Annotated in this window: 52 protein-coding genes (2 of these 52 cut by a window edge); 34 read left to right on the top strand and 18 right to left on the bottom strand. The window is 72.6% G+C overall.

The window, feature by feature from the left end:
* The 5 genes from ACWDLG_RS25570 to ACWDLG_RS25550 form a co-directional block, all read right to left on the bottom strand.
* Positions 1 to 802: the 5' portion of an MOSC domain-containing protein gene (locus tag ACWDLG_RS25570; RefSeq protein ID WP_449924193.1), read on the bottom strand. Its footprint begins 14 nt before the window's first position; only the first 802 of its 816 coding nucleotides appear in the window; the start codon lies at positions 800 to 802; its stop codon lies off the left edge, out of view.
* A gap of 221 nt (positions 803 to 1,023) precedes the next feature.
* Entirely contained in the window at positions 1,024 to 3,825 is a 2,802-nt protein-coding gene (locus tag ACWDLG_RS25565; RefSeq protein WP_449924190.1) for a protein kinase domain-containing protein, read from the bottom strand.
* A gap of 153 nt (positions 3,826 to 3,978) precedes the next feature.
* On the bottom strand, positions 3,979 to 5,358 hold the full coding sequence (locus ACWDLG_RS25560; protein WP_449924187.1) for a DUF1116 domain-containing protein: 1,380 nt from the start codon (positions 5,356 to 5,358) through the stop codon (positions 3,979 to 3,981).
* Entirely contained in the window at positions 5,355 to 6,707 is a 1,353-nt protein-coding gene (locus ACWDLG_RS25555; protein ID WP_449924184.1) for an FdrA family protein, read from the bottom strand. Before ACWDLG_RS25555 ends, ACWDLG_RS25560 begins: the two co-directional genes overlap by 4 nt.
* Complete coding sequence (locus ACWDLG_RS25550; protein ID WP_449924182.1) at positions 6,704 to 7,567, bottom strand: DUF2877 domain-containing protein; 864 nt, start codon at positions 7,565 to 7,567, stop codon at positions 6,704 to 6,706. The genes ACWDLG_RS25555 and ACWDLG_RS25550 overlap by 4 nt, the downstream gene beginning before the upstream one ends.
* A 110-nt stretch (positions 7,568 to 7,677) precedes the next feature.
* On the opposite strand from ACWDLG_RS25550, the gene ACWDLG_RS25545 reads away from it, so the two are divergent.
* The 8 genes from ACWDLG_RS25545 to ACWDLG_RS25510 all read left to right on the top strand — a co-directional run bounded on the left by ACWDLG_RS25545 (position 7,678) and on the right by ACWDLG_RS25510 (position 17,171).
* A complete protein-coding gene (locus tag ACWDLG_RS25545; protein ID WP_449924179.1) occupies positions 7,678 to 9,309 on the top strand; it encodes a PucR family transcriptional regulator in 1,632 nt (543 codons plus the stop codon).
* A gap of 9 nt (positions 9,310 to 9,318) precedes the next feature.
* Positions 9,319 to 9,528: an RNA-binding S4 domain-containing protein gene (locus ACWDLG_RS25540; RefSeq protein WP_354904251.1), complete on the top strand. Its 210-nt coding sequence runs from the start codon at positions 9,319 to 9,321 to the stop codon at positions 9,526 to 9,528.
* 81 nt (positions 9,529 to 9,609) lie between these two features.
* Positions 9,610 to 10,920 carry a uracil-xanthine permease family protein gene (locus ACWDLG_RS25535; RefSeq protein WP_449924175.1) on the top strand — a complete coding sequence of 437 codons (1,311 nt, stop codon included), beginning with the start codon at positions 9,610 to 9,612 and terminating at the stop codon, positions 10,918 to 10,920.
* A 208-nt stretch (positions 10,921 to 11,128) separates the two neighbouring features.
* Positions 11,129 to 12,481, top strand: coding sequence for a uracil-xanthine permease family protein (locus ACWDLG_RS25530; RefSeq protein ID WP_449924173.1), 1,353 nt, complete (start codon positions 11,129 to 11,131; stop codon positions 12,479 to 12,481).
* On the top strand, positions 12,478 to 13,341 hold the full coding sequence (locus ACWDLG_RS25525) for an FAD binding domain-containing protein (RefSeq protein ID WP_449924171.1): 864 nt from the start codon (positions 12,478 to 12,480) through the stop codon (positions 13,339 to 13,341). The genes ACWDLG_RS25530 and ACWDLG_RS25525 overlap by 4 nt, the downstream gene beginning before the upstream one ends.
* Positions 13,331 to 13,813, top strand: coding sequence for a (2Fe-2S)-binding protein (locus ACWDLG_RS25520; protein ID WP_449924168.1), 483 nt, complete (start codon positions 13,331 to 13,333; stop codon positions 13,811 to 13,813). Before ACWDLG_RS25525 ends, ACWDLG_RS25520 begins: the two co-directional genes overlap by 11 nt.
* Positions 13,810 to 16,164: an aerobic carbon-monoxide dehydrogenase large subunit gene (gene cutA / locus ACWDLG_RS25515; RefSeq protein WP_449924165.1), complete on the top strand. Its 2,355-nt coding sequence runs from the start codon at positions 13,810 to 13,812 to the stop codon at positions 16,162 to 16,164. The genes ACWDLG_RS25520 and cutA overlap by 4 nt, the downstream gene beginning before the upstream one ends.
* The gene (locus ACWDLG_RS25510) at positions 16,161 to 17,171 is read left to right on the top strand and encodes a leucine-rich repeat domain-containing protein (protein ID WP_449924162.1); all 1,011 of its coding nucleotides are present in this window, start codon (positions 16,161 to 16,163) and stop codon (positions 17,169 to 17,171) included. Before cutA ends, ACWDLG_RS25510 begins: the two co-directional genes overlap by 4 nt.
* 62 nt (positions 17,172 to 17,233) lie before the next feature.
* Here the strand turns inward: ACWDLG_RS25510 and ACWDLG_RS25505 are convergent, their stop codons facing one another.
* The 3 genes from ACWDLG_RS25505 to ACWDLG_RS25495 form a co-directional block, all read right to left on the bottom strand.
* Positions 17,234 to 18,466, bottom strand: a complete 1,233-nt coding sequence (locus tag ACWDLG_RS25505; RefSeq protein WP_449924159.1) for an MFS transporter — start codon at positions 18,464 to 18,466, stop codon at positions 17,234 to 17,236.
* 105 nt (positions 18,467 to 18,571) lie between these two features.
* Positions 18,572 to 19,522: a cytochrome d ubiquinol oxidase subunit II gene (cydB, locus tag ACWDLG_RS25500; RefSeq protein WP_449924157.1), complete on the bottom strand. Its 951-nt coding sequence runs from the start codon at positions 19,520 to 19,522 to the stop codon at positions 18,572 to 18,574.
* Between the two features lie 10 nt (positions 19,523 to 19,532).
* On the bottom strand, positions 19,533 to 20,873 hold the full coding sequence (locus ACWDLG_RS25495; RefSeq protein WP_449924154.1) for a cytochrome ubiquinol oxidase subunit I: 1,341 nt from the start codon (positions 20,871 to 20,873) through the stop codon (positions 19,533 to 19,535).
* A gap of 503 nt (positions 20,874 to 21,376) precedes the next feature.
* Between ACWDLG_RS25495 and ACWDLG_RS25490 the strand changes: the two genes are divergently transcribed.
* Positions 21,377 to 22,138, top strand: coding sequence for an SRPBCC family protein (locus ACWDLG_RS25490; protein WP_449924152.1), 762 nt, complete (start codon positions 21,377 to 21,379; stop codon positions 22,136 to 22,138).
* A gap of 18 nt (positions 22,139 to 22,156) precedes the next feature.
* Here ACWDLG_RS25490 and ACWDLG_RS25485 read toward each other — a convergent pair whose 3' ends face one another.
* Both ACWDLG_RS25485 and ACWDLG_RS25480 read right to left on the bottom strand, forming a co-directional pair.
* Positions 22,157 to 22,822 (bottom strand): B3/B4 domain-containing protein, encoded by a 666-nt coding sequence (locus ACWDLG_RS25485; RefSeq protein WP_449924150.1) that lies wholly within the window; start codon positions 22,820 to 22,822, stop codon positions 22,157 to 22,159.
* Between the two features lie 8 nt (positions 22,823 to 22,830).
* Complete coding sequence (locus ACWDLG_RS25480; RefSeq protein WP_449924147.1) at positions 22,831 to 23,427, bottom strand: LysE family translocator; 597 nt, start codon at positions 23,425 to 23,427, stop codon at positions 22,831 to 22,833.
* Positions 23,428 to 23,455: 28 nt separating this feature from the next.
* On the opposite strand from ACWDLG_RS25480, the gene pdxR reads away from it, so the two are divergent.
* From pdxR to ACWDLG_RS25465, 3 genes are read left to right on the top strand one after another with little or no spacing between them, the layout of a single operon-like run.
* Positions 23,456 to 24,928, top strand: a complete 1,473-nt coding sequence (gene pdxR, locus ACWDLG_RS25475; RefSeq protein ID WP_449924144.1) for a MocR-like pyridoxine biosynthesis transcription factor PdxR — start codon at positions 23,456 to 23,458, stop codon at positions 24,926 to 24,928.
* Positions 24,929 to 24,961: 33 nt separating this feature from the next.
* Positions 24,962 to 25,759, top strand: coding sequence for an ArsR/SmtB family transcription factor (locus ACWDLG_RS25470; protein WP_449924141.1), 798 nt, complete (start codon positions 24,962 to 24,964; stop codon positions 25,757 to 25,759).
* A gap of 56 nt (positions 25,760 to 25,815) precedes the next feature.
* Entirely contained in the window at positions 25,816 to 26,388 is a 573-nt protein-coding gene (locus tag ACWDLG_RS25465; RefSeq protein WP_449924138.1) for a TetR/AcrR family transcriptional regulator, read from the top strand.
* 20 nt (positions 26,389 to 26,408) lie between these two features.
* On the opposite strand, the gene ACWDLG_RS25460 is transcribed toward ACWDLG_RS25465, so the two are convergent.
* The 3 genes from ACWDLG_RS25460 to ureA are packed head-to-tail and all read right to left on the bottom strand — an operon-like array spanning position 26,409 to position 29,774.
* On the bottom strand, positions 26,409 to 27,446 hold the full coding sequence (locus ACWDLG_RS25460; protein WP_449924135.1) for an agmatine deiminase family protein: 1,038 nt from the start codon (positions 27,444 to 27,446) through the stop codon (positions 26,409 to 26,411).
* 15 nt (positions 27,447 to 27,461) lie between these two features.
* The gene (locus ACWDLG_RS25455) at positions 27,462 to 29,096 is read right to left on the bottom strand and encodes an urease subunit alpha (RefSeq protein ID WP_449924133.1); all 1,635 of its coding nucleotides are present in this window, start codon (positions 29,094 to 29,096) and stop codon (positions 27,462 to 27,464) included.
* The gene (gene ureA / locus ACWDLG_RS25450; protein WP_354904206.1) at positions 29,097 to 29,774 is read right to left on the bottom strand and encodes an urease subunit gamma; all 678 of its coding nucleotides are present in this window, start codon (positions 29,772 to 29,774) and stop codon (positions 29,097 to 29,099) included.
* A gap of 140 nt (positions 29,775 to 29,914) precedes the next feature.
* On the opposite strand from ureA, the gene ACWDLG_RS25445 reads away from it, so the two are divergent.
* On the top strand, positions 29,915 to 30,811 hold the full coding sequence (locus tag ACWDLG_RS25445; protein WP_449924130.1) for a hypothetical protein: 897 nt from the start codon (positions 29,915 to 29,917) through the stop codon (positions 30,809 to 30,811).
* A gap of 15 nt (positions 30,812 to 30,826) precedes the next feature.
* Positions 30,827 to 31,426 carry a DsbA family oxidoreductase gene (locus ACWDLG_RS25440; protein ID WP_449924127.1) on the top strand — a complete coding sequence of 200 codons (600 nt, stop codon included), beginning with the start codon at positions 30,827 to 30,829 and terminating at the stop codon, positions 31,424 to 31,426.
* 157 nt (positions 31,427 to 31,583) lie between these two features.
* Here the strand turns inward: ACWDLG_RS25440 and ACWDLG_RS25435 are convergent, their stop codons facing one another.
* Positions 31,584 to 31,811 carry a response regulator transcription factor gene (locus tag ACWDLG_RS25435; protein WP_449924124.1) on the bottom strand — a complete coding sequence of 76 codons (228 nt, stop codon included), beginning with the start codon at positions 31,809 to 31,811 and terminating at the stop codon, positions 31,584 to 31,586.
* 553 nt (positions 31,812 to 32,364) lie between these two features.
* Between ACWDLG_RS25435 and ACWDLG_RS25430 the strand changes: the two genes are divergently transcribed.
* Positions 32,365 to 33,015: a DivIVA domain-containing protein gene (locus ACWDLG_RS25430; protein ID WP_449924121.1), complete on the top strand. Its 651-nt coding sequence runs from the start codon at positions 32,365 to 32,367 to the stop codon at positions 33,013 to 33,015.
* A gap of 33 nt (positions 33,016 to 33,048) precedes the next feature.
* The gene (locus ACWDLG_RS25425; protein WP_449924118.1) at positions 33,049 to 34,767 is read left to right on the top strand and encodes a hypothetical protein; all 1,719 of its coding nucleotides are present in this window, start codon (positions 33,049 to 33,051) and stop codon (positions 34,765 to 34,767) included.
* Between the two features lie 79 nt (positions 34,768 to 34,846).
* On the opposite strand, the gene ACWDLG_RS25420 is transcribed toward ACWDLG_RS25425, so the two are convergent.
* Positions 34,847 to 35,497 carry a thymidine kinase gene (locus ACWDLG_RS25420; protein WP_354904190.1) on the bottom strand — a complete coding sequence of 217 codons (651 nt, stop codon included), beginning with the start codon at positions 35,495 to 35,497 and terminating at the stop codon, positions 34,847 to 34,849.
* Positions 35,498 to 35,552: 55 nt separating this feature from the next.
* Here ACWDLG_RS25420 and ACWDLG_RS25415 point away from each other — a divergent pair, with 55 nt between their 5' ends.
* The 6 genes from ACWDLG_RS25415 to ACWDLG_RS25390 all read left to right on the top strand — a co-directional run bounded on the left by ACWDLG_RS25415 (position 35,553) and on the right by ACWDLG_RS25390 (position 43,042).
* Positions 35,553 to 35,924: a hypothetical protein gene (locus ACWDLG_RS25415; RefSeq protein WP_449924114.1), complete on the top strand. Its 372-nt coding sequence runs from the start codon at positions 35,553 to 35,555 to the stop codon at positions 35,922 to 35,924.
* Positions 35,925 to 35,992: 68 nt separating this feature from the next.
* A complete protein-coding gene (locus tag ACWDLG_RS25410; protein ID WP_354907498.1) occupies positions 35,993 to 38,008 on the top strand; it encodes a hydantoinase/oxoprolinase family protein in 2,016 nt (671 codons plus the stop codon).
* Entirely contained in the window at positions 38,005 to 39,807 is a 1,803-nt protein-coding gene (locus ACWDLG_RS25405; RefSeq protein WP_449924110.1) for a hydantoinase B/oxoprolinase family protein, read from the top strand. Before ACWDLG_RS25410 ends, ACWDLG_RS25405 begins: the two co-directional genes overlap by 4 nt.
* A 131-nt stretch (positions 39,808 to 39,938) precedes the next feature.
* Positions 39,939 to 40,829, top strand: coding sequence for a Gfo/Idh/MocA family protein (locus ACWDLG_RS25400; protein ID WP_449924107.1), 891 nt, complete (start codon positions 39,939 to 39,941; stop codon positions 40,827 to 40,829).
* 72 nt (positions 40,830 to 40,901) lie between these two features.
* Positions 40,902 to 41,909 carry an NAD-dependent epimerase/dehydratase family protein gene (locus ACWDLG_RS25395; protein ID WP_449924104.1) on the top strand — a complete coding sequence of 336 codons (1,008 nt, stop codon included), beginning with the start codon at positions 40,902 to 40,904 and terminating at the stop codon, positions 41,907 to 41,909.
* Between the two features lie 32 nt (positions 41,910 to 41,941).
* Positions 41,942 to 43,042, top strand: a complete 1,101-nt coding sequence (locus ACWDLG_RS25390; protein WP_449924101.1) for a dihydrodipicolinate synthase family protein — start codon at positions 41,942 to 41,944, stop codon at positions 43,040 to 43,042.
* Here the strand turns inward: ACWDLG_RS25390 and ACWDLG_RS25385 are convergent.
* Positions 43,039 to 44,244, bottom strand: a complete 1,206-nt coding sequence (locus tag ACWDLG_RS25385; RefSeq protein WP_449924098.1) for a hypothetical protein — start codon at positions 44,242 to 44,244, stop codon at positions 43,039 to 43,041. The two genes, ACWDLG_RS25390 and ACWDLG_RS25385, sit on opposite strands and share 4 nt — an antisense overlap.
* Positions 44,245 to 44,291: 47 nt before the next feature.
* On the opposite strand from ACWDLG_RS25385, the gene ACWDLG_RS25380 reads away from it, so the two are divergent.
* The 7 genes from ACWDLG_RS25380 (at position 44,292) to ACWDLG_RS25350 (ending at position 50,582) form a co-directional block, all read left to right on the top strand.
* Positions 44,292 to 45,587: a DegT/DnrJ/EryC1/StrS family aminotransferase gene (locus ACWDLG_RS25380; RefSeq protein ID WP_449924096.1), complete on the top strand. Its 1,296-nt coding sequence runs from the start codon at positions 44,292 to 44,294 to the stop codon at positions 45,585 to 45,587.
* Positions 45,588 to 45,649: 62 nt separating this feature from the next.
* Positions 45,650 to 46,900: an ABC transporter substrate-binding protein gene (locus ACWDLG_RS25375; protein WP_449924094.1), complete on the top strand. Its 1,251-nt coding sequence runs from the start codon at positions 45,650 to 45,652 to the stop codon at positions 46,898 to 46,900.
* A 75-nt stretch (positions 46,901 to 46,975) separates the two neighbouring features.
* Positions 46,976 to 47,842, top strand: coding sequence for a carbohydrate ABC transporter permease (locus ACWDLG_RS25370; RefSeq protein WP_449924091.1), 867 nt, complete (start codon positions 46,976 to 46,978; stop codon positions 47,840 to 47,842).
* The gene (locus ACWDLG_RS25365; protein WP_449924088.1) at positions 47,839 to 48,702 is read left to right on the top strand and encodes a carbohydrate ABC transporter permease; all 864 of its coding nucleotides are present in this window, start codon (positions 47,839 to 47,841) and stop codon (positions 48,700 to 48,702) included. The genes ACWDLG_RS25370 and ACWDLG_RS25365 overlap by 4 nt, the downstream gene beginning before the upstream one ends.
* Positions 48,703 to 48,765: 63 nt before the next feature.
* A complete protein-coding gene (locus tag ACWDLG_RS25360) occupies positions 48,766 to 49,857 on the top strand; it encodes a dihydrodipicolinate synthase family protein (protein ID WP_449924086.1) in 1,092 nt (363 codons plus the stop codon).
* A gap of 54 nt (positions 49,858 to 49,911) precedes the next feature.
* On the top strand, positions 49,912 to 50,172 hold the full coding sequence (locus tag ACWDLG_RS25355) for a CopG family transcriptional regulator (protein ID WP_449924084.1): 261 nt from the start codon (positions 49,912 to 49,914) through the stop codon (positions 50,170 to 50,172).
* Entirely contained in the window at positions 50,172 to 50,582 is a 411-nt protein-coding gene (locus ACWDLG_RS25350; RefSeq protein WP_449924920.1) for a PIN domain-containing protein, read from the top strand. Before ACWDLG_RS25355 ends, ACWDLG_RS25350 begins: the two co-directional genes overlap by 1 nt.
* An 85-nt stretch (positions 50,583 to 50,667) precedes the next feature.
* On the opposite strand, the gene ACWDLG_RS25345 is transcribed toward ACWDLG_RS25350, so the two are convergent.
* Positions 50,668 to 51,408 (bottom strand): amidohydrolase family protein, encoded by a 741-nt coding sequence (locus tag ACWDLG_RS25345; RefSeq protein WP_449924082.1) that lies wholly within the window; start codon positions 51,406 to 51,408, stop codon positions 50,668 to 50,670.
* Positions 51,405 to 52,127, bottom strand: coding sequence for an amidohydrolase family protein (locus ACWDLG_RS25340; protein WP_449924079.1), 723 nt, complete (start codon positions 52,125 to 52,127; stop codon positions 51,405 to 51,407). Before ACWDLG_RS25340 ends, ACWDLG_RS25345 begins: the two co-directional genes overlap by 4 nt.
* Before the next feature lie 288 nt (positions 52,128 to 52,415).
* Between ACWDLG_RS25340 and ACWDLG_RS25335 the strand changes: the two genes are divergently transcribed.
* The 5 genes from ACWDLG_RS25335 to ACWDLG_RS25315 all read left to right on the top strand — a co-directional run.
* The gene (locus ACWDLG_RS25335; protein WP_449924076.1) at positions 52,416 to 54,353 is read left to right on the top strand and encodes a PQQ-binding-like beta-propeller repeat protein; all 1,938 of its coding nucleotides are present in this window, start codon (positions 52,416 to 52,418) and stop codon (positions 54,351 to 54,353) included.
* 10 nt (positions 54,354 to 54,363) lie between these two features.
* Complete coding sequence (locus ACWDLG_RS25330; RefSeq protein WP_449924073.1) at positions 54,364 to 55,029, top strand: amidohydrolase family protein; 666 nt, start codon at positions 54,364 to 54,366, stop codon at positions 55,027 to 55,029.
* The gene (locus ACWDLG_RS25325; protein WP_449924070.1) at positions 55,026 to 55,754 is read left to right on the top strand and encodes an amidohydrolase family protein; all 729 of its coding nucleotides are present in this window, start codon (positions 55,026 to 55,028) and stop codon (positions 55,752 to 55,754) included. Before ACWDLG_RS25330 ends, ACWDLG_RS25325 begins: the two co-directional genes overlap by 4 nt.
* Complete coding sequence (locus ACWDLG_RS25320) at positions 55,751 to 56,899, top strand: DegT/DnrJ/EryC1/StrS family aminotransferase (protein WP_449924067.1); 1,149 nt, start codon at positions 55,751 to 55,753, stop codon at positions 56,897 to 56,899. The genes ACWDLG_RS25325 and ACWDLG_RS25320 overlap by 4 nt, the downstream gene beginning before the upstream one ends.
* Before the next feature lie 63 nt (positions 56,900 to 56,962).
* Positions 56,963 to 56,972, top strand: partial view of a hypothetical protein gene (locus tag ACWDLG_RS25315; RefSeq protein ID WP_449924064.1) — the 5' end (the start) only. Its footprint extends 2,000 nt past the window's final position; only the first 10 of its 2,010 coding nucleotides appear in the window; its start codon is at positions 56,963 to 56,965; its stop codon lies off the right edge, out of view.

Genomic DNA, 56,972 nt, shown 5'->3' with positions numbered 1-56,972 from the left:
CGGGGTCGCCGGCGCGGATCGTGCCGGGACCGTCGGGGATGAGGTTGACCGCGAACAGCAGCTTCCTGTCGATCTTGCGATGCTTGCCGAGCGTGCGCAGCGGCTCCTTGCCCTTCTCCAGGGTGTCGGGGTCGATCGTGGTCAGGACGCACCTGGCGCACGGCTTGGTCACGCGGAAGTCCACCTCGCCGATACGCACCCGCTTCCAGCCGTCCTCGACGAACGGCGCCTCAGCACCCGAGACGACCACGTTCGGCCGGAACCTGGTCATGGGCAACGGCGCGGGCGGCTCCTCGCCGCGTTCGACGGCCCCTTCGGCGATCCAGTCGTTCAGCTGGTCGAGGGAGGCGATCGAGGCCAGCAGCAACGGGTAGCCGTCGGCGAGCGAGACCCGGTCCTCGGGCGTGCCGTACTCGGGGTTCACCGGACGGCGGGTCGGATCGTCCAGCCACATGAGTCGCACGGGCCTGTCCACCAGCGCCGACAGCCACGCGGCCGCGTCGTCGCCGCAGTCGGTGAGCTTGACGCGGGTGCGCCACACCTGCGTGTCGCTCAGCTCGGCGGTGGGGGTCACCAGCAGCGGCGGGCGGTGGGGGCCGGTGAGCGTGAGGCGGCCGCCGGACAGTTCGGCCCTGCACGCCAGCAGCCTGGGCTCCTCCCTGGCGGTCAGCATCCCTCCGTCGGGGGTGGCGACCATGTAGCGGCGGTCGTCCTTCAGACCCCATGGCTCCACCTCGGCCTCGGTGACATCGTGGCCTCGGGTGGACTTGACCGGATAGAAATGGATGCTCGCCAGCTTCATGGCGTGACGGTAGCGCACCCGCGGACGCGCCACGGTGCCCGCCCCTCCCGCTGCGCGGGTCGGGCAGCAGCAGGGGAGGCCCCGCTGTCTCCGGGCCCGGGAGCACGGGGCGCCGCCTGCCGGGACAGCGGCTCGGGGCCTGCTCACTCCGGGCCCCGCTGTCTTCGGGCCTGGGAACGCGGGGCGTCTGCCGGGACAGCAGCCCCCGGGGTGGGGGCGGGTCAGGAGGTGGGGCGGAAGGTGTCGAGGAAGATCCTGCGGGTCTGGGCCTGGTCGTCCCACTGCAGCTGCGGCATGGTGAAGGTGATCTTGAAGGCGTCCCTGTCGTCCAGGGTGACGTAGCGGGTCAGCGCCTGCATCGGCACCCCGTTGCCCTGCGTGTACTGGTACTCCCAGTCGGCCGCCTTCCACGAGCGGTACTTCACCTGCTGCAGCTGGACCTGGATGTATCCGTCGACCCCGCCGTCGGCCTCCTCGCCGGTCAGCTCGGCCAGGCCGCCGTCCTCCTGTGGCGAGACCTGCTCGACGGCGATCTTCATGCCCGAGTCCTTGGGGCCGGTGAAGATCGCCTCCCCGCCCGACGCGGACAGCTTCCACGCCTCGGGTACGGCCGCGGTGAAGCCTTCGGGGGTGTGCTCCTTGAACCCGTCGGGTACGGCCACCGCCGCCATCGGCTGCTTGACCGGCTCGGAGGCGGCCGGGGTGGCATTGGCGACGTCCGGCTCGGACGGGGAGCCGCCCGAGGTGAGGAAGAAGACCGTGGCCGCGGCGACGCCGAGGGTGGCGACGACGGTGAGGATCAGGCGCGGGGTGGGACGCCCACCGCGCATCCACCCGCCGCCGTCGGTGCTCCTCCTGCGGCCGGTGGCCGGGCGGTCGCGGCGGTCGCGGCGGTCGCGGGCGCCGGGGCGGGGCTTCTCGTCCTGGGACAGCGGCCACGGGGCCTGGGCGGCCGAGTCGGGGCGCAGGCCGTCGGTCAGCGGCAGGATCGGCGGCGGCTCCGCACCACCGCTCGCCGCAGCGGCCGACGCCGGAAACCCGCCCGACCCCGAGTGCGGAAACCCCGCCGACCCCGAGTTCGGAGCCCCGCCCGACCCGGAGACCGCGAACCCGCCCGATTCTGAGGTGGGGAACCCGCCTGATCCTGGGGTGGGGAACCCGCCTGATCCTGGGGTGGGGAAGCCGCCTGATCCTGGGGTGGGGAAGCCGCCTGATCCTGGGGTGGGGAAGCCGCCTGATCCTGGGGTGGGGAAGCCGCCCGATTCTGAGGTGGGAAGCCCACCTGATCCTGGGGTGGGGAAGCCGCCCGATTCTGAGGTGGGGAAGCCGCCTGATCCTGAGATGGGAAACCCACCTGAACCTGAGGTGGGGAAGCCGCCGGACGCCGATGCCTGATGCGCGCCCGAGCCCGGGGTGGGCGACGTGCCGGACCCCGACGGGGGCGGGGTGGGGTAGGGATCGGAGGAACCGCGCGGCACCTCATGGCCGCGGGGGTCCGACGAGCTCCGCGGCGCGTCGTACCCTCGCGATCCCGGCGCGCCGCCCAGGGAGTCGTACCGGTGCGGTCCTGAGGCACCTCCCAGGGAGTCGTACCTGTCCGACCCCGAGGGCCCGCCCAATGAGCTGTACTCGTGCGATCCTGCAGGTCCGCCCAACGCGTCGTAGCCGGGCGACCCCGCAGATCCGCCCAACGCGTCGTAGCCGGGTGACTCCGCAGGTCCGCCGAGCGCGTCGTACCCGGGTGACCCCGCAGGGTGGCTCAGCGCGTCGTACCGGTGGGGGCCTGACGCGCCGCCCTGCGTGTCGAACCGGTGCGGTCCCGAGGGGCCGCCCAGGGAGTCGTGGCCGCCCGGCGAGTCGTACGGTCCCTGACCGCCCGCCGCGTCGAAACCGCCCATCGAATCGAAACCGCTCGTCGAGTCGTAACCGCTCATCGAGTCAAAACCACTCTTCACATCGGAACCACTGCTCGAACCGCCCGGCGGGCCGTCCACCGCCGGGTCGTAGGGAACCCGCACCGGCCCCGAGGGCGTCTCGACGATCCGCGAGGGCAACGGCCCCGACGGAGGGTCGAGCGGCGGCAGCAGGTGCGCGGGAGTCGAGTCCGACGGCGTCGGGATGGGCCCCGCCGATCGCGCGGCCCCGCCGCCGTGGCTGGCCAGGATCCGTTCGAGCAGGCCGGCGACCTGGGCCGCGTTCATCCGCTCGGCGGGGTTCTTGCGCAGCAGCCCCTCGATGACCGGCAGCATGGCCCCGGCCCGCTGCGGCTTGACCGGCTCGTGCGTCAGCACCGCGCCGAGCACGGCGATAGCGTCGGGCCCCTCGTACGGCGGCCGCCCCTCCACGGCCGCGTAGAGGGTGGCGCCGAAGGACCACAGGTCGGCCGCCTGCGTGATGGGCTGTCCCGACAGCCGTTCCGGCGGGACGTAGGCGGGCGAGCCCATGAGCAGGCCGGTCTGCGTGATGGACACGTCGCCTTCGATGGCCGCGATGCCGAAGTCGGTCAGCACGACCCGGTCGGCGGTGAGCAGGACGTTGCCGGGTTTGACGTCGCGGTGCAGGATCCCGGCCGCGTGCGCGTGCCGGAGCGCGTCGAGCACCCTGATGCCGATCTCGGCGGCCTGGACGACGGGCAGCGGGCCGCTCCGCCGTACGGCCTGCTCCAGCGACCACGCGCGGACCAGTTCCATCACGATCCACGGCCGGCCGTCCTCCTCGACCACGTCGTGGACGGTCACGATCCCGGGGTGGCCGAGCCGCGCGGCCGAGCGGGCCTCGCGCATCATGCGCCGGTGCGCCACCTGCTTGCCGGCCTGGTCGAGCCCGTAGGGAAGGATCAGCTCCTTCACCGCGACGGGCCGGTCGAGCAGCACGTCGTGCGCGTGCCACACCATGCCCATGCCGCCTCTGCCCACGGGTGACAGCAGCTTGTACCTGCGACCGATGAGACGACCCCGGCTCTCGGCGCCCCCCAGCGCACCAGGTCCCTCGGCAGGGACCTTTCCGAGCAAGCGGTCAGACATCTCCCGCCCCCTACCTATTTCCCCTACGCCGAATTGCGAGGTTCGCCACCATATCGGCATGCGATTAGTAAACGGAAGCCGACACGCGATCAACGTAATCGAACGGCCGGCAATGGGCGGGTGACCAGCGAGAATACGGAAACTGCTAATTGATCACTTATCGAATGCGAGTGCGTTGAGCGCGGCAATGAAGGCTTCGGCGGGCGGGCTCACCAGCCCCGCGCCGACCTGTCCCGTTCCCGCGACCTTGCCGGCGATACCGGTGTTGACGACGGGCAGCAGCCCGGTCCTGGCCACCAGGACCACGTCGATGCCGACGGGCGTGCCGCGGAAGCCGAGCCCGGGGATCTGGTAGGCGGGATGCTCGGCGAGCGTGATCTCGTACATCGAGCGGGTGGCCGTGATCGCGTCGCCCACCTCGCCGCCGACGAACCTGACGATGGCGGGCGCCGCGGCCATGGCGAAGCCGCCCAGGCCCGAGGTCTCGGTGATCGTCGAGTCGCCGATGTCGGGGTTGGCGTCGTCGGGACCGTACGCGCCGAGGTAGAGGCCGTCGGGGACGCCCGCGGGCCCGGTGAACCAGCGGTCGCCCAGCCCGGAGACCTGCACGCCGAAGTCGGTGCCGTTGCGGGCCATGGCCACCACCAGCGACGAGCCGGGCACGCCGCGGGCGGCGTCGGTGCTGACCTTGCCGGCGGCCATGGCCGGGTTGAGGAAGAAGTGGTCGTTGCCGGCGGCGAAGCGCAGCACCTCGGCGGCGCGCGCGGGGGCCGCCTCGACCAGCGCGGGCGCCAGCTCGCGCAGGAACAGCGAGGTGGCGGCGCGGTTGCGGTTGTGCAGCTCGTCGCCCATCTGCAGCGCCTGCGCGATCATCGCGCGCAGGTCGACGGGGCCGCTGATCCGCAGCGCGTCGCGCAGGGCGGGGCCGAGCACCTCGCCCATCCAGCGCAGCCGGTCGAGCACCTCGGGGCCGTAGGCGCCGTAGCGGAGCACCTTGCCCAGGCCCTCGTTGAGGGAGCAGTAGGCGGTGCCGCCGTGCTCGGCGTCACGCACCTCGAACAGCCACATCGACGGGCTGACCACGCCCGCCATCGGGCCGACCGTGCGGTGGTGGTGGCAGGAGTCGAGGGTGACCTCGCCGGCCGCGAGGCTGCGCTCGGCCTCCTCGACCGTGGCGGCCAGGCCCTCCAGGAGCATCGCGCCGATCAGCGCGCCGCGCAGCGGGCCCGAGGCGCGCTCCCAGGTGATGGGCGGCCCCGCGTGCAGGAAGGTCCCGCGGGGCAGGCCCAGCGCGTCGGCGGCCGGCCGTACGTCGACCAGCTGGGGGCGGGCGCTCAGCAGGCGGGCGACGGCCGCCTCGTTGGCGGCGGCCCTGCGCGGGTCGGCCAGCACCCTGGCCAGCGCGTCGGCGGTGCCGGGCAGCGGCGGCCGCCAGTCGACGGCGGTCCTGGGCACGGCCTGGGCGTCCAGCGCCTGGCCGAGCAGGTCGGCGCCGACGGTGACGACGTGCGGATCGACGGGCAGCAGGCTCACGTGTCGCTCCCTGCGGCGTGCCGGGCGGCGTGGGCGTTGGAGGTGAAGACCGACGCGCCCGCCTCGTGCAGCGCCGCGGCCTGGCGGAGCAGCCCCTGCGGGTCGTTCTCGGTGCCGACCAGGGCGACCACCACCTGGACGCCCCTGCCCACCGCGGCCTCGATCGCCGGGGCGAGCCGCAGCGCCGGGTCGGGGTCGGCGCCGTGGCCGAGCACCACGTCCATCAGCGCCACCTCACCGGGTCGCACCTTGGCGAGGGCTTCCAGCCTGAGCGTCGGGTCGATCATCGGGTGCGCCCTGCCCCGCGTGAAGACGTCGTCGCCGTAGTCGACGAAGCCGCCGGGCGTGATCAGCGACGCCTCGGTGCACAGCGTGCCGCCGGAGTACAGGCCCCTCACCGGGCCGCGCGCGACCGGTCTGCTCCAGGACGGCCAGGCGGGCGGCGTGCGGCCGAGCGCCTCCAGCGCGCTCTCCGCGGCCGAGGTGAGGTCGCCGCCCGAGGTGCCCAGCAGCGCCTGGACGACGGGCGTGCGCAGCTTCTCCACGACCTCCTGGACGGCCCGCGCCACCTCGGGCGCGGGCGGCTTGGAGATGAGCACGATCAGCTCGGTGGCCGGATCGTCGTCCAGCCGGCGCAGCGCCCGCATCGCCGACAACCCGCCCACCTGGGCCGACAGGTCCCGGCTGCCCACCCCGAGCACGTGGCTGACGCCCACGCCCGCCAGATCGAGCAGCGAGGTCACCTGCTGGGCCCCGGTGCCGGAGGCGGCCACGACGCCGACGGGCCCGGGGCGCAGCACGTTGGCGAATCCGAGCCCCGCCCCGCCGATCACCGCGGTGCCGCAGTCGGGACCCATGACCAGCCCGCCGCGCTCCTCGGCCAGCCGCTTGAGCAGCACCTCCTGCTCCGCCGGCACGTTGTCGCTGAAGATCATCACCGGCACGCCGGCCTCGACGGCGTCGAGCGCCTCGGCGAAGGCGTGCTCGCCCGGCACCGAGACCAGCACGAGGTCGGCCGCGCCTGCCCTGATCGCCGAGCGGGTCGTGCGCGGCGGGACGTCGGAGGCGTGGGCGGGCAAGCGGCCCGACAGCTCCGTCAGCAGGCGGTCGAGCTCGCCTGACGCGGCCGCCACGTCCTGGGCCCTGATCGCCACCAGCAGCTCGGCCGCGGCCGGCGCGGCGGCGGGAACCTCGAAGCCCAGCTCCCTGGCCAGGTCGAGGTTGAGGGGGGTGGCCATCGCGATGACGGCCACGTCCACGCCCGGCATGGCCGACAGCGACTGGCTGACCCGCATCAGGCTCACCGAGTCGTGGTAGACGCCGGCGACCAGTTTCACCAGGGTGTTCATGGGGCCGCTCCGAGGGCCAGCACCGCGTCCAGACCGATGCGCACGCCCTGGGCCAGATCTGCGCCCGAGGTGTGGCCCAGGCGCAGCAGCCGCCTCAGCGCGGGCTCGAGCGGCTGCAGGCCGGCGATGCCGCGCAGGACGCCCGTCACCTCGGGGCTGGCCTCGCCTCTGGCGGCGCAGTGCAGGAGGGTCGCCGAGATCGGCGTGGTACGGGTGCCGGCGTCGAAGGTGACGGCGGCGGCCAGCCAGTCGGCCAGCCACACCGCCCGCCCGACCCGCGCGGCCGCGCCCAGGTGGCGCAGCGCCACCAGCAGGCCGGCCAGCACGTCGTCGCCGCTCGGCGTGAGGCCGGGGCCGAGCCCCACCAGCTGCTCGGCCGCGGTGACCGCGCGCACCAGCGACGCCTGCGCGCAGCCGGCCGCCAGCTGGGAGATGGCGGCGTTGCCCTCCAGCCCGGGTCTTCTGGCCGTCTGCGGCGACATCGCGGGTACGGCCCCGGCCAGCCGTGCGAGCTCCACGGGCGGCAGCGGAGGCGCCGGATCCCACCAGCGCCGCGCCTTCACCCGGTAGCGGCCGACCTCGATGACCCCGTCGCCCACGACCGCCTCGTCGCCCACGCTCACCCGGGGCAGCTCGCCGGCCAGCACCACCGCGTTCGGCAGCCTGGTCGCCTCGCCGGTCACCATCGCGATCACCGAGGGCTCCAGCTGGGTCCGCACCTCCAGGTACACCCCCACCGGCACCGTCGCCAGCACGCGGGCGGGCATCCTGGCCGACTCCAGCACAGGGCGCACGGCCGCGCTGGCCGCCCCGGTGAGGTGGATGCGCGGCTGGACCCGTCTCTGCGTGCCGAGCGTCATGGACCCGACGGTAGAGCGGCCCCCCACACCTCCGTACGGAGAAATGTGCCAACACTCCATCAAAAGGTTGGCTCTTCCTGACACACAGGGTCATCGGTAACAATCGCCTCATGGAGCCACCTGTCCGCCTGGCCAGCACCGGAACGATCATCCACGGCGTTTCGGTGGGCGAGGTGCTGGGCGTCTCCACGCTGGCGAAGGCCAGACTGATCGCGGGGAAGGCGGGCCTCGACCGGATCGTCCAGCGGCTCAACGTGATGGAGGTCCCCGACGTCCTGGCCTGGGTCAAGCCGCACGAGTTGCTGCTCACCACCGGCTACCCGCTGCGCAACACCCCCCAGTCGCTCGACCGCCTGGTCGCCGACCTCGACGAGCGCGGCCTGGCCGCGCTGGCCATCAAGCTCGGCCGCTACCTGGACGAGCTGCCCGACGAGATGGTCGCCCAGGCCGACAGGCTCGGCTTCCCGCTGATCCTGCTGCCCGACGACGTCGGTTTCGACGACATCCTCAACCAGGTGCTCACCGACATCCTCAACCGGCAGGCGGCCGTGCTCGTCCGCGCGGAGGAGGCGCACCGGGCGCTGGTGCAGGTGGTGCTGGCCGGCGGCGGCCTCGGCGAGGTCACCGCCGAGGTCGCGGGGCTGCTGGACGTGGCCGTGGTCGCCGTCGACTGCGCGGGCAGGCTGCTGGCCGCCGCGGGGCCGCCCGAGCACGTGGCCGCCCTGCGCCGGCTGTCCGACCCCGCGGGCCGTACCGGGGACGATCCGGCGGGCCGTGCCAGGGGCGCCGATCCCACGGGCCGTAGCGGCCACTACGCCTCCGTCCCTGTCGTAGCGGGTGGCCACCACCACGGCAGGATCCTCGCCCACAGCCCCGCGGGCGTGATCCGCGACAGCGACATCGGCATCCTGGAACGTGCCGCCACCGTCGCCGCGCTCGTCATCACCCGGCAGGACGCGGTCAACGCGGTCGAGAGCAAGTACCGCGCCGACTTCCTGCGCGACGTCCTGACCGGCAGGGCGGGCTCGGCCGAGCGGATCGCCAACCGGTCGCGGGCCTTCGGCTGGGACCTCGAACGCCCCGTGACCGTCCTGGTCGCCGAGCTCGACCCGGAAGGCGACGAGCGCACCGCGCAGGACCGCCTGGTCACCTCGTGGACCTCCGCCATGCGCCGGCACGACCCGAACGGCGCGGTCGCCGGCTTCTCCCACGAGGTGGTCGCCGTCGTCGACGCCGCCGTGGACAGCGCGCGGGTGGCCAGGGACGCGGCCACGTCCTTCGCCGACGCCATCTCCGCCGGGACCTTCTCCACCGGCACCAGCCGTACCTGCCCAGGCGCCGACAGCCTGCCCGAGGCCTACGGCCAGGCGCTGAAGGCGGCCAGGGTCGGCCGCCAGCTGCACGGCCCCGGCGCGATCGCGCACTTCGACCAGCTCGGCGTCTACCGGCTGCTGTCGCTGGTCAACGACACCGCCGAGCTGCACGCCTTCGTGCGCGAGACGCTCGGAGCGCTGGCCACCGACGACGACAGCGACAACGCCGACCTGCGCAGGACGCTGCAGGTGCTGCTGGAGACGAACCTGAACGTCGCCGAGACGGCCAGGCGGCTGCACTTCCACTACAACACGCTGCGCTACCGCATCGGCAAGCTCGAACGGCTCCTCGGCAACTTCACCGAGGACCCCCACCTGCGCCTCAACCTGACCCTGGCCCTGCACGTGCTGCGCATGCGGGGCATCTAGGCTGGGTGCGTGGATCTGGACTTCGAGCTCAACTCCGACTACATCCCGCTGTGCGACCTGCTGAAGTACTGCGGCGTCACCGAGACCGGCGGGATGGCCAAGCACCTGATCGCCGAGGGCATGGTGCTGGTCGACGGGGAGGTGGAGCTCCGCAAGACCTGCAAGATCAGGCCCGGTCAGGTGGTCAGCGGCGAGGGGTTCAGCATCCACGTCGCCTGATGACCGCCCGGCTTCCCACTGCCTCTAAGGTTCTCTCCGACATCACGTAGGAGACGTAACCGCAGGTTGGGAAGTGGTCCGATGGCATTGGGATGGAAGCTGCACGGCGAGGGGAAGGCGCCGGCGGCCGGTGAGGTGGTCAGGCCGGGCGAGCGTCTGACGTGGCCGCGCATGGTGGGGTTCGGCGCGCAGCACGTGATCGCGATGTTCGGCGCGACGTTCGTCTTCCCGCTGGTCATGGGCCTGGACGCGAACCTCGCCGTCATGATGTCGGGGGTCGCGACGATCCTCTTCCTGCTGATCGTGAAGGGGAGGATCCCGAGCTACGTCGGCTCGAGCGCGTCGTTCGTCGGCGCGGTGGTGGCCATCAGGGCCGCGGGCGGCGGCGACGGCACCGTGACCGGCGCGCTGCTGGCGGTCGGCGTGGTGCTCGGGCTGGCGGGCCTGGCGATCCACCTGCTGGGCGTGCGGATCATCAACAGGGTCTTCCCCCCGGTCGTCACCGGCGGGGTGGTCATGCTGATCGGGTTCGGCATGGCCTACGTGGCGGCCGACGTCTACTGGCCGCAGGACCCGTGGGTGGCCCTCATCACGATGATCGCCACGTTCGTGTTCGTCGGCGTCCTGCGCGGCTTCCTCGGCCGGATCGGCGTGCTGCTCGGGCTGGTCTTCGGGTTCGTCCTGTCCTGGGTGTGGGACCGCGTGGGCGGGCCGATCACCTCGCCAGGCGGCGACGGGAAGGTCACCGAGCACTTCAGGGTGAGCTTCGACCAGGTCGCCGCGGCCGACTGGATCGGGCTGCCGACGCTGCACGGCCCCGTGTTCGAGGTGTCGGCGATCGTGCTGGTGCTGCCGGTGGTCATCGCGCTGATCGCCGAGAACGTCGGCCACGTCAAGGCGGTCGGCGAGATGACCGGCACCGACGTCGACCCCTACCTGGGGCGGGCGGTCATGGCCGACGGCGTCGGCACGGTGGTCTCGACCGCGGTCGGCGGCCCGGCCACCACCACCTACGCGGAGAACATCGGCGTCATGGCGGCGACCAGGGTCTACTCCACGGCCGCCTACTACGTCGCGGCGGTGATCGCGATCCTGTTCGGGCTGTGCCCGAAGTTCGGCGCGCTGGTCGCCGCCACGCCCGGCGGCGTGCTCGGCGGCGTGACGACCATCCTGTACGGCATGATCGGCCTGCTCGGCGCCAAGATCTGGATCGAGAACAAGGTCGACCTCGACGACCCGGTCAACCTGGTGCCGGTCGGCGCCGGCGTCATCTGCGCGATCGGGCCCGTGGCCTTCCCCGTGACCGGCACCTTCGCCCTCAGCGGCATCGCCCTCGGCACCGTCGTCGTGCTGGTCGGCTACCACGCGCTGCGCGCCGTCAACAGGAACTGACCGCCCTGGTCGGGGGTGGGGGTCTGTGCCGCGGGGTACGGCGTGCGGTAGCGGTCGGTCACCGGCGGCGCATGACCCGGCTTGCCGTACGAGATCCGGAACGTTGGCAGATCATGCCGGTGAACGCCCGCCGGAGACGTCCTAATGTGCCCGCAACGGCCTGCGGGGCGGCCACCGAACCGATGGAGCGCGAAACAGAGGGGCTCTCATGGTTTTGGGTTGGACCAAACACGGAGACGGCAAGCATCTGGGCCCCGGAGAGGTCGTCAAGCCTGACGAGCGCCTCTCCTGGCCCCGCATGGTGGGGTTCGGCGCGCAGCACGTGATCGCGATGTTCGGCGCGACGTTCGTGTTCCCGCTGGTCATGGGCCTCGACCCGAACGTCGCGATCATGATGTCCGGCGTCGCGACGATCCTCTTCCTGCTGATCGTCAAGGGGAAGATCCCCAGCTACCTCGGCACCAGCGCCTCCTTCGTCGGCGGCGTGCTGGCCATCAGGGCGGCCTTCGGCGGCGACACGCCGGCCGTCGACGCCATCGTGACCGGCGCCATCCTCGTCGCCGGGTTCGTGCTGTTCCTCGCGGGCGTGGCGATCCACGTGCTGGGCGTGGAGATCATCCACAAGATCTTCCCGCCGGTGGTCACCGGCGCGGTGGTCATGCTGATCGGCTTCGGGCTGGCGTTCGTCGTCGCCGACGTCTACTGGCCGCAGGACCAGTGGATCGCGATGATCACGATGGTGATCACCTTCGTGGTGATCGTCGCCTTCAAGGGGTTCATCGGCCGCATCGGCATCCTCATCGGGCTGATCGCGGGGTTCGTGCTGTCCTGGGCGGCCGACCGGATCTTCGGCGACATCACCGCCTTCAACGCCGCCACCAGCAAGATCGACACCCATCCCCGGCTCAACCTGAGCGCCATCGCCGACGCCCCCTGGATCGGGCTGCCCAACATGCACCTGCCCGACATCAGGTTCTCGGCCTCCCTGCTGGTGCTGCCCGCGGTGATCGCGCTGATCGCCGAGAACATCGGCCACGTCAAGGCGGTCGGCCAGATGACCGGCGCCGACGTCGACCCCTACATGGGCCGAGCGGTCGCCGCCGACGGCATCGGCACGATGGTCACCAGCGCGGTCGGCGGCTCGCCCACCACCACCTACGCCGAGAACATCGGCGTCATGGCCGCCACCCGCGTCTACTCCACCGCCGCCTACTACATCGCCGGCATCATCGCCATCCTGTTCGGGCTGTGCCCGAAGTTCGGCGCGCTGGTGGCCGCCACGCCGGGCGGCGTGCTGGGCGGCGTCACCGTGATCCTCTACGGCATGATCGGTCTTCTCGGCGCCAAGATCTGGGTCGAGAACAGGGTCGACTTCTCCGACCCCGTCAACATGGTCCCCATCGGGGCGGGCATCATCATGGCGATCGGACCGGTCAAACACATGATCACCAGCGACTTCACCCTGGAGGGCATCGCGCTCGGCACCATCGTGGTGGTGGGCGGCTACCACCTGCTGCGCGTGATAGCGGGCCGGACACCGGCGAGGGAGCACACCGGGTGAAGCCGGCCCCGTTCGTCTACCACGCCCCACGCGACCTCGACGAGGCCATGGCGGTCCTGGCCGAGGCGGGGGCGCACGGCAAGGTGCTGGCCGGGGGCCAGAGCCTGATCCCGCTGCTCAACATGCGCCTGGCCGCGCCCGAGCAGCTGGTCGACATCAACCGCGTCGCCGCCCTCGAACCCTTCGGGATCGAGGGGGCGGGCGTGCGCGTCGGCGCGCTGGCCCGCCATTCCCAGATCGAGCGCTCGGCCGAGGTCGCGCGGGCGCAGCCGCTGCTGCGCCAGGCGCTCAAGCTGGTCGCGCACCCGGTGATCCGCAACCGCGGCACCGTCGTCGGCAGCCTGGTGCACGCCGACCCCGCCGCCGAGCTGCCCGCCGTCCTGGCGCTGCTCGAGGGCACGGTACGGCTGGCCCGCGTCGACGCCGTACGCGACGTGCCGGCGAGCGAGTTCTTCACCGGGCCGCTCGAATCGGCCCTGGAAGCGGGCGAGCTGGCCGTCTCGGCCTACTTCCCCGCGCTGCCCGAACGGGCCGGGACGGCCTTCGTCGAGGTGGCCAGGCGGCACGGCGACTACGCGCTGGCCGGCGTCGCCGCCTTCGTCCGGCTCGACGACGACCTGCGGGTGGCCACCGCGAAGGTCGCCTGCGTCGGCGTCGGGCCCGTCCCGATGGTGGCCGACGTGAGCGAGGAGTGCGAGCACCGTCCCGCCTCGACCGTCGACTGGGCGGGCGTGGCGCGTGCCGTACAGGACGGGACCGAACCGGAGGCGGACATCCACGCGACCGCCGAGTACCGCAGGCACCTGGTCGGGGTGCTGGCCGTGCGGGCACTGACGGAGGCGGCGAGAAATGCGGCATGACATCACGCTGGTCGTCAACGGCGTCACCCGGCGGGTCAGCGTGCCCGCGCGCCGCCTGCTGTCCGACTGCCTGCGCCACGACCTCGGGCTGACCGGCACCCACGTGGGCTGCGAGCACGGGGTGTGCGGCTGCTGCACGGTGCTGCTCGACGGCGAGCCGGTGCGCTCGTGCCTGACCTTCGCGGTCACCGTCGACGGCAGGCGGATCACCACCGTCGAGGGCCTGGCCGGTCCCGACGGGCTGTCGCCCGTGCAGCGCGCCTTCGCCGAGTGCCACGGGCTGCAGTGCGGCTTCTGCACCCCGGGGTTCCTCTGCACGGTCACCGCGCTGCTGGAGGAGAACCCTTCGCCCACCGACGAGGAGATCGTGGACGGGATCTCGGGGAACCTGTGCAGGTGCACCGGCTACCAGAACATCGTCAAGTCCGTCCACCGGGCGGCCGAGCTGATCGCGGAGGAGGAGAGCAGATGACGACGCGGCTGTTCGGAGAGCGGATCCAGCGCAAGGAGGACCCCCGCCTGCTGACCGGGCAGGGCCGCTTCCTCGACGACCTGGGCCGCGACGCCCTGGCCGTCGCCTTCGTCCGCTCCCCGCACGCGCACGCCCGCATCCTCGACATCGACGTCTCCGGCGCGCTCGACGTCGAGGGCCTGGTCGCCGTCTACACCTGGGAGGACCTGCCGGGCCGCGTCGCCGAGCCGCTGCCGCTGCTCATCCCGCACCCCGCGCTCACCCACGGCCGCACCGCCTACCCGCTGGCCAAGGAGTTCGTCCGGCACGTCGGCGAGCCCGTCGTCATGGTCGTCGCCGAGGACCGCTACCTGGCCGAGGACGCCTGCGCCCGCATCCACGTCCACTACGAGCTGCTCAAGCCGGTCGTCGGCATCGAGGAGGCGGCCCAGGGCGCCGCCCTCGTCCACGACGACGTGCCCGGCAACATCGGCGCGCACCTCGTGCAGGAGGTGCCCTCCAGGGAGGGGAGGAGCGCCCGCGAGGCGATCGAGGCCGCGCCGCACGCCCTCGCCTTCCGGCTCGACATCGAGCGCAGTGCCAGCATCCCGCTGGAGGGCCGCGGCGTCCACGCCCGCTGGGACGGCACCGACCTGCGCGTCCACTCCTCCACCCAGACCTCCACCAGCGTGCGGATGGCGATCGCCGCCAAGCTCGGCCTGCCCCTGCCGCACGTCGAGGTGATCGCGCCCGACGTCGGCGGCGGCTTCGGCGTGAAGATCGTGCACCCGTGGCCCGAGGAGATCCTGGTGCCCTGGGCGGCGATGCTGCTGGGCCGCGAGCTGAAGTGGACCGAGGACCGGCGCGAGCACTTCATCTCCTCGGCGCACGAGCGCGGCCAGGTCCAGCACGTGCGGGTCGGCTTCGACGACGAGGGCCGGGTGCTCGGCCTGGACGTGACGATCCTGCACGACCACGGCGCCTACACGCCGTACGGGATCATCGTGCCGATCATCACCTCGACGCAGCTGCTCGGCCCCTACAAGATCGGCGCCTACCGGGTCGCGTTCAGCTCGATCTACACCAACACCGTGCAGGTCACGCCGTACCGGGGCGCGGGCCGCCCGCAGGGCGTGTTCTGCATGGAGCGGACGATGGACAAGATCGCCCAGTACCTCGGCAAGGACCGCACCGAGGTGCGCTCGGCCAACTTCATCCAGCCCGAGGACTTCCCCTACGACCAGGGCATGATCTTCCAGGACGGCCGGCCGCTGATCTACGACAGCGGCGACTACCCCGCCATGCTCGCCATGCTGAAGCGGCTCATCGGCTGGGACGACTTCGAGAGGCGGCCGGGCCTCGGCATCGGCGTCGGCTGCTACGTCGAGGGCACCGGCGTGGGGCCGTACGAAGGCGGGCACGTGCAGGTCACCTCCGACGGGCGCGTGCACGTCTCGACCGGCCTCACCTCGCAGGGGCAGGGCCACGAGACGGTGTTCGCGCAGATCGCCGCCACCGAGCTCGGCGTGCCGATCGAGCGGGTGTCCGTGGTCACCGGCGACACCCGCAGGTTCGGGTACGCCGTGGGCACCTTCGCCTCCCGGGCGGCCGTCATGAGCGGCAACGCCATCGCCCTGGCCTGCCGGAAGGTGCGCGAGAAGGCGCTGCGCATCGCGGCCGACGCGCTGGAGGCCGACCCGCGCGACCTGGAGATCACCGACGGCGTCGTCCACGTCGTGGGCGCCCCGACGGCCGCCATCCCGCTGTCGACGGTGGCGGTGCTGTCCAACCCGCTGCGCTACTCCTTCGACGCCGAGACCGCCAAGGCGACGCAGTTCTCCGGCACCGGCTCCTTCGACAAGCCGCCCGTCGCCGAGGGCGACGAGCCGGGGCTGGAGGGCCGCGACTACTACTCGCCGCTGCGCTCCACCTTCGCCGCCGGCATGCACGCCGCGATCGTCGAGACCGACAAGGACACCGCCGAGATCCGCATCCTGCGCTACGCCGTCGTCCACGACTGCGGCAGGCTCATCAACCCGATGATCGTCGAGGGCCAGATCCACGGCGGCGTCGCCCAGGGCGTGGGCGGCGCGCTGTACGAGCGGATGGTCTACGACTCGCACGGCCAGCTGCTCAACGCCTCCTTCATGGACTTCCTCATGCCGTACGCCACGGAGATCCCGCGCATCGAGACCGACCATCTCGAGACGCCCTCCCCGCTCAACCCGCTGGGCATCAAGGGCGCAGGCGAGGCAGGTGTCATCCCGGTGGCCGCGGTGATCGCCAGTGCGGTCGAGGACGCCGAAGGACTGGCCGTCGACCGGATGCCGATATCGCCGTCGGAGCTGTTCCATCTAAGATCCGGCGGGTGAGCGAACTACGAGCACCCGCGGCGGGCCTGACCGAGCTGCCCGCCGTGCCCGCCGATGTCCGGCTGATCGACCTGGCCTGGAACGCGCTGACCGAGCTGCCCGCCCGGGTGGGCGAGCTGGCACTGCTGGAGGAGCTGCGGCTCGACGGCAACCGGCTCGCCTCGCTGCCCGCGCTGCCGTCCTCGCTCAGGGCGCTGCACGTCGACGGCAACCGGCTGACCCGGCTGCCCGCGTGCCCGCCGGCGCTGGAGACCCTGTTCGTGTACGGCAACGCCCTGACGAGCCTGCCCGCCGAGCTCGGCCCGCTCAGACACCTGGCGGCCGGCGGCAACCGGCTGACGGAGGTGCCCGCCGCGGTGTGGCGCCTGGAGCGTCTCGAATCACTCAACCTCGCCGAGAACCGGCTCACCCGCCTGCCGGAGGCGATCGGCGGCCTGAGTCGCCTCCGGATGCTGGACCTGGCCCACAACGAGCTGCGCGAGATCCCGCCGGCCATCGGCGAGCTCGACCTGACCGACTACCTCTACCTCGGCGACAACGCCTTCACCTCGGTGCCCGAGACGCTGGGCAAGCTGACCCGCCTGGCCTACCTCAACCTGGCCGACAACGCCATCGCCGAGCTTCCTGACACGATCGGCGGGATGGCGGCGCTCAAGGAGCTGCGGCTGTCAGGCAACAGGCTGGCCACGCTGCCCGGGACGGTCGGCGGCCTGGGCGAGCTGCGCGAGCTGCACCTGCGGGGCAACCGGCTGACCCGGCTGCCCGCGCTGCCGGCCAGGCTGCGCCTGCTCGACCTGCGCGACAACCATCTCCCCGAGATCCCCTTCCTCGGGAACCTGGCCGCGCTGACGCACCTCGACCTGCGCAACAACCGGCTGCGCGCGGTGCCGTCCTGGCTGGGCGAGCTGCCCGCGCTGGAGAAGCTGGACCTGCGGTGGAACAAGCTCGACGGCGGCACCGCCGTCCTGCGGGACCTGCGGGCGCGCGGCTGCGTCGTGCTGCGCTGAACGGCGCGGGCCGAGGGGTCGGCGGCGACCCGCACCTGAAGGACCACCGCGTCAGGAGCTGATCAGCGGCCGGGCGGCTCCTGCGGCAGGTCGCGCATCGTCCGCAGCGGCGACAGCAGCAGCGGGATGACCGACAGCGGCGTCAGCGCGCAGGCGATCCACAGCGCCGCCACCACGCCCAGGCGCTCGCCGAGCACACCGCCGATGAGCGCCCCCAGCGGCAGCGTGCCCCACACGATGAAGCGCATGGTCGCGTTCATCCTGCCCAGCAGATGATCGGGGGTGATCGCCTGGCGGAAGCTGAGCTGCGACACGTTGTAGACCACGATGCCGGCGCTGACCACGAACCAGGCGAGCACGTACAGGCCCAGCCGCCACCCCTGCGCCGCGAGCGGCACCAGCAGCATGAACGGCGAGGTGAGCAGGGCCGACAGCCAGATCGTCCGGGCCGAGCCCGCCCACCTCGACACCCGGCCCACCAGCGCCGCGCCCGCCAGACCGCCCACGCCCGCGGCCGAGAACAGCAACCCCATCACGCCCGGGCTGACGCCGACGACGTTGATGAGGAAGAGCACGGCGAGCGCGTTGTTCATGGCGTTGGCCAGGTTGGCCGAGGCCGTACAGGCGGCGATCATCCGCAGGATCGGGTGCCGCAGCACGAACGCCAGGCCCTCGCCGATCTCCCTCACCAGGCCGCGCCGCTCGTCACGGGCAGGGGTGTCGCTGTCGCCCTTGATGCCCGCCAGCAGCAGTCCCGACAGCAGGAAGCTGACCGCGTCGACCAGGATCGCCACCGGCGCCGTGACGAGATGCACCAGCCATCCGGCCGCCCCGGGACCGGCCACCTGCGCGCCCGAACGGACGATCTCCAGCTTGGCGTTGCCCTCGACGATCCGGTCGCGCTCGACCAGCGACGGCAGATAGCTCTGGTAGGCGACGTCGAAGAAGACCGTCGCCACGCTGACGCACAGGCCCACCACGTACAGCTGCGGCATCGACAGCACGCCCAGCCACCACGCCACCGGCACCGAGGCCAGCAGGGCCGCCCGCGCCAGGTCGCCGGTGATCAGGATCGGCCGGCGGCGCAGCCGGTCCACCCACACCCCGGCCGGCAGCCCGATGAGCAGGAACGCCGCGGTCTCCGCCGCGACCAGCAACCCCATCTCGAACGGCGAGGCGCGCAGCGCCACGACCGCCACCAGCGGCAGCGCCACCATGCTGACCTGCGTGCCGACCTGGCTGATGGTGTCCGCGCCGAACAGCAGGAGGAAACCGCGATGCCGTAAGAGACCCATCTGGGGTATCCAACCAGACCGCGCGGGCCGGCCCCCCGCCCGGTCCGGTCGGCGGACGTGGGCCACCGGCGCCGCGGTATCGGCCGCCGTGCGGGGCACGGCGGCCTAGTGGCCGATACCCGCCGGGGCGCCCTCCACCCGGGCGGCGCGCCCGGGGGCTGCGATCCGCTTCCTGAACACCCAGTACGTCCAGCCCTGGTAGCCCAGCACGAACGGCAGGACCGCCAGGCCGATCCACGTCAGCACGCCCAGCGTGTAGGGGCCGGACGCGGCCTCGGCCAGGGTCAGCCCGGGCAGGGGCCGCTGCGCCAGCATCCCGAACACCGCGACGGAGGTCAGGACGATCGCTCCCGCCGTGGCGGCGAACGCCCAGCCCTCCCTGCGCCGCCAGATCAGCGAGCCGCCCGCGGCCAGCAGCGCCATCGCGCTCACCGCGGCGACCCACACCGCCAGGTCGCCCTCGCCGGGGATGGACGACAGGGCCACGATCGCCAGCGGGATGACGGCGACGGTGGCGCCCGTCGCGACGGCGCGGGCGCGCTGCCGTACCCGGCCCTCGGTCTTGAGCGCCAGGAACACCGCGCCGTGCAGCACGGTGACCGCCAGGGAGAAGGCGCCGCCGATCAGCGCGGCCACGCCGCTGTCCAGCAGCACGTCGGCGAAGACGGCGCCCCACAGGAAGGCGGGCAGCGCGCTGCCGGCCAGGATGCCCGCGTCGGCCCAGGCCCGGTCGGCGGCGTGCTCCAGCTTGCCGCGCCACTCCAGCGCGACCCCGCGCACGATCAGCCCGACCAGGACCAGCGTCAGCGGCAGGTAGAAGGTGCTGAGCAGGCCCGCGTACCAAGCGGGGAAGGCGGCGAACATCGCGCCCACGGCGGTGATCAGCCAGACCTCGTTGCCGTCCCACACCGGGCCGATGGTCTGCAGGATCTGCTTGCGCTGCCCCTCGTTGCGGCCGAGGAACGGCGACAGCATGCCCACCCCGAAGTCGAAGCCCTCGAGGACGAAGTAGCCGGTCCAGAGGAAGGCGATGATGACGAACCACAGATCGATCACGGTGCTCTCCTCAGTACATCAGCGACGGTTCGCGCACCGGCTCGCGGACCGGCGCGGGAAGCGGTTCGGGACCCTTCTTGACGTTCCTGACCAGCAGGACGCCCTCGGCCACCGCCAGCAGGCCGTACACGAGGGTGAACAGCGTCAGCGACGTGGCCACCTCGGCCAGCGACACGCCGGGCGAGACGCTGGAGGCGGTCAGCAGCTCGCCCGCGACCGTCCACGGCTGCCGCCCGATCTCGCTGAGCAGCCATCCGGCGATGATCGCGAGCAGCGGCAGCGGGAGCGCCAGCACCAGCGCCCTGGCGTACCAGGACGGCACCTGCCGGCGCCTGCGGGTCAGCCACAGGCCGAGCAGCGACAGGCCCACGGTCGACAGGCCGAAGCCGAGCATCACCCGGTAGGACCAGAAGACGATCTGCTGGTCCGGGCGGTAGTCGCCGGGGCCGAACCGCTGCTCCAGGCGGCGCTGGACGTCCTCGGTGCCCTGGACGACGGCCCCGGTGTCGCCGGCCGACAGGAAGCTGAGCAGCTTGGGGATCTCGATGCCCGGCACGACGTGGAACGGCGCGCCCTTGGTGTCGTGCGTCAGGCCCTCGGCGGCGGCCAGCTTCATCGGCTGCTGCTCGTACATCAGCTTGGCCGACATGTCGCCGGTGCCGGCGACCACGGCCCCGGCGATCGCGGTCATGACCAGGGCGCCGCGCAGCGGGCCGCGGAAGGTCGTGTCGCCCTTGAGCAGCCGGTAGCCGCTGACCGCCAGCACGAACCCGCCGGCGGCGATGAAGCTGGCCGCGACCACGTGCGGCACCTGGGCGAGGGCGGTGGAGTTGGTCAGCACGGCCCACAGGTCGGTCATCCTGGCCTTGCCGTCGACCACCTCGTATCCCACGGGGTGCTTCATCCACGCGTTGGCGGCGAGGATGAAGTAGGCGGAGATGTTCGAGCCGATCACCGCCGCCCAGATGGTCGCCAGATGGACTCGCTTCGGCAGCTTGTCCCAGCCGAAGATCCACAGGCCGAGGAACGTCGACTCCATGAAGAAGGCGACCAGCGCCTCCAGGGCCAGGGGGGCGCCGAACACGTCGCCCACGAACACGGAGTACTCGCTCCAGTTCATCCCGAACTGGAACTCCTGCACGATGCCCGTCACCACGCCCATCGCGAAGTTGATCAGGAACAGCTTCCCGAAGAACTTCGTCAGGCGCAGGTAGTGCTCCTTGCCGGTGCGGTGCCAGGCGGTCTGGAGTCCGGCGACGAAGACGCCGAGCCCGATCGTCAACGGTACGAACAGAAAGTGGTAGACGGTGGTCACCCCGAACTGCCACCGTGCCAGGTCAAGCGCGTCCATCTTCCCCTCAGCGGGCTTGGAGCTCTACGAGCTGTAGTTCTACTAGAAGTAGTACTACGGCTTGTAGAGCAATGCGACGGGGGAGCGCTGCGATCTTTGTCACAGACATGACTCGAGGGGTGCGAGGCCGCACACCTCGCACCCCTCGAGAGCCCCCTGGAGTTCCCCCTCCGAGGCCAACAATGGCCGGTCGGGGCGGTGCCGCGCGTCACCCGTGCGGCTGATCCTCCCCTACGCCGCCCGGCGGAGCGCCCCCCGGGGACATACGTCGGGATTGTCGTCGTCGACGGTCGGGAAGACCACCGCGGGTCGCGTGCGGATCGAGCGACGACCCGGTGGGGGTCGGCGCGACCTCGCCAGCCGCGATCCCGGCCGGCGTGCGCACCAGGCGCGTCGCCGCCGGTCGCCCCGCGACCGTGGGCCCCATCCTGCCATGGATCATGTGCCATTCTCGGCGTGAGTTGCCATGAGGAAGGGGCGCGGTGCTGCCTAGAGTGGCCTGTGTGAAGGTCGCAGGCAGTGCGGTGCTCGGCATCGGCAGAGATCGTGTGTGGGCCGCGCTCCAGGACCCGGCGGTGCTGGTGCGCACCATCCCGGGCTGTGAGCGCCTGGAGGAGACGGGCCCCGGCACCTACCGGATGACGGTCAGCGCCGGCGTCGCCTCGATCAAGGGCGTCTACCAGGGGGAGGTGGCGCTGTCGGAGCCGCTGCCGCCCGAGCGTTTCGTGCTGCGGGCGCGCGGGCAGGGCGCGCCCGGCACCGTCGACGCCACCGTGGAGGTACGGCTGGCCGAGGTCGAGGGCGGCACGCGCGTCGACTACGACGCCGAGGCCGTGGTCGGCGGCATGATCGGCGGGGTGGGCCAGCGCATGCTGGGCTCGGTCGCCAAGCGCACGGCGGGCGAGTTCTTCAGCGCCGTCGAGTCCCACCTCGTCGCCGGGGTGCCGGTCCACGCGGCGGCGGGTCAGGCCGCCCTCGCCGGATCGGCGGCCGCGCCCGGCCATCCGGTCCCTGCCGTGCCGGCGGCCGCCCTCGACCTGCCGCGCCAGCGGGGCGGCTCGCCCGCCGCGCCCGCTCCGGCGCCCGCTCTCACACCCGCTCCGGCACCCGCGGCCACGGGACAGGTCTTCGAACGGCCGCAGCCGGTGAAGGAGCAGGCGCAGACCCGTCCGTGGGTCATGCTGGCCGCCTTCGGCATGGGCGCGGGCATCGCCCTGGGCAGCGCCGCCATCGGCTGGGTCCTGGGCCGCGCGGGCCGCCGCTGAGCCACTGAGCCGGGGGCGCTAGTGGCTCCTGATCGAGGTCCGGGGGTCGGCCGGCCAGAGGCGGCGCAGCTCCCCGGCCAGCACCGCGGTCAGGTCCTCGACGTCGGCGCGCGCCGTGGCGTGCATCGCCTCGGCGACGATCAGGACGGCGCTCGTGCCGTCCCTGACGGCGGAGTGGCCGCTCTGCCGGTTGGACCAGCGGCGCGCGTGCGCCCGCCCCTCGGCGTCGGCGAAGATCACCTCGCCGGGTTCGGGCCGCTCCACCTCGCCGCCGAAGGTGAGGTAGCTCTCGTCGCCGGCGGCGTAGCGGACCTCCAGGTCGCCCGCGACACGGGCGAGATCGAAGACCCCGACGGGGATGGCGTAGGCCAGCGAGATCGCGTTGCACAGGTCGATCAGCGGGTGGAGGCGCGGCAGCGCTCCCTCCCGCCGGAAGCGCCGCAGCAGCGACTCCGAGGCGCACCGGTACTGGGTCGGCTTCAGCCCCATCCGGGAGAAGGCACGGCGCCACGCCTGGATCTCGGGAAGATCGGTCTCGGTACCCGCGGCGAGCCGTTCCTTGGCGACGGAGGTGAACCTGTCCAGGTCGGGCGCGGCGTCGGGCGTGATGCCGTCGGCGCGGACCACTCCCACCGCGAGCTCGGGGAAGTCGGACCAGACCGACGGTGAGTGCTGGAAACGCATGAGGATCCCTAGAGGTCGGCGAAGGCGAGTCGGACGCCGAGAGCGACGAAGGAGGCGGCGAAGACCCGCCCCATCCAGGCCATCACCCTCGGCCGCGAGGTCACCTGGTCGCGCACCGAGGCGGCGCACACGCCGTACGCGGCGAACACGACGAACGTGACCAGCATGAACACCCCGCCCAGCCACAGCATCTGCGCGCCCGAGGTGGCGAACTGCGGCAGGAACGCGAGGAAGAACATGGTCAGCTTCGGGTTGAGTATGTTGATCAGGACGCCGGAGACGATCGTCCTGGTCGCCGAGCGCGGGGCGGCCGCCTCGTCCACGGCGACCGCGCCCCTGTCGCGCAGCGCGTGCCAGGCCATGAACAGCAGGTAGGCCACGCCGAGATACTTCAGCACCTGGAAGGCCGCCGGGCTGGCGTGCAGCAGCGCGGCGAGCCCGGTGACCGTGGCCAGCAGGTGCGGCACGATGCCGAGCGTGCAGCCGAGCGCGGCCACGACGCTCGCCCCCCGCCCGTGGGACAGACCCGCCGACAGCGTGTAGACGACGCCGGTGCCCGGTGTGGCCACCACGACGAGCGTGGTCAGCAAGAACGCGAAACTCACCCGTCCACCCTGCCGCCACAATGGCCTGATGAACAGGTCCAAAGAGGGCGGCTTTGACAGGTCCATAACCGTCGGCTCCGATTTCCTGCAACTGGACGCAGGCGACGCGCCGCCGGGCGGGCTGTCCGACTGGCTGGCCGGGCGGCTCAGGCTGGCCATGGCCGACGGCCGGCTGCCGGTCGGCGGCAGGCTGCCACCGACCCGGGTGCTGGCGGGCGAGCTGGGCGTCTCGCGGGGCGTGGTCACCGAGGCCTACCAGCGGCTGCGGGAGGAGGGTCACGTGGCGGGCCGCGGCAGGGCCGGAACGGTCGTCGTCGCCGTCCCCGCGACGCCTCCCGCTTCCGGCCCGCCACGTCCGGCCCTGGCGGGCGCGCCGTTCGCGGGCGAGCCGGCGGCCGACGTCTTCGACGCGCTGCGCGCCGCCCCCGCCCGCGTCGACCTGTCGCCCGGCCTGCCCGACCTGGCCGCCTTTCCCCGCGCGGCCTGGCTGAGGGCCGAGCGGGCGGTGCTGGCCCACCTGTCGGCCGCCGACCTCGGCTACGGAGATCCCAGGGGCGCGCCCGCCCTGCGCACGGCCGTCGCCCACTGGCTGGCGCGCACCAGGGGGATCAGCGCCGACCCCGGCGACGTCCTGATCGTGTCGGGGACCGCCCAGGCGCTCGGCCTGCTGGCCCACGTGCTCGGCGGCGACGGGATCGACGAGGTGGCGGTGGAGGAGCCGGGCTCGCTCGGCGCCCGCCAGCACCTCAACGCGGCGGGCGTGCGCACCCCGCCCGTCACCGTCGACGCCGAGGGCGTGCGGGTGGACGAGCTGCGCGCGCTCGGCTCGCCCGCCGTCCTGCTGACCCCGGCTCACCAGTTCCCCACCGGCGTGGTGCTCGCCGGGCGGCGGCGACGGGCGCTGGCCGCCTGGGCGAGGGCGGGCGGCCTGATCGTCGAGGACGACTACGACGCCGAGCACCGCTACGACCGCACCCCGGTGCCCGCCGTCCGCTCGGTGCTGGCCGAGCAGGTCTGCTACGCCGGAAGCGTCTCCAAGCTGCTCGCCCCCGCCCTGCGCCTGGGCTGGCTGCTGGCGCCCGCGCGATACCGGGAAGCGCTGGTCGAGGCCAAGCGGTTCGCCGACCTCGGCAACGCCGTCCTGCCGCAGCTGGTGCTGGCCGCCCTCATGGACGGCGGGGCGATGGAACGCCACCTGCGCCTGGTGCGCACCCGTCACCGGCGGCGCAGGGACGCCATGGTCGAGGCGATCGCCGCGCACCTGCCGGGGGCGGTGGTGCACGGGGCGGCCGCCGGCCTGCACCTGACGGTCACCTACGAGGCGGGGCCCGCCGACACGGAGCTGGCCGCGGCGGCGCTGGCCCGCGGGGTGAAGGTGCAGCCGCTGTCGTGGCACGCCCAGCGTCCCGGCCGGCCCGGGCTGGTGCTGGGCTACGCCGCGCGGACGGCCGCGGAGATCGGTGAGGGCGTGGCGATCCTGGGGGACCTCCTGCGCGAGTAGACAGGCAACCATATGGTTGCCTATTCTGCGGGTGTGGACGCGGTGTTCAAGGCGCTGGCCGACACGAGCCGCCGCAGGCTGCTCGACCGCCTCAACGAGCGCAACGGGCAGACGCTGCTCGAGCTGACCCAGGGGCTCGGCATGAGCAGGCAGGCGGTGAGCAAGCACCTGGCGGTGCTGGAGGCCGCCAACCTGGTCAGCACCGTGCGCCATGGCAGGGAGAAGCTGCACTACCTCAACCCTGTTCCCATCCACGAGATCGCCGACCGCTGGATCGGCCGCTACGAACGAGGGCGGCTGTCCGTGCTGGCCCGGCTCAAACAATCGCTGGAGGCACCTGTGAACAAGCCCGAGTTCGTCTACGTGATCTACATCCAGACCACCCCGGAGAAGCTCTACCAGGCCCTCACCGACCCCGAGCTCATCAAGGTCTACATGGGCGGCACCGGGCCCGAGTCCACCTGGGAGATCGGCTCGCCGGTGCGGTGGAAGTCCTTCCCCGACGGCGAGTTCCAGGAACTGGGCCAGCGGGTGCTGGAGGCCGAGCCGGGCAAGCGGCTGTCGTTCACCTGGCACACGCTCCAGCCCATGCACCGCGAGATGTTCGACTCCGACGAGGCGTTCGCCGTGGCGGTGAAGGAGCGCTCGAAGGTGACCTTCGAGATCGAGCCCGCCGAGCTGGAGGTCTTGGGCGTCAAGCTGACGATCATCCACGACGGCTTCGACAGCCCTGACAGCAAGATGCTGGGCAGCGTCAGCGGCGGCTGGATCATGATCCTGTCGGCGCTGAAGACGTTCCTGGAGGGCGGCAGCCTCGTCACCGGCCAGTGACGGCCGCGCGCCGCGGGCGTGCCCGCGCCGTGTGGGCTCGTGATAGATAGGGGGACATGGGCAGACGGGCCGGGCGGCGCAGGCAGGACGTGCTCGAGGGGGCCGCGCGGGTGATCGCCGAGCGGGGCGCGGAGGCGACCAGGTTCGCCGACGTCGCCGAGGCGTCGGGGGTCCCGATCAGCACCCTGCAGTACTACTTCGGCAACCGCGAGGACCTGCTCGTCGCCGCCTTCCGGCACGCCGCGGCCACCGACCTCGAAACGGCCAGGCAGGGGCTGCGGGGCAGCCCCTGGGAGCGGCTGCTGCACATCGCCCGCCACGTGGCGGGCGATGAGGGCGGCGGCTGGCGCGTCTGGGTGGAGTCGTGGCGGTGGGCGCTGCGCGACGCCGAATGGCGGGGGGAGTTCCTGCGCGACTACGAGGCGTGGCGCGGGCTGCTGGCCGAGGTGATCGCCGACGGTGCCGCCGACGGCAGTTTCGCCGCCGGCGACGACCCCGTCCTGCTGGCCAGCCAGGTGCTCGCGCTGCTCGACGGCCTCGGCATGCCCTCGGCGCTGGCCGACCCCGCGCTCAAGGACCCTGAGGTGCTCACCGGGGCTCTCCGGAGGCTGCTGGCCGTGACCGGCTGACCCCGCTGGGCGTGACCCCGCTAGGCGTGCGCGCGGGAGACGGCGGGCTGCTGCTGGGTGATGCAGTGGATGCCGCCGCCGCCCGCGAAGATCTGCCTGGCGTCCACCAGCTCGACCGCCCGTGAGGGGAACACCTTGGCGAACAGCGCGGCCGCCTCCTCGTCGCGCGGGTCGTCGAAGGCGCACAGCACGACGGCGTCGTTGGCCAGGTAGTGGTTGATGTAGGAGTAGTCGACGGGCTCGCCGTCCACCTCGGTCACCGTGGGCGCCGGCACCTCGACGACCTCGAGGGCGCGGCCGCGGGCGTCGGTGAACGAGCGCAGCAGGGCGATGTTCTCGCGGCACACCTCGTGGTCGGGGTGCGACGGGTCGGGCTGGCTGTGCGCCAGCACCAGGCCGGGGCGGGCGAAGGCGGCGAAGACGTCGATGTGGCCGCGTGTGCCGTACTGGCCGTAGTCGGCGGTGAGGCCACGCGGCATCCACAGGCACTTCTCGGCGCCGATGAACGCCTTCAGCTCGGCCTCGACCCGCTCGCGGGTCCAGCCGGGGTTGCGGAACGGGTCGAGCTGGACCGTCTCGGTCAGCAGCACCGTCCCCTCGCCGTCCACGTGGATGCCGCCGCCCTCGTTGACCATCTCCGACGCGTACGGCACCGCCTCGGCCATCTCCGAGACGAGCGTGCCCACCTTGGAGTCGTTGTCCCAGCGCGCGAAGCTCTGCTGACCCCAGCCGTTGAAGACCCAGTTCGCCGTGGCGAGCCCGCCCTTGCCGTCCACCAGGAAGGTCGGCCCGCTGTCGCGCAGCCACGCGTCGTCGATGGGCCGCTCGACCACGGTGATGCCGGGGTCGAGGTAGTAGCGGGCGTCGGCGCTCTCCCCGGTGTTGGCGACCATCACCACGGGCTCGTACCTGGCGATCGTGTCGGCCACCTGGCCCCACGCCCTGCGGGCGGCCTCGAGGTCGGTGAAGGTCGGGTTGGCGGTGGGGAAGGCCATCCACGTGCGGGCGTGCGGCTCCCACTCGGCGGGCATCCGGTAACCGGCGGCGGCTGGAGTCATGGCGTGTCCTTTGGGCTAGAGGAAGTACAGGCGGCTGAGCGGGACCGACGTGGCGGGCTCGACGCCGACGAGTTCGCCGTCGAGCGTGACCTGCCCGGTGCGGGGGTCCACCCTGACCTCGCCCAGGCGGTCGTTGCGCACCATCGAGGCGGGCCCGATCCCGCGCGTGCCGCGCACCGGCACCTGGCGGCGCCTGGTCGGCAGGGTCTGTGACACCCCGCTGACGAAGGCGACCGACAGCTCGGCGGGGGTGGCGCCGTGCCCGCCGAACTGCGGGCCGTACACCAGCGGCTGGCAGCCGTCGGTGGAGGCGTTCGGGTCGCCGGTGACGCCCCAGGCGGGAAAGCCCGCCTTCAGCACCAGCCACGGCTTGGCGCCGAACGAGGCCGGGTCCCACAGCACGATGTCGGCCAGCTTGCCGACGCTGATCGAGCCGACCTCGTGCGACAGCCCGTGCGCGATCGCCGGGTTGATCGTCAGCTTGGCGATGTAGCGCAGCACGCGCGCGTTGTCCGGCTCGCCCGAGGAGAACCTGGAGGCCAGCTGGAAGGTACGGCGGACGGTCTCGCCCGCGCGGCCCATGCCCTGCGCGTCGGAGGAGGTGATGCCGATGACGCCGAGGTCGTGCAGCACGTTCTCGGCGCCCATCGTGCCCGCCCTGATGCGCTCGCGGGCGATGATCTGGTCGCTGGGCAGGTCGGGCTTGAGCCCGTGCGCCGCCACGATCATGTCGTAGTGCTCGCCCAGCGCGTCGCGGCCGAAGGGCAGCGTGGGGTTGGTGGACGAGCCGATCACGTTGGCGACGCCCGCCATGCGCAGCACGTTGGGGACGTGGCCGCCGCCGCAGCCCTCGATGTGGAAGGCGTGGATGGTCCTGCCGTCCAGGACGGCCAGCGTGTCCTCCACCGACAGGCACTCGTTGAGCCCGTCGGTGTGCAGGGCCACCTGCACGTCGTGCTCCTCGGCCACCCGCAGCGCGGTGTCGAGCGCCCTGGTGTGCGCGCCCATGTCCTCGTGCACCTTGAACCCGCACGCGCCGCCCTCGACCAGCGCCTCCACCAGCGGGTCGGCCACCGACGACGAGCCTCGGGCCAGGAAGCCGATGTTCACCGGCCAGGCGTCGAACGCGGCGAAGGCGTTGCGCAGCGCCCACGGCGAGTTGACGCCCACCCCCCACACCGGGCCGAACTCCTGGCCGATGATCGTCGTCACGCCCGACGCCAGCGACGCCTCCATGATCCGCGGCGACATCAGGTGGACGTGCGTGTCGATGGCGCCCGCCGTGGCGATCAGCCCCTCGCCCGAGACGATCGTGGTGCCGGTGCCGACCACCACGTCCACGCCGTCGAGCGTGTCGGGGTTGCCGGCGCGGCCGATCGCGTGGATGCGGCCCCCGCGCACGCCGATCGACACCTTCCTGACGCCCAGCAGCGCGTCGATCACCAGCACGTTGCTGATGACCAGGTCGCAGGTCTCGCGGATGGCGGCGGCCTTCAGGTGCAGGCCGTCGCGGGCCGTCTTGGCGAACCCGGCCAGGAACTCCTCTCCCGGCTCCTGCGAGTCGTGCTCCACCTCGACGACCAGGCCCGTGTCGCCGAGCCGTACCAGGTCGCCCTGGCGCGGCCCGTGCACCCCGATGTAGTCGTCCACCTACGCCCCCTCGTATCCGCAGGCGCGCGCCCGGCGCAGCGCCTCCTCCTTCGCGCCCGGCGCGTCCAGCGGCCCGTCGACCAGGCCCGCGAACCCGACCGCGGTACGGGCGCCGCCGATCGCGACCAGCTCCACCTCCACCGTCGAGCCGGGGTCGAAGCGCACGGTCGCGCCCGCGGGCACGTTGAGCCGCATGCCGTACGCCTCCTCCCGGGGAAAGCGCAGGCGCGGGTTGGCCTCGAAGAAATGGAAGTGGGAGGTGACGGAGACCGGCACCTCGGCGGTGTTGAGCACCTCGAGGCGCACGGCCGCCGGCGGCAGCTCCCACGTGGACCTGGACACGACGGCTCCCGGCGCGGCGGCGCCGAGCGAGCCGCCGCCCAGCGGGTCGGTGACCACCGCCAGCCTGCTGCCGTCGTCGAAGACGGCCTCGACCGTCACCTGGGTGACGATGTCGGCCACCCCAGGCAGCACGTCGTCGGGGCCCAGGACGCTCTGGCCCGCGGCGATGGCCTCGGCCAGCCGGGCCCCGTCCCTGGCCGCCTCGCACACCGTGTCGGCGATCAACGCGGTCGCCTCGGGGACGTTCAGGCGCAGGCCGCGGGCCCGCCTGGCGCGGGCCAGCTGCGCGGCGGTGAAGAGCAGGAGCCGGTCCCGCTCGGTCGGCGTCAAGCGCACCAGTGCCTCCTTCGTTCGATGGCCCGATGGCAACAGTGGAACATTCGCAGGTGGGAACCGCTGACGCGGGTGACCGTATCGTCATACAGGTTCGCCGTACAAGCTGTTGGAAAAGGATCTCCCGGCGTAGCGTGGCTGGTATGCGGGAGGCACACGCTGAAGACGCAAGGAACGAGGCCCGACGAGTCATCAACAACCTGCTCGGACAGGAGCGGCCGACGGCGGCCGCGCTGATCGCCGAAGCGCGCGCCACCCTGGGCGAGGACCGCACCTCCCGATGTCTCGAGCTGGCCCTCGGCGCGTCGCTGACCAGGCGTTCGGCCGAGCTGTCGGCCATCGCCGCGCTCGTGGTCGGCGTGCGGGAGCTGGGCGCGGTCTGGTGGGAGTCCGAGCGGGGCGCCAAGCTGCCCGCCCCCGTCGAGGTGCTGCACACCGCCGCGGCGATCGAGCCGTGGACCGACCTGACGGTGCTGGAGATGCTGGCCGCGTGGATCGCCGACGACGCCGCCGACGAGCTGTGGGGACGCCCGGTGGCCGAGGTCGACCTCAACTCGTGGCAGGCCGAGGACCGCGTCGAGCTGCCCGGCGGCGTCCAGGCGGGCGACCGGCTCGTGGTCCACTTCGACGCCGGCGGCAGGCTGGACGCCGTGGTGACCAGGCGATCCGACGGCGAGCTCGGCTCCAACCTCGACTTCTCCTCCCTGCGCTACTCCAGGCCCGCCGAGGCGCAGTGGAGCTGGGGCGTGGCCGCGGGGCTCGGACCGCATCCGCTGCCGGGCGAGGAGCCCGACCCCTACGCGCGGACGGTGCCCGACGACGCGGTACGCATCCTGCGCGGGTGGGCGCTGGGCCACGGCGCGACACGCGAGCAGCTCGGCGAGGGCTGGTCGAACGTCGGCGACGTGGTGGGCGCGATCGAGCGGGTCGACTGGATGTGGCGCAGCGCCGAATGGTTCGGCTGGTGGCGCGGGGCGTCGGCGCTGGTGGACGCGTCGGGTTATCTTCCCCACAGGCTGGAAGAACTCGCGGCGGGCTGAGCGTTACGCCATGTCGTGAAAGTTGAGATCTTTTCCGACGTCGTCTGTCCCTGGTGCTACATCGGACACCGGCGCTTCGCCCGGGCCGCGGCGCGTTTCGCGGGCGAGGTCGAGGTGACCTACCGCCCCTTCGAGCTCAACCCCGACGCCCCGGTCGAGGGTGAGCCGCTGCTGGAGGCGCTCGGGCGCAAGTTCGGCGGCTCGGCCGCGCAGATGACCGAGCACGTCGCGGCCGTCGGCGCCGAGGAAGGGCTGGAGCTGCGCTTCGGCCAGGCGATCAGCGCGAACTCCTTCGAGGCGCACCGGCTGATCGAGCTGGCCGCCGGCCAGGGCCTGGCCGCGCGGATGGCGGACCGGCTGTTCGCCGCGCACTTCACCGACGGGCTCAACATCGGCGACCCCGAGGTCCTGGCCAAGCTGGCGGCCGAGGTGGGCGTCACCGACACCGGGGAGGCGGCCGCGCAGGTGCGCGAGCAGCTGGCCAGGGCGCGCGAGCTGGGGATCACCAGCGTGCCGTTCTTCCTGTTCGAGGAGCGGTTCGGGGTGTCGGGCGCGCAGCCGGAGGACACCTTCCTGGGCGCGCTGGAGGAGGTCGCCCAGCGCACGGCCGGCTGAACGGCGCGCCCCGTCCCTGTCGGCGCCCTGTCCCTGCCGGCGGCCCGTCCCTGCCGGCGGCCCGTCCCTGCCGGCGGCCCGTCCCTGCTGGCGGCCCGTCCCTTACGGCGGGCCGGGCCATCCCGTAGGGTCGGCCGGGCCATTCCGTACGGCGGCCTCACAGCCCCAGTTCGACGGCCAGCCGGGTGAGCTCGGCCTTGCCGGCGATCCCGAACTTGGCCCTGACCCTGCGGAGATAGGTGTCGATGGTGTGCATGCTGACCCCCATGCGCCGCGCCGCCTGGGCGTAGGTGCAGCCGGCGGCGATGTGGCGCAGGGTCTCCGCCTCACGGGGCGACAGGCTGGTGCGTTCACCGCCGCGGGCCCGTCGGACGAACAGGACCATCTCGTTTCTTCCGGTGACTCGGCGACGGCAGAGGAGACGTCGTGCTCCTCCGCCATGGATCTGCCGCCGCCGCGGCCTGATGTGCCGCGCCGGGACCGTAGGCGGCCGGCGCCTGCCGGTTCGCCCGTGACGGATGCGGACGCGGCCCGCCACGGCCCCGACCCTTCCGCTGTGTGCTGTCGCTGAGATTTGTACCGGTATCTGGTTGCAAGTCGCTTTCGGGTGGCTTGCCGGGCGAGCGGGTCAGGGGAGGCCGCGTTGGACGTCGGCGGTGCCGGCGAGGCCGGACTCGGCAGGTATGCGGGAGGCCGGACTCGGCGGGTATGCGGGAGGCTGTCGCCGCGACGCTGCCGGGGTTCACGAGGCGCGCGGCGCACCCGTCGATCGGCGTGACCGGCCGCCCGGGTGACCCGCTCACGGCGCGGCCGCGAGGGCATGCTGGTCGGGCATGTCGGACCTCCTGGCCGCAGGGGCCCTCCCGGCTTTACTTCCGAACATCTGGCCACACGTTTAAACGCAGTGCAATGACTCCATTACTCTCCGTATGGAGAGCATGGAGCACGTGCACGCTCACGGCCCCGGCCGGGTCTCGGACGGGGGCGCCGATCGGCTGACCCCCGCGGCGGTCCACCACCAGGTCTTCACCGTGGTACGGCTGCGCGAAGGCTACGACCTGGCCGAGGTCGACGCCTTCCTGGCGCGGGTGGAGGCCGGCCTGGCCCTGCTGTGGGAGGACAACGCCCGCCTGCGGGAGCAACTGACCGCCGGCCCGGTCGCCGCCCACGAGCGGGCCGGCCGGATCCTCGTCGAGGCTCAGGCGCGGGCTCTGGCCGTCGAGGACGAGGCTCAGGCGCGGGCGCGTGCCGTCGAGGACGAGGCCAGGGTGCGGGCGCGTGCTCTCGAGGACGAGGCGCAGGCACGCGGGCAGGCCGTCGAGGACGAGGCGAGGGCACGGGCCAGGACCGTCGAGGACCGCGCGCAGCAGTCCGCGAACGCACTCCTGGAGCGGGCCGGCGCCGCCTACCGGCAGTCGGCCGAGTTCCACCTCGACCAGCTGGCCCGCCTGGCCGCCGCCCACGGCGGGCACCTGCCCGACGGCCTCGCCGGCCATCTCGCCGAGCTGCGCCGCCTGCTGGACGGCACGCAGGGACGCGATGCCGCCGCCGGACCGGCCGGGCACCCCCAGCACTCGCCCGTCGCCTGACCGCTTCACCATCCGCATCAGAAAGGCGGCGTCATGCCCGTGCCATCAGCGGCGCCCGCACTCGCCCTGACCCTGCGCCACGCCCTCGGACCCGACCTTCCCCAGCCGGCCGCCCCCACCTGGCCACCGGCCTGGCCACCCGCCGGGTCGTCGGCCTGGCTCGCCGCGACCCCGCCCGGCACCTGGCTGGCGGTGCTGCTGGTGTCGCTGTCGACGCTGGCCGGGGCGTGGCTGGCGCGCCGCAACATCGGCAGGATCGGGCTGTGGCTGGCCGTCGCCTCCGCGCTGATGCTCATCACCGCCCTGGTGGAGCTGCTGCCCGACGCCTGGCACGAAGCCGGCGACACCGGCACCCCGCTGTGGCTGCTCGGCCTGTCGGCCGTGTTCGGCTTCGCGGTCATCACCTACTTCACCCGCAAGGGATGCGGCCACGCCCACGACGAACCCAGGCGCGGACAGCACGCCCCCGGCCTGCACCGCCGCGTCACCCGCGCCGTCGGCGCCGCGCTGTTCGGCGGGGTCGGCACCGCCGCGGCGCTCACCGTGCACCGCCTAGTCGAGGGCGCCACCCTCGCCCTGGCCGCCTCGGCGGTGGTCGTGGCGGCCCTGATGATCCACTCGGCCAGCGAGGGCCTGGCCCTCACCGCCCTCCTCGACCTGGCCCGCCGGCGCCTGACGCCCTGGCTGGCGGCGTCGTGCCTGAGCCCGGCGGTCGGCGTGGTCCTGGCCGTGCTCGCGCCCCTGCCGCCGTCGCTCGTGCCGCTGCTGCTCGGCATGATCACCGGCGTGCTGCTGCGGACCGCCGTCGTCGGTCTCAAGCTGGCCCGTACGGCGGGCGGCGGCCGGCTGTCGGCCCGCCACATGGCGATCACCGGCGCCGCCGTCCTGGTGACCACGACCCTGCTGGTCGCCGCCCAGTACGCGCTCGACGACAGCCGCACACCCCCGGGCCTCGGCACCACCTCCAACGCCATCAGCGGCCACACGACCACCCCCCACCAGACCACCGGCCAGACGACGACCGACCAGACGACCACCGGCCAGACGACCACTGACCAGACGACCACCGGCCAGGAGACAACGGAGCAGGCGACCACCGGCCAGGCGACCACCTCCGCCGAGAGCACCGGCCAGGAGACGACCGGCCAGGCGACAGCCGGCCAGGAGACCATGGAGCAGAGCCCCGGACAGGAGAGCACCGGCCAGGCGACCGTGGAGCAGGGGACGACCAGTCAGGCGACCGTGGAACAGGGGACGACCGGCCGGGCGACCGGGGAGCACGGGACGGACGGGCACGCGACCATCCCCGGCGAGGCCACAGGGCAGCAGGCCGCTGCCCAGACGGCCACTCCCGGCGCGACCGCGGAGCAGCCGACCCCCGGCCAGGCGAGCACCCCCCGCGAGACCACCGGGCACGCGACGACCGGCCGGGCGGGCGGCCGGGCGGGCGGAACCCTCCTCACCCCGCAGGCGCTCCCCGCCCCGTCCGCGGCACCGGCGCCCGCTCTCAGCCGCGCGCAGCTGCGGCAGGGGTTGGCGGACGGTCGCCTGGACCTGGCCGGGCTGCTGCGGCGCACCGACGCCACGACCGCCGCCACGCCGGTCGGCTGGCTGCTGCGGGCGGTGCCGGAGTTGCGCGACCGCCCGGTCGGCAGGCTGCTGAGCAGGGGCGGAATCGCCGCGGACGCCACCGTCGGCGAGCTGACCACCCGCCAGCGCCGCTACCTGCTACGCGCCCTCGCGCAGTCGTAAGCACGCCGGGTGTGCCGGCAGGTTCTGGCGCAGTCGCAGTAACGCCGGGCGCGCCGGCGGGACGAACTCTCGCCGGCGGTCAGGAGGCCGACAGGCTGGGCTCGGGCATCGCCAGCTGGCCCGACCGGTGGTGGCGCCGGCACAGCACCTGGTAGCGCACCGGGGAGGCGTCGGTGTCGCCGATCACCACCTGCTCGCCGCTGCGGGCCATCGTCCCGCCCACCACGCGGGCGTTCAGCAGGCCTGGGCGCCCGCACCAGCACAGCACCTCCACCTGCAGCCTGCACACCTCGTCGGCCAGCTCGAACAGGCGCTGTGCGGCGGGGAACATCTGCGAGCGGAAGTCGGAGGCCAGGCCGAAGGCGTAGACGTCGATCCCGTGGTGGTCGACCAGGTCGGCCAGCTGCTCGATCTGCGCCACCGTGTAGAAGCACGCCTCGTCGCAGATCAGGTAGTCGATCCGGTCGTGCGCCACCACCAGCGCGACCAGGTCGAGCCCGTCGTCCACCTCGATCGCGTCGAGGCCGAGCCCGATCCGGCTGGTGACCTGGGGCCCGCCCGATCTGTCGTGCTTGGTCAGCACCAGCCCGCGCCTGCCCTGCCGCCCGTGGTTGTAGTTCATCTGCAGCGCCAACGTGGACTTCCCGCAGTCCATGGGGCCGAAGTAGAACTTCAGCACGGCGTCGCGGGCGGCCGAGGGGACGGGCGAGAGCGCGGACAATTCGGTCACAGGCCGCTAGCTTACTGCTCACCACTACTGCTCCCATCTGTAACAGGAGGCGACCTTGGCCACGGACAAGCCGGCGGCGCTGGAGGCCCTGATGACCCCTGACGACCTGACCGCGGCGCAGGCCGACGCCGCGCGCTGGCGCTACGGCTTCTTCGTGGTGCTGACCGGCATCATCGTGATCCTCGTCGCGTTCGGCGCCGCGGTGTTCGCCACCAAGGAGTTCGCCACGATGTTCGCCGGGGTCTGCGGCGTGATCGGCACCATCATCGGCGCCTACTTCGGCATCCAGGCCGGCCAGTCCGGCAAGGCGAGGGTGGAGATGGAGCTGCACCGCGCCCACGAGCTCGCCGTACGGCTGGCCGCCTACGTGGGCACCGAGAACGCCCCCAGGGTGATCGACGACGTGCTGGGCAGCAGGAGACGCTGAAGAATCGCCGGTTGTTCGGCAGGTTTCGCTGATCCCCGCGGGTCAGGGCCCAGGTAGACACTGAACCCATGCGCATCGGAGTGGACACCGGCGGCACGTTCACCGACGTCGTCGCGGTCGACGAGCGGACCGGCGAGATCTTCACGACCAAGACCCCCTCGACTCCCGCCAACCCCGCCGACGGCTTCATGGCGGGCATCGAGAAGGTGGGCGGCGGGCCGGTCACCGGGCTCGTCCACGGCACCACCGTGGCGACCAACCAGCTGCTCGAGGACAGGATCGCCGACCTGGGCTTCGTGACCACCGAGGGGTTCGAGTTCATCCTGGAGATCGCCAGGCAGAGCGTGCCCGACGGCTACGGCAACTCCTACTTCTGGGTCAAGCCGCCGCGGATCGTCCCGGTGCACCGGGTCAGGACCGTCGGCGGCCGGCTCGACCACCTCGGCGGGGAGGTCAGGCCGTTCGACGAGGATCAGGCCGTCGAGGTCGCCCGCTGGTTCAGGGACCAGGGGATCACCGCGATCGGCGTGTGCTTCCTGCACTCCTACGCCGACCCCGCGCACGAGCTGCGCATGCGGGAGGTGCTCGAGCGGGAGCACCCCGAGGCGGTGGTGTCGCTGTCGAGCGATGTGCTGCGCGAGTACAGGGAGTACGAGCGGTCGGTCACCACCCTGGTCGACGCGGCCGTCAAGCCGGCGATGCGGCGCTACATCGCCAACCTGTCCGAACGGCTCGGCATGCCGTACGCGGTGATGAAGTCCAACGGCGGCGTGCTGAGCGCCGCCGAGGTGGTGCACCAGCCGATCACCACCGTGCTGTCGGGCCCGGCGGCCGGCGCGCTGGGCGCCGCGCTGATCGCCTCCACGGCCGGGCAGCCGTCGGTGATCACGCTGGACGGCGGCGGCACCTCCACCGACGTGGCGGTGATCGTGGACGGGGAGCCCTCGCTGACCACCGAGGGGTCGATCGGGCGCTACCCGTGCAAGATCCCCATGATCGACATCGTGACCGTGGGCGCGGGCGGCGGCTCCATCGCGTGGATCTCGCCCGAGGGGACGCTCAAGGTGGGGCCCAAGTCCGCGGGCGCCGATCCCGGCCCGCTGTGCTACGGCAAGGGCGGCGGCGACGTGACGGTCACCGACGCGCACGTCTTCCTCGGCCGGATCCCGCCGCACCTGCTCGGCGGGGAGATCCCGCTCGACCGCGAGGCGGCGCGGCAGGGAATGGAGGCGCTGGCGGGCAAGCTGGGCATCACCCCTGAACGCACCGCGACGGGCATCCTGGAGATCAGCGCCTTCAACCAGTGCAACGCGATCCGCCAGATCACCGTCAAGCGCGGACTCGACGTGCGCGACTTCCCGCTCGTGACGTTCGGCGGTTCGGGGCCGCTGCTGGCCTGCCGCCTGATCGACATCCTGAACCTGCCCGCCGTCGTCGTGCCGCCCGACCCCGGCAACGTCTCGGCGTTCGGGCTGCTCACCGTGGACGTCAAGAACGACTACGTCCGCACCCACGTCACCCGCGAACCCGACGCGGACGCGCTGGCCGCCGTCTTCGCCGACCTGGAGGGCCAGGCCGTCGAGGCGCTCGAGCGGGAGGGCTTCACCTCGCCCGTCTGCCAGCGCGGCGCCGACCTGCGCTACTACGGCCAGGCCTACGAGGTGCGCGTGTCAGCGCCGCCCGGCCCTCCTGACGACCGCTGGCAGGCGGAGGTGGTCGCCCGCTTCCACGAGGCGCACGAGCGGCTCTACGGCTACGGCTACCGCGACGATCCCCGCCACGCCGTCGAGTGGGTCAACCTGCGGGTGTCCGGCATCGGGCCCATCACCCGTCCCACGATCCCCGTGCGGCCCGGCCGCGACCGGCCGCCCGCTGAGCCGGGCAGCCGCCCCGTCTCCTTCGAGGACGCAGGCTGGGCCGCCTGCCCCGTGCACCCGCGCGCCACGCTGTTCGCCGGAGACGTGGTCCGCGGCCCCGCCGTCATCGAGGAGTACGGCTCGACGCTGCCGCTGCACCCCGGCTTCACCGCCACGTGCGACGCCCACGGCAACCTGATCGTCCGCAAGGAAGGGACCGCCCCGTGACCGCCGACCCGATCCTCGTCGAGATCGTCGAGGGCACCCTCGCCTCCGTGGAGAAGGAGGTCGAGACCGCCATCGCGCGCACCGCCCGCTCCCCGATGATCCGCGACGCCCACGACTTCCGCGCCGGTATCCACGACGTCAGGCTGCGCAAGCTCACCGGCCGCTCCTACTCCGCGCTCGTCCAGCCGATCGTGCGTGACTTCCCCGTCGAGACCATGAACCCCGGCGACGTGTTCTTCCACAACGACGTCTACCTGTCCGAGGGCGGCATCGGCCACCTGCCCGACCTCTGCGTGACCGTCCCGGTCTTCCACGCCGGCGAGGTGGTGGCCTTCGTGCAGGCCTTCGGCCACCACGACGACATCGGCGGCGCCGTACCGGGCAGCATGCCCTCCCACGCGCGGTCGGTCTTCGAGGAGGGGCTGATGGTCCCGCCGATCAGGCTCTGGGACCGCGGGGTGCCCAACGAGGCGGCGCTGCGGATCATGACCCGCAACTCCCGGATGCCCGACTCGCTGGCCGGCGACCTCGACGCCGAGTGCTCGGCCTGCCTGATGGGGGCGCGCAGGCTGGGAGAGCTGTTCGACCGGTACGGCAAGGCGGCCGTCGAGGAGTGCTTCGACACCGTCATCGCCAACACCACGGAGACCTTCCGCAGGGAACTGCTGTCGAAGATCCCGCTCGGCACCTACGTCTGGGAGGACTACGCCGAGCACGACGGCGTCGACGAGCCGCGCCTGCACACCCAGCGCATCACGCTCACCCGGCTTGAGGACCGCCTGGTGATCGACTTCACCGGCACCTCGCCGCAGGCCAAGGGGCCGATCAACCACGCGGGCGACTACGCCGACGGGGTTTTCCTGAAGAAGTGGCTGGCGCCGATCCTGCGCAACCTGGCCGACACCCCGGCGCGGATGGCGGAGCTCGACGTCAACGAGGGGGTCGTCCCGCTCATCGAGATGAGGTTCCCCGAGAAGGGGACGCTGCTGACGCCGATCTTCCCCGCGCCGACCAACGCCAGGACCTTCGTCATCCTGCGGCTGCTGGGCGTGCTGGCCGGGGTGCTGGCCAAGGCCACCGGCGGCCGGATGCCCGCCGACCAGGAGACGATCAGGTACACCGGGGTCTACGGCGAGGACGCCGACGGCGTGCCGTACCTGATGAGGGAGGTGCTGGGCGGCGGCTCAGGCGGCCGGTGGTACGCCGACGGGGAGGACACCATCCACGTCGTGCCCGACTCGCGCAACATCCCGGTGGAGTTCGCCGAGGCGCGCTGGCCGTTCCGGGTGGAGCGGCTCGGGCTCGCGGTCGACTCCGGCGGTCCGGGGCTGTTCCGCGGCGGGCTGGGCTACGACAAGCACATCAGGATGCTGCGCGACGCCTCGTACATGTCGATCGCCGACCGGTCGATCCTGTCGTGCTGGGGGGTCAACGGCGGGCGGGCGGGGCGGCCCGTCACCGTCTCGGTGGCGGGACGCGAGATGGAGGGGCTGGTCGACGACCACCCCGTGCCGGCCGGCGAGATCATCCGCATCCGCACCACGGGAGGCGGCGGCTGGGGCTCGCCGTACGAGCGTGACCCGCGGCGCGTGGCCGACGACGTGCGCGACGGGAAGGTGTCGGTGCGGGGGGCGCGGGAGGACTACGGCGTGGTGCTGGCCGGCGGCGTGGTCGACGAGAAGGCCACGGCGGAGCTGCGCGCCGGGCTCGCCGCCACGCCCGCCACGTTCTTCGACCGGGGGCCCGGGTATCCGAGGCTGGCGGGCGGCCGGACCGCGGCGGAGGTGGACCAGCCCTGACGCGGGCGCGGGGGCGTGCCGGGCCGATCATGCTCTTCCTGGGCGGGGCGGGCCGGCCCTGACGCGGGCGCGGGGGTGTGCCGGGTCGGGGGTGCCATGATGGCGCGCATTCCCGAATTGGAGGACACACCGTGCGTATCGCTCTGGCCGGGTTGGCCACCAGCCACCCCTACACCGACGCCCGTACCCTGGCCCGCCACGCCGAGCTCGTCGTGTGGGAGCAGGACCCCGACCGGCTGCGGCGCTTCACCGACGAGCATCCCGGCGCCAAGGTGGCATCCAGCCTCGACGACCTGCTCGGCACCGGCCCGGACGGGGTGGTGCTCACCGTGCCGAACCCGCAGGCCCCCCGGGCGCTCGAAGCGGTCCTGGCGACCGGCGCGCCGGTGTTCATGAACAAGCCCGCCGCCGCCACCCGCGCCCAGCTCGACGCGCTCGACCGGCTGGAGATCACCGACAGGGTGCTGTCCACGTCGGTGCTCCGCTTCGCGCCCGCCTTCACCGCGGCCACGGTGGACCCCGCCTCCGTGCTGTCGGTGCGCGCCACCGTCCGGCACGACGTCGGGATCTGGGCGACCGGCTACAACCCGTGGCAGGACACCCCCGGCGAGGGCGGCGGCACGATGGTCACGATGGGCATCCACGGCGTCGAGCTGCTCGTCGCCCTGCTCGGCCCGGCCGTACGGCTGGCCGGCGCGGCCGGCGCCGTCAGGCACTACACGGGCCTGCGCTCGGAGGACACGGGCGTCATGGCGCTGCGCTGGGACAGCGGCGTCACCGGCGCCGTGGAGATCCTCGGCGTGTCGGAGTCCGAGGCCTACACGGTGACCGTCCACACCAGGGAAGGCTCGCGGGAGATCGTCATCGAGGGCGGCGACGACGTCCTCAAGGGCCTCGGGTACGAGGGCACCGTCGAGGCGTTCCTGGCCATGGTGGGCGGCGCGCCGAGCCCCGTTCCATGGGCGCAGACCAGGGCGATCCTCGACGTCCTCGTCCGCGCGCGCGAGGCCGTACCGGCCTGACCCGCCCGCACCCCATTGACAGGGCGAGACTCTCGAAGTTACGGTCTGGACCGTAAATGAGAGGAGTTCGGGGTGCGGACGGTAGTGGAGCTCGAGGAGCGGCTCGCGCGGCCCGGCGAGGGGCTGATCGCCGACATGGCCAGACTCGACGGCGACATCATGATCCTTGGCGCGGGCGGGAAGCTCGGGCCCAGCCTGGTCAGGCTGGCGCTCAACGCCACCAAGGGCGACCGGCGGATCGTGGCGGTGTCCAGGTTCTCCGAGCCGGGCCTGGCCGACGCCCTCACGGCGGAGGGGGCCACGGTGGTCAGCGCCGACGTGGCCGACGAGCAGGCGCTGCGCGACCTGCCCGACGTGGAGAGCGTGGTGTTCCTGGTGGGCGCCAAGTTCGGCACGCAGGGCGCCGAGCACGCCACCTGGTTCACCAACTCCTACCTGCCAGGGCGGGTCGCCGACCGGTTTAGGCACAGCAGGATCGCGGCGCTGTCGACCGGCAACGTCTACCCGCTGGTCCCGGTGACCAGCGCGGGCGCCACCGAGGAGACGCCCACCGACCCGGTGGGCGAGTACGCGATGAGCTGCCTCGGCAGGGAGCGGGTCATGTCGCACTTCAGCGTGAAGTACGGCACCCGCCTGGCCCTCATCCGCCTCAACTACGCCGTCGAGATGCGCTACGGCGTGCTCGTCGACCTGGCGCAGAAGATCAACGCGGGTGAGCCCGTCGACCTGGCCACCGGCATGGCCAACGTCGTCTGGCAGGGCTACGCCAACGAGGTCACGCTCCGCTCGCTGCTGCACGCGTCCACGCCGCCGTTCGTCCTCAACCTGACCGGACCCGAGCTGATCTCGATACGGCAGGCCGCGATCGACCTCGGCAGGGCGCTCGGCAAGCAGCCCTCCTTCGTCGGTGAGGAGGCGCCCACCGCGCTGCTGTCCAACGCGGCCAGGTGCCACCGGCTGTTCGGCTACCCCGAGCTGACCCCCGCCGAGCTGATCGAGCTCACGGCCGCCTGGATCGCCGAGGGCGGTCCGCTGCTCGGCAAGCCGACCAAGTTCGAGCGCCGCGATGGCCGGTTCTGACCAGCATGCTCATCGATCAAGGGGGAGGCGACGTGCTCAGCACGGCTCCGGAGGCTCACACGTCCGTGCGCGACCTGTTCAGGCGCGGGCTGGTCATTCCCGCGCACCCGCTCGCGCTCGACGCCGACCGCAGGCTGGACGAGCGCCGCCAGCGGGCGCTGACCCGCTACTACGTGGCGGCGGGCGCCGGCGGTCTCGCGGTGGGCGTGCACACCACGCAGTTCGCCATTCACGGCACCGCGCTGCTGCCGCCCGTGCTGGAGCTGGCGGCCGAGACCGCCCGCGAGGCGGGCCGCGAGACCGCCCGCGAGGCGGGCCGCGAGACCGCCCGCGAGGGCCGCGAGATCGTCCTGGTGGCGGGCGCGACGGGCCCGACCGCGCAGGCGGTGGCGGAGGCGGAGCTGGCCAGGTCGCTCGGCTACCACATGGTGCTGCTCAGCCCCCACCGGGAACTGGACGAGGACGCCCTGATCGAGCGCGCCCGCGCCGTGGGCGAGGTGCTGCCGGTCATCGGCTTCTACCTGCAGCCCGCGGTCGGCGGCCGTACGCTCTCGCGCGACTTCTGGACCAGGCTGGCCGCGATCGAGTCGGTCGTCGGCATCAAGGTGGCGCCGTTCGACCGCTACCGCACGCTGGACGTGCTGCACGGCGTGGTCAGGGCGGGCAGGGCCGAGCAGGTGGCGCTCTACACCGGCAACGACGACCACATCCTGGCCGACCTCATCACCACCCACCGCGTCGTCGTCGACGGCCGGCAGGTGGAGGTCGAGTTCGTCGGCGGGCTGCTCGGCCAGTGGGCGGTGTGGGTGAAGAAGGCGGTCGAGCTGCTCGACGAGGCGAAGCTGGCCCGCGCGGGCGACGACGCCGCCGTGCGCAGGCTGCTCGGCCTCGACGGTCACCTCACCGACGCCAACGCCGCCATCTTCGACTCGGCCAACGGCTTCCACGGCTGCATCCCCGGCATCCACGAGATCCTGCGCCGCCAGGGCCTGCTGGCGGGCCGCTGGTGCCTCGACCCGGCCGAGGACCTGTCTCCCGGGCAACTGGCCGAGATCGACCGCGTGTGGGCCGCCTACCCCTGGCTGCGCGACGACGACTTCGTGGCCGAGGGCCTGGACCGGTGGCTCGCCTAGAGCGTCAGCCGGTACAGGGTCAGCGGGCGGCCGCTGCTCCCGCTGGTCAGGTTCCCGGTGCGCTCGGCGAGCCCGGCCAGCTCCAGGCGGTGCAGCATGCGGCGGGCCGTCCGCTGCTGGACCGCGAGCCGTTCGGCGATCTCCCTGGTGGTCAGCGGTTCCCCGCCGGCCGCCGCGCGGGCCTCCAGCAGCTTCTCCAGCGTCGGCACCGACAGGCCGACCCGGCGGGCGATCACCGAGAGGTTCTGCTCGGCGGCGGGGGTCGCGCTGACCGACTCCAGCACGATGTCGGTGTCGGCGCGCAGCGACAGCACGGCGGCCACCTCGCCGATGCGCCGGGCGCGGGCCAGCGCCCTGCGCGCCAGGCTCTCGGCCTCGGCCGCGCTGCGGCCCAGCCCGAACCCCACCCTGACCACCTGGCCGGCCGTCGCCAGGCGCGACAGCATCGGCAGCCCGGTGAAGTTGCCGGTCGCGTCGGCCAGCGGCCCGCGCGTGGTGACCAGCAGGTGGGTGCCGCCCCTGAAGGCGGCCAGCGTGCCGCCCAGCGCCGCCGCCTCCCGCAGCAGCCCCTCCTCGCTCTCGACCTCGATAAGGCCGAGGGCGATCTGCGCGTCCTCCTGCGCCTGGCCCTCCGCGGTCAGCAGCAGCTGGCGCAGCGCCACCCGCACCGAGTGGACCGACGGCGCCAGGCGCAGCACGTGCATGTCGTCGCGCAGCGCCTCGTGCACCGAGCTCAGGCAGGTGATCACCGCGTGCTCGCCGCCGCGCCGGTGGAAGGCCACGGCCTTCTTGGAGGTCATCTCCGGCCGGTAGGGGAGCGTGCGGACCTGCTCGGTCGGCAGCCCCGCCTCCTCGAACGTGGCGATGACGTCGGCGGCCGACAGGGTGTCGATGGACAGGCGCGTGATGTCCTGGCCCTCGTGCTGCAGCCGTACCAGAGCGGTCAGCAGCGTCGCCCCGGAGTAGTCGACGAACGCCGCGGGCCGGGTGAGCGCCTCGGCGTCGCGGGCCAGCATGTACGGCACGATGCCGGTGAACAGCCAGCCCTCCACCGTGGCGGCGTGCGCCTCGACGATCGCGGGTGCCTGCGACTCGTGGTCGTAGTCGAGCCGCAGCGTGGTCACGCCCGGCTGCTCCTCGCACGTGGCCGCGACGTCGTCGACCAGATCGTGCGGGCCGACGACCCCGATGACGATACCCACCCACGCCTCCCTCTGCCCTATTACGGTCAAGACCGAAAGGTTAGCTCGTGAACCCGAAGTTTCCAACCATGGCCGACCCCGAGGGCCGCACGCTCGGCGACGAGGAGGTGGCGGCCCTCGAACGGGTGATCCGTTCGGGCATGCTCAACTCCGTCTGGGGGACCGAGGGCCGAGCGCTCGAAGGCGAGATGGCGCAGCTGTACGGCTCCCGCCACGCGATCGCGTGCAGCTCCGGCACCGCGGCCCTCCATCTGTCGGTCGTGGCGGCGGCACCCGATCCCGGAGACGAGATCATCACGACGCCGATCACGGACTTCGGGACCGTGGCCCCCATCTTGGCGCAGAACGCCGTCCCTGTCTTCGCCGACGTGGACCCCGCCGACGGCAACCTCGCCCCCGACTCGGTGGCCCGGCTGATCGGGCCGCGCACCAGGGCCATCATGGCCGTCCACCTGTTCGGGGCGCCCGCCAGGGTGGACGCGCTGCGGGCGCTGGCCGACGAGCACGGCCTGACGCTGATCGAGGACTGCGCCCAGGCCTGGCTCACCGAGCTCCCCGAACCATCATCCCAGGTCATGCCGGGCGGCGGCGACGATCCCAGCAGCGATCCCAGCAGTGGTTCCGGCGGTGGTCCCAGCGGTGGCCCCAGCGATGATCCCATCGGCGAGCCCGGCGGTGCGCCCGTGCGGCTCGCGGGCACCGTGGGCCACGTCGCCACCTTCAGCCTCCAGCAGTGGAAGCACATCACCTGCGGCGACGGCGGCCTGACGATCACCCAGGACGACGTCCTGGCGCGCCGGATGCGGCTGTTCTCCGACAAGGGCTGGGACCGCGCCGCCGGCCGCTCGCACGCCGGCCTCGGCCTCAACTACCGCATGACCGAACTCCAGGCCGCCGTGGCGCGCGCCCAGCTGGCCAAGCTGCCGGGCGTCCTCGAGTCCAGGCGGCGCACCGCCGTACGGCTCATCAGGGCCCTGGAGGGCCTGCCGGGGATCCGGCTGCCGCGCCCCGAGGGGCACGCCTGGTGGCTGTTCCCCCTAGTCCTGCCCGACGGCAAGGCCGGGGCGCTGGCCGGTCACCTGCGGGAGGCCGGGATTCCGGCACGGGCCGGTTACCTCGGCGAGCCGCTGAACAGGGCGCCGGTGTGGAGCGGCCCCATCTACGGCGGCTCGACCTACCCGCTGGCAGGCTACGTGCCCAACGCCTGCCCCGAGGCGGAACGGCTGGTGGCCGAAACGCTGCTGGTCGTCGACTGGAACGAGCACTACACCGACGAGCACGTCGACGCCGTCGCCGAACGGGTCAGGAGCTGGTCGCAGTCACGTTCGTGTATCGGGCATTGACCGGCCGTCTCCCCGCTCATTAGGTTTCGGTCAGGACCGGTATTCATGAAAGGAAGCCGCCGATGAGGAAGGTAGCGGCAGCCGGAATCGCGGCCGCCATGAGCGTCGTGATCGCCGGGTGCGGGTCCGGTGGCTCAGGCTCGTCGGACAAGAGCACGGTGACCCTCTGGATGTACCCCGTGATCGCGGACTCCGCCAAGAACCAGGCGTTCTGGGGCAAGGTCGAGAAGGACTTCGAGGCCGCCAACCCCACGCTCGACGTCAAGATCGACCAGCAGCCCTGGGACGGCAGGCAGGAGAAGATCACCACGGCCCTGGCCTCGAAGACGGGCTTCGACCTGGTCCTGCTCGGACCCGACCAGATCCCGCAGTACGCCCAGCAGGGCACCCTCGAACCGCTGGACGACGTGATCGCCAAGGACAGGGCCGCCTACCTGCCCAACGCGCTCACCGCGCTGACGGTCGACGGCAAGCTCTACGGCGTCCCGATCTACCAGACGATCACCGCCCCCATCTACAACAAGAAGCTCTTCGCCGAGGCCGGCGTCACCGAGGTCCCCGACACCCTCGAGGAGCTGAAGGCGGCGGCGCCCAAGCTGGCCGCCAAGAAGGTCGCGGTTCTCGACTACCCCGGCAAGCCCGAGATCTCGCTCAACCAGAGCTTCTACCCCATCTTCTGGGCCAACGGCGGCAGCGTCTTCGCCCCCGACGGCAAGACGGTCGCCTTCAACGGCCCCGAGGGCGTGCAGAGCCTGCAGTTCCTGCTCGACCTGAAGGCCGCCGGCGGCCTGCCGGAGAACGCCGCGAGCAAGGGCAACGACATCGAGGGCGGCTCGCTGGCCGGCGGCAAGACCGCGATGTACCACGCGGCCACCGCGGGCATGGCCGACCAGCTCGGCGCCGCGATCGGCCAGGAGAACGTGGGCATCGGCCTGCCGCTCGAGGGCAGCAAGCGGGTCGCCTTCGGCATCCCCGGCGGCCTCGTCGTCGCCAAGCACTCCAAGAACCAGGAGGCCGCCAAGAAGCTGGCGGCCTACATCGCCGGCCCCGTGGTGGGGGCCGAACTGGCCAAGGAGTCCGGCTTCTTCTCCGCGCGGACCGACGTGACGATCCCCGGCCAGAGCGAGGCCTCGAAGGAGTTCGCCAAGTCGCTGGAGTTCGCCTTCCCCGGTGACACGCACCCCAAGGCCCGCCAGGTGATGGCCATGGTCGCCGCGCACATCCAGGCGGCGCTGCTCGGCAAGGAGGATGCCAAGACCGCCCTCGACGCCGCGGCGAAGGAGGCCAACGAGCTGCTGTCCAGCGGCAGCTGACACGATCGGGGGCCTTCCCTCGGGAAGGCCCCCGCTTTTCTGGGCCCCCGCTTTTCTGGAAAGGTGTGAACCCCGGTGCGTCATCGCCTGCGCGACCCGGTCACTGGACTGCTGTTCGTCCTGCCCGTCCTCGTCCTCTTCCTGATCTTCCGGATCTTCCCCACCCTGGGTGCGGCGGGCATGAGCCTCACCAACTGGAACATCGGCGGAGAATGGGACGTCGTCGGCGCCGACAACTACGTCCGGCTGTGGAACGACCCGAACTTCTGGGCCAGCCTGCGGGTCACCCTGGTCTACGCGGCGATCTTCGTGCCGCTGACGGTCGGCGTCTCGCTCGCCACCGCGCTGCTCCTCAACGCGGTGATCTTCATGCGGGGCCTGTTCCGCAGCATGCTCTTCCTCCCCTACGTGACCAGCTTCGTGTTCGCGGGCATCATCTGGCGCTGGATCTACGAGTTCGACGGGCTGCTCAACGGCCTGCTCGCCAAGCTCGACCTCGGCCCCCTCCAGGTGTTGGAGGACTCGGCGCTGGCGCTGCCCGCGCTGGCGATCGTCTCCTGCTGGAAGGGGTTCGGCTACTCGATGCTGATCCTGCTGGCCGGCCTGAAGGCCATCCCCGGCTCCTACATGGAGGCGGCCAGGGTCGACGGCGCCGGCGCGTGGCAGCGCTTCCGCCGTATCACGCTCCCGCTGCTCAAGCCCGTCCTGTTCTTCGTCCTGGTCATCGAGACGATCAGCTCCTTCCAGGTCTTCGACACCATCTACGTGATGACCGGCGGCGGCCCCGCCAAGGCCAGCTACACCCTCATCTACGGCATCTACGAGCGCGGCTTCAGGTTCTTCGAGTTCGGCTACGCGGCCACCTGGGGCATGGTGCTGTTCGTCATCGTGCTGGCCATCTCGCTGATCCAGCGCCGCTTCCTCGGCAGGGGGAACACATGACGCTGACCGCCACCCGTCCCGCCACCGCCACCACGGCCGCCAGGGTGAAGCGCCGGCGGCCCCGCGGCACGTGGGCGCTGTACACCCTGCTGGCGGTGCTGTCGCTGCTGACGCTCGCGCCGTTCGTCGCGATGGTCGTCGTGGCGCTCAGCCCCCGGGGCAAGCCCACCGTCCCGCTCCAGTGGCCCGAGTCGCTCACCTTCGACAACATCGCGCAGGTGCTGTCGGCCTCCGGGTTCGCGCAGTGGACGCTCAACTCGCTGATCTACTCGGCCGTCTCCGTCGTGATCATCCTGATCACCGCCTCGATGGCCGGCTACGCCTTCGCCAAGAAGCGCTTCCCCGGGCGCGACGCCATGCTCTGGACGTTCCTCGCCACCATGATGGTGCCTTTCCAGGCGACGCTGATCCCGGTGTTCGTGCTGATCTCCGACCTGGGCGGCGTCGACACCTTCTGGGGCCTGATCGTGCCGACACTGGCCAACTCGCAGGCCGTCTTCCTGATGCGCCAGTTCATCCTGGGGCTGCCCGACGAGCTGTTCGACGCGGCCAAGGTCGACGGCGCCTCCGAGCTGCGCGTCTACTGGACGATCGTGGTGCCGCTGACCAAGCCGATCATGGCCACGCTGGGCGTGTTCGTGTTCCTGTGGCACTGGAACGACTTCCTGTGGCCGCTGGTCATCGCGCAGAGCGACGCCACCAGGACGCTCACGGTCGGCCTGACGATCCTGCGCACCGAGGAGCTGCAGTGGTCGATGGTCATGTCCTCCGCGGCCATCTCGGCCGTGCCCTGCCTGCTGGTGTTCTTCCTGCTGCAGCGGTACCTGGTCAACAGCATCGCGATGACCGGCCTGAAGTAGCCGGCGCGCCGCCCGGCCGGGGACGCCCTACGCTTGACGCCCATGTCCGGTGAGGGAGCGATCATGAGCACGGCAATCGACACGCGGGCCGCCCGGCTGCGCGACCGCCTGCGCGGCGCGCTGGTGGCCGCCGCCGCGACCCCGATGACCCGCGCGGGCGAGGTGGACCTCGACATCGCCGAGCGCTACTTCCACCGGCTCGTCGCCACCGGTGCCGACGCCCTCGCCATCCTGGCCCACACCGGCCGGGGCCCGTTCCTGCCGCCCGAGCTCAGGCGGGAGCTGATCCTGCGCGCCCGCACCGCCGGCGTCCCCGTCATCGTGGGCGTCGGCGGCGCCCCGGCCCCGGCCGTCCCCTCCGGCGCGGCCCCGTACCCACGCGCTGCCCCGGAGTCGCGTCCCGGGCCCAGGGAAGGCACGGGCGGGGGACCGGACCCCGCCCCGCGCTCGGCCGCCGCTCAGGAGTCAGGTCGGACGCACACGGGCGGCCGACCACGGGAAGGCGCGGATCGCGCGGCATCTCCTGTGGAGGGCGAGGGGGCGGTCGAGAGGACCGTGGCGGATGCACGGATGGCCGCCGAACTCGGCGCGGACGGCGTCCTCGTGTTCCCCTCACCGGGCGACCGGCTGGCCGAGCACGAGGCCGTGTGGCAGGCCGCCGGGCTGCCGATGATCGCCTTCGACCTGTACACCGCTCCCTGTCCGCCCGCCGTCCTCGCCCAGATCCTGCGCCACCCGGGCGTCGCGGGCCTCAAGACGGCGCTGCTGTCGGACGCCATGGGCTGCCAGGAGACGATCGCCATGACGCGCGAGGCGGGAAGGCTGGCGATCACGGGGGAGGACCGCATGTTCGGCCCCTCCCTGCTGTGGGGCGCCGAGGCCGCGCTCGTCGGCGTCGCGGCGGCCTCGGTGGCGGCGACGGCCGAGGTGATGCGCGCCTTCCAGGGCGACGACCTGCGCGCCTTCGAGAAGGCGTCGGCGCGGCTCGACCGGCTCGCCGCGGCCACCTTCACCGCGCCGATGGAGGGCTACGTCCAGCGCATGCTCTGGCTGGCCGCCGACGAGGGGCTGATCCCTGAATCTCACGCCCACGACCCGTTCGGCCCCGGGCTGCCCGACACCGAACGCCCCGCGGTCCTCGCCGCGTCCGCCTGACGCCCGTCGAAGACCTCCCCTGGCGAAGGGGGTATCGCGGGTAGCATAAGTGGCATGAGTGAGCCTACTCAGAAGTATTCGATCACCATGCCCCGTGACATCGCGGAAGCCGCACGTGCTCGTAGTGGCCACTCCGGGCTCTCCGCGTACGTCACCGCCGCAGTGGCCCGCCAGATCGAGCGTGACAACCTCAGCGAGCTCATCGCTGTCGCAGAGGCCGAACACGGTCCGATCACAGACGAAGAGGTTCAGGCGCGGCGAGACCAGCTTCAACGTGCCCGCGGGCGGCTGGGCTCGGGAACGACCGCCGCGTGATGGCGGTCCAGGCCACCCCTGGAGGCACCCTCGTCCTGGACAGCGAGGGGCTCGCGAAGGCCGTCCTTCGGGATCGGGAGCTGACCGCGTGGCTCTCCCTGGCCAAGGCCGACGACCTGCGTGTCATCACGAGCGCGGCCACCCTCGTCGAGGTGGTCCATCCGCGAATCAGGCGACCCGCGCTCGAATGGACCTTGTCCCGCGTCGTCGTGGAACCTGTCACGGAGCTCCTCGCGAGACAGGCGGCGGCGCTTCTGGCGGATGCGGGCCTGCACGGTCACAAGCACGCCATCGACGCCATGCTCTGTGCCACCGCTCTCGCCGCTCCAGGTCAGGCCGTCGTGCTCACTTCCGACCCTGACGACCTCTCAGCCCTCTGCGGCGACCGCGTCGTCGTCATCAAGATCTGACCCATCGACGAACCCCGCGAGGGCGAGCCGGTCAGGACGGCAGGCCGTAGGGGGAGACGGCGATGCCGACCAGGTTGCTCGACGGTCAGCTTCGACGCGCCGCCGAAAGGTCGAGTCCGAACAGCCGTACGGCATTGCGCCACGCGATGGCCTCGGCGGCGGCGGGGGAGAGGTTCGCCGCCGCGACGGCACCGAAGGCCGAGGCCGGATCGATGAGCGTCGAGTCGGTGCCGAACAGCAGGCGGTCCTGGTCGACGGCCTCGACCACGGCTGCGATGCGACCCGCGGGCGCGTGGGAGAAGCACGGTTCGAGGTAGAGCCGGTCGCAGGCGGCCGCGGCCTCGATCGCGTGGCGGTAGCCGTCGGCGCCCATGTGCCCGGCGATCGCCCGCAGCCCGGGGGTGTCGAGGCAGACCTGGGCCAGGTCGAGCACCGACGGGCCCCAGGTGTGGACGAGGGCCGGGACGTCGCGCGAGGCCACCAGGGCCAGGGCCGCGCGCAGCTGGGGCGAGGTGACCGGGGAGCCGGTGTAGTCGGTGTGGATCTTCACGCCGACGAAGCGCCCGGTCGGCAGGTACTCGTCGAGGTCCCGCTCGGCGTCGGCCAGCCGGCGGGGGTTGACGGTGACATAGCCGTAGTGGCGGTCGGTCCGGGCGAGCCAGGCGTCCAGGGCCCGGTTGCCGGAGGCGGCGTCGTAGATGACCGCCTCGGTGGCCGACACGATGGACACGTCGATCCCGTAGCGGTCCATGGTGGCCCGGTTGGCCTCGGCCACGTCCATGGTGAAGAACCACGGGCCCCAGTGCGCGTGCACGTCGACGATCATCCGAACAGTCTCCTCGCGTTGCCGCCCGCCACGGCGGCGATCTCGTCGGGCTTCAGGCCGCTGGTCGCCAGCCGCAGCAGCGGGACGAGCGGTTCGTAGTGGGGGGTGCGGGAGCCGTACAGCAGCCGGTCGGCGGGGACGCTCTCCAGCGCGTCGGGCGAGTTGAGCAGCCGCGTGGAGGTGTGGAAACCCGGCTCGTCGGCGGCCACCACCAGGAAGTCGCCCAGGTGGTAGAAGTGCGTGTCGAGGAAGACGACCTTCGCCTCGAGCCCGGAGAACGGCTGCCAGAACCGGCGCACGTCGCCGCCGGTCAGCACCACCAGGCCGAGCGCCGCCGCCCGCCTGGCGACGTGCCGTACCGACGGGAAGCCCGCCTCGACGCCCTGCTCGTCGGGGAAGAGCCGGACGGCCCGCACCCCGAGGGCGGCCAGCCGTTCCATCTCGCGCACCGAGCCGATGGGGTCGCGCAGGTCGAGCGCGCCCACCGGGACGGCTCCCTCCAGCGCGAGCACCTCGGCGTTGCCCGAGCGCATGTCGAACAGCGCCGCCCGCAGCGACGCCACGGCCCCGGCCTGGATCCGGTGCTCGGCCAGCCGGCCGAGCACCGCCGACGGCGTGCCGGGTGGCCCGTCCCTGTCGGCGTAGGCGCCGACCAGCACGTCCACATCGAGCGTCACCGTGAGTTCGCCGATCAACCCGCGCGCGTCGAACGCCGTCACAACCGCCTCCATTGACTATTCGCGCTCAGAACATTACGGTCTGGGCCAAAATCGAGCAACAGGTGGCGGCCCACGGTCGTGCCGGGATCACTCCCCACACTCCCCGCCCCCGCTCCCGCGCGACGACCCCCCGGACCCCGGCCCCCACCCCGGCCCCGACCCGGGCCCCCGATCCCCGGGCCCCCCGACCCCCGGACCCCGGCCCTTCGACCCCGGCCACGACCCGGGCCCCCGCCCCCGGACCCCGGCCCTTCGACCCCCCGACCCCCCGACCCCGGAAGTGATGCCGTGAGAACACTCGTCGTGGCGCTGGCCGCCGCGCTGCTCACCGCCGCGCCCGCGCAGGCGGCCGACTGCCGGCCGCCCACTGTGGAGAAGTTCGGCCCCGCCTCGGTGACCGGCGCCATCGTGGGCGCCTCCGTCCACGAGGGCAAGGCCTACCTGGTGACCAGAGGCCAGAAACCGCCCGTGCTCGCCGAGTTCGACCTGGCCACTCGCAAGGTCGTCAGGACCGCCACCCTGCCCGACGGGCCCGCGACCGGCGAGCCCGAGGGCGCGTGGGCCACCACGGTCTCCGGCGGCAAGGTCTACGCGGGCACCTACCCGGTGCCCGACCTCTACAGCTTCGACCTGGCCACCGGCGAGGTGAAGCATCTGCACTCCTTCGGCAGGAACGGCGGCTTCGTCTGGAGCCTGGCCGCCGCGCCCGACGGCACCCTCTACGCCGGCACCTACCCCGACGGCCGGGTGTGGGAGTACAGGCCCGGCACCGGCGCCGTCCGCAACTTCGGCGTGCTGGCGGCCGGCGAGCGCTACGTCCGGTCGGTCGCCGCCGACGCGCGGAACGTGTACGCGGGCCTGCTCGACAAGGGCAAGCTCGTCGCGATCGACCGGGAGAGCGGTGCCGTACGCGAGCTGGCCCAGGGTTCCACCGGCATCGCGGTGGTGGCCGACCACGGCGAGCGGATCCTGGCCGTCAGCGGCACGACGCTGATCGACGTCCGCAAGGACGGCGCCGACGCCAGGCGCGTCGACACCGGGGCCGGCCTCGACGCGCTCGTGTCCACGCCGGACGGCACCGTCTACGCCACCAGCAGGCCCGACGGCACCGTCTACCGGTACCGCACGGGCGACACCGCGCTCACCAAGGTCGCCGACGCGCCCTCGCCGGGCGACGAGACCCGGCGTCTCGAGCTCACCTCGCCGGGCACGCTGGTCGGCTTCTCCGGCAGCGGCGGCATGTGGTCGCTCGACCTGGCCTCGGCCACCTCGCAGTTCGTCGAACTGATCGACGCGGGCCTGCCCGCGGGCGCCGAGCGGGTGCAGAGCATGCTCCTGGTGCCCAACAGGGCCGTCTACATCGGCGGCCACTTCTCGATGGACGTGCGCGACCTGCGCACCGGCGAGCACCGCCGCTTCCGCGTGCCGGGCGAGCCGAAGGACCTCGTACGGCGCGGCGACAAGATCTACGCCGCCATCTATCCCAGCGGCCAGATCGTCTCCATCGACATCAGGACCGACAAGGTGGAGAGCGTCGGCTTCCTCGGCCACGGCCAGCAGCGCCCGTGGGACATCGAGTACGACCCCCGCACCGACAAGCTCCTGGTCGCCTCGGCCCCGCTGGGCGCCAGGCTCGACGGCGCGCTGTCGATCGTCGACCCCGACACCGGGCAGATCGACGTCCACGAGGGCGTCATCCCCGGCCAGAGCCTGATGAGCCTGTCGCTCGACTCCGCCAACGGCATCGTCTACCTGGGCGGCGACGTGCTGGGCGGCGGCGGCACCCCGCCGACCAGGACCTCGGCCTCGGTCGCGGCCTTCGACCTGGCGACCCGCACGGTGCTCTGGCAGACCGACCCGGTCGCCGGCTACCGCACCTTCCAGGACATCAAGGTCCACGACGGCCTGCTCTACGGCGTCTACAAGCGCGACTCGGGCGCGTGGATCGCGCTGGACCTGGCCACCAGGACGGTCGTGCGCCAGGGCACGCTGTCGGGTTACGGCGAGCTGACCGTGCACAGGGGCAGGGTCTTCGCCGCCACCTTCTTCGGCGGCGGGAACGCCTACGTGCTCGACACGCGGGCCGGGCTGCTGGCCACCGGGCTGGGCGACGAGTGGTACACCAACCCTCAGCTGCACTTCGAGCCGGGTTCGTGGCAGGCGTGGGCGCTGTCGGGAAGGGAGCTGGCCAGGGTCAGGCTTGACCCGAGGTGCCCGCAGAGCTAGGTTCCGGTCTGTGCCGAAATTGATCGACGCGCACCGCCTCCTCGGGCCCGTGCCCTTCGACGACCTGCCGGAGGACCCGCGGCCCGAGATGGACCGCCTGGGCATCGAAGCGGCCTACGTGACACACACGCTGAGCCTCTACTCCGACGCCCAGGCGGGCAACCAGGCGCTCTTCGCGCTCGACGACCCCCGGCTGATCGCCGTCCCCGTGGTGGTCCCCGAGGCGTTCGCCGACATGCCCGACTGGCGGGTCCCGATGGTACGGCTCTGCCCCGAACGGCACAGGTTCGACCTGACCGGACCCGTCGCGCTGCGCTGGCTGGCCGCGCTCGACACCATCGCCGCCGTCGACCTGGACGAGACCTCACCCGCCCAGCTGCTCTCCCTGGCCAGGCAGCTGCCCGGCCAGCGGATCCTGCTGCTCAACCCCGGCTACCGCAGGCTGCGCGCGGTCGCCGAGCTGATGTCCGAGGCGCCCAACGTCTGGCTGGAGATGGGCACGGTCAACACCCAGCGCGCCGTCGAGTGGCTGGCCGCGCGCTTCGGCGCCCGCCGCCTGGTCTTCGGCACGGGCGCCCCCGTCCTCGACGACTGCGGGCCCCGCTTCCTGCTCGACCACCTCGAACTGCCCGGCAAGGACATCGAGCTCATCGCGACGGGGGGCGACCTGCTGTGATCCTCGACGCCCACGGCCACGTCGGCACCTGGCCGGACTTCCTCATCCCCGACCCCACCGCCGAGGGCCTGGTCAGCCTCATGGACCGGCTCGGCATCGACGCCATGGGCATCAGCCACCTGCTCGGCGTCGGGCCCGACGCGGCGCAGGGCAACCGCCTGGCCTTCGAGGTCGCCGGCCGCCATCCCGGCAGGTTCGGCGTCTGGCAGGTCTACAACCCCCACCACCGCACCCCGCTCGCCACCGAGGGCGTGTGGGGCGTCAAGATCCATCCTGACGTGCACCGGTGCCCGCTCGACGACCCGCGCTACGCGCCGGTGTGGGAGCTCGGCCTGCCGGTGCTGTCCCACGGGCAGAGCGACTCGCCGTGGAGCGATCCGGCCCTGTTCGCCGTCGTGGCCGGCCGCCACCCCGACGTCCCGCTGCTGATGGGGCACACCGGGCTCTGGCCGTACGGCTTCGCCCGCGCCGCCCGCCTGGCGGCCGACCACCCGAACCTCTACCTGGAGACCTGTGGCTCGAAGATGACGGGCCGGTGGATCGCCCGCCTGGCCGAACTGGTGGGCGCCGACCGGGTCGTCTACGGCTCCGACTCCTGCTTCCTCGACCTGCGAGCCGGATACGGCCGCGTCGCCCTCGCGCCGCTCGGCGACGCCGACAGGGCGCTCATCCAGGGCGGCAACCTGGCCCGCCTACTCGCCCGATCATCAGGAGGACACCCATGACCCTCGCCCTGCACGGCGGAACCCCGGTCCGCTCCACCCCCTGGCCCTCGTGGCCGCCGCCCCTGGACGACGCCCAGCGCAAACTGGTCACCGACGTGCTGGAGAGCGGGCTGTGGGGCGCCACGCAGGGCGGCGGCGCCGTCGCCGACCTGACCGCCGCCTTCGCCGCCCGCTCGGGCGTGCCGTACGGCGTGGCGGTGGGCAACGCCACCCTCGGCCTGTTCGCCGCGCTGCGCGGCCTCGGCGTCGGGCCCGGCGACGAGGTCATCGTGCCCGCCTACACTTTCGTCGCCTCGGCCACCTCGGTGCTGCTGACCGGCGCCACCCCGGTCGTCGTCGACGTCGACCCGGTGGACCTGCACCTGTCCGTGCCGGCCGCCGAGGCGGCGATCACCGCCAGGACCGTGGCCGTCATGCCGGTCCACCTGGCGGGCAGCCCCGCCGACATGGACGCGGTCAACGAGCTGGCCGCGCGCTACGGCCTGGTGGTGGTGGAGGACGCCGCCCAGGCGCACGGCGCCACCTACCGCGGCCGCCCGATCGGCGGCCTCGGCGACGCCGGCGTCTACAGCTTCCAGGCCGGCAAGGCGATGACCGCCGGCGAGGGCGGGCTGATCGTCTGCCGCGACGAGTCGGCCTATGAGGCGATCTGGTCGGTGTGCAACGTCGGCCGCAAGCTCGGCGGTCACTGGTACGGTCACCCGAGCGTCGGCTGGAACCTGCGCCTCACCGAGATCCAGGCGGCCCTGCTGACGCCGTGGCTCGACCGGCTCGACGCCGAGATCGACCGCAGGGAGGCCTTCTGCGCCGCCCTCGACCTCGGTGACCTGCCGGTGCGCGCCGTACCGCGGCCGGAGGGCACCACCCGCGACTCCCGCCACCTGCTGATGCTCCGCTTCGAGCAGCCGGTCGACCGGTCCTTCGTGCTCGCGGCCATGGCCGCCGAAGGCGTGCCCCTGGAGGGCGGGTACCCGCCGCTGGGCACGATGGGCGCCCTCACCGAGGCGGGCGCCCGCGCCGAGGAGTGCCCCGCCACGCGAGCGGCCGCGGAGAGCGTCGTGTGGGTGCGCCAGGCGATGCTGATGGACGATCCCGCGCGCGCCGCCGACCTCGCCGAGGCCCTCGCCAAGGTCCTCGCCGCCTGACACTCAGCCACCTCTCGACATTTCGGTCTTTACCGGAATCAGCAAGCGATTTAGATTCCGGTCATGACCCTTA

The organism is Nonomuraea sp. NPDC003727 (assembly GCF_053586935.1).
The sequence above is the reverse complement of the archived record's forward strand: the minus strand, read 5'-3'. Positions and strand labels throughout refer to the sequence as shown.

What these genes read in the sequence shown, in the direction of transcription:
- ACWDLG_RS25430 (WP_449924121.1), top strand. Translation starts at nt 32,365, where the DNA reads ATGGAGCACGTGCACGCTCACGGCCCCGGCCGGGTCTCGGACGGGGGC.
- ACWDLG_RS25545 (WP_449924179.1), top strand. Translation starts at nt 7,678, where the DNA reads ATGGAGCCACCTGTCCGCCTGGCCAGCACCGGAACGATCATCCACGGC.
- ACWDLG_RS25350 (WP_449924920.1), top strand. Translation starts at nt 50,172, where the DNA reads ATGGCGGTCCAGGCCACCCCTGGAGGCACCCTCGTCCTGGACAGCGAG.
- ACWDLG_RS25360 (WP_449924086.1), top strand. Translation starts at nt 48,766, where the DNA reads ATGAGCACGGCAATCGACACGCGGGCCGCCCGGCTGCGCGACCGCCTG.
- ACWDLG_RS25375 (WP_449924094.1), top strand. Translation starts at nt 45,650, where the DNA reads ATGAGGAAGGTAGCGGCAGCCGGAATCGCGGCCGCCATGAGCGTCGTG.
- ACWDLG_RS25565 (WP_449924190.1), bottom strand. Translation starts at nt 3,825, where the DNA reads ATGTCTGACCGCTTGCTCGGAAAGGTCCCTGCCGAGGGACCTGGTGCG.
- ACWDLG_RS25520 (WP_449924168.1), top strand. Translation starts at nt 13,331, where the DNA reads ATGCGGCATGACATCACGCTGGTCGTCAACGGCGTCACCCGGCGGGTC.
- pdxR (WP_449924144.1), top strand. Translation starts at nt 23,456, where the DNA reads ATGAACAGGTCCAAAGAGGGCGGCTTTGACAGGTCCATAACCGTCGGC.
- ACWDLG_RS25550 (WP_449924182.1), bottom strand. Translation starts at nt 7,567, where the DNA reads ATGACGCTCGGCACGCAGAGACGGGTCCAGCCGCGCATCCACCTCACC.
- ACWDLG_RS25505 (WP_449924159.1), bottom strand. Translation starts at nt 18,466, where the DNA reads ATGGGTCTCTTACGGCATCGCGGTTTCCTCCTGCTGTTCGGCGCGGAC.
- ACWDLG_RS25320 (WP_449924067.1), top strand. Translation starts at nt 55,751, where the DNA reads ATGACCCTCGCCCTGCACGGCGGAACCCCGGTCCGCTCCACCCCCTGG.
- ACWDLG_RS25465 (WP_449924138.1), top strand. Translation starts at nt 25,816, where the DNA reads ATGGGCAGACGGGCCGGGCGGCGCAGGCAGGACGTGCTCGAGGGGGCC.
- ACWDLG_RS25535 (WP_449924175.1), top strand. Translation starts at nt 9,610, where the DNA reads ATGGCATTGGGATGGAAGCTGCACGGCGAGGGGAAGGCGCCGGCGGCC.
- ACWDLG_RS25495 (WP_449924154.1), bottom strand. Translation starts at nt 20,873, where the DNA reads ATGGACGCGCTTGACCTGGCACGGTGGCAGTTCGGGGTGACCACCGTC.
- ACWDLG_RS25365 (WP_449924088.1), top strand. Translation starts at nt 47,839, where the DNA reads ATGACGCTGACCGCCACCCGTCCCGCCACCGCCACCACGGCCGCCAGG.
- ACWDLG_RS25460 (WP_449924135.1), bottom strand. Translation starts at nt 27,446, where the DNA reads ATGACTCCAGCCGCCGCCGGTTACCGGATGCCCGCCGAGTGGGAGCCG.
- ACWDLG_RS25425 (WP_449924118.1), top strand. Translation starts at nt 33,049, where the DNA reads ATGCCCGTGCCATCAGCGGCGCCCGCACTCGCCCTGACCCTGCGCCAC.
- cutA (WP_449924165.1), top strand. Translation starts at nt 13,810, where the DNA reads ATGACGACGCGGCTGTTCGGAGAGCGGATCCAGCGCAAGGAGGACCCC.
- ACWDLG_RS25355 (WP_449924084.1), top strand. Translation starts at nt 49,912, where the DNA reads ATGAGTGAGCCTACTCAGAAGTATTCGATCACCATGCCCCGTGACATC.
- ACWDLG_RS25555 (WP_449924184.1), bottom strand. Translation starts at nt 6,707, where the DNA reads ATGAACACCCTGGTGAAACTGGTCGCCGGCGTCTACCACGACTCGGTG.
- ACWDLG_RS25485 (WP_449924150.1), bottom strand. Translation starts at nt 22,822, where the DNA reads ATGCGTTTCCAGCACTCACCGTCGGTCTGGTCCGACTTCCCCGAGCTC.
- ACWDLG_RS25445 (WP_449924130.1), top strand. Translation starts at nt 29,915, where the DNA reads ATGCGGGAGGCACACGCTGAAGACGCAAGGAACGAGGCCCGACGAGTC.
- ACWDLG_RS25410 (WP_354907498.1), top strand. Translation starts at nt 35,993, where the DNA reads ATGCGCATCGGAGTGGACACCGGCGGCACGTTCACCGACGTCGTCGCG.
- ACWDLG_RS25345 (WP_449924082.1), bottom strand. Translation starts at nt 51,408, where the DNA reads ATGATCGTCGACGTGCACGCGCACTGGGGCCCGTGGTTCTTCACCATG.
- ACWDLG_RS25530 (WP_449924173.1), top strand. Translation starts at nt 11,129, where the DNA reads ATGGTTTTGGGTTGGACCAAACACGGAGACGGCAAGCATCTGGGCCCC.
- ACWDLG_RS25435 (WP_449924124.1), bottom strand. Translation starts at nt 31,811, where the DNA reads ATGGTCCTGTTCGTCCGACGGGCCCGCGGCGGTGAACGCACCAGCCTG.